The organism is Paenarthrobacter sp. PAE-2 (assembly GCF_026013155.1).
In the GTDB taxonomy this organism is placed as follows: domain Bacteria; phylum Actinomycetota; class Actinomycetes; order Actinomycetales; family Micrococcaceae; genus Arthrobacter; species Arthrobacter ureafaciens.
Genome location: NZ_JAPDNV010000024.1, coordinates 1 through 53,010, shown reverse-complemented (window position 1 = coordinate 53,010; position 53,010 = coordinate 1). Strand labels below are relative to the sequence as shown.

At 63.2% G+C, this 53,010-nt stretch carries 46 protein-coding genes and 2 pseudogenes; 23 read left to right on the top strand and 25 right to left on the bottom strand.

What is annotated here, in order from left to right; genetic code table 11:
- Positions 1–178: 178 nt before the first annotated feature.
- The 3 genes from OCL88_RS14685 to OCL88_RS14675 are packed head-to-tail and all read right to left on the bottom strand — an operon-like array spanning position 179 to position 3,785.
- Positions 179–1,099, bottom strand: a complete 921-nt coding sequence (locus OCL88_RS14685; protein WP_264962984.1) for a MaoC family dehydratase — start codon at positions 1,097–1,099, stop codon at positions 179–181.
- A complete protein-coding gene (locus OCL88_RS14680) occupies positions 1,096–2,436 on the bottom strand; it encodes a 3-oxoacyl-ACP reductase (RefSeq protein WP_264962983.1) in 1,341 nt (446 codons plus the stop codon). The genes OCL88_RS14685 and OCL88_RS14680 overlap by 4 nt, the downstream gene beginning before the upstream one ends.
- Positions 2,437–2,444: 8 nt before the next feature.
- Entirely contained in the window at positions 2,445–3,785 is a 1,341-nt protein-coding gene (locus tag OCL88_RS14675) for an acetyl-CoA C-acetyltransferase (RefSeq protein WP_264962982.1), read from the bottom strand.
- Between the two features lie 63 nt (positions 3,786–3,848).
- On the opposite strand from OCL88_RS14675, the gene OCL88_RS14670 reads away from it, so the two are divergent.
- On the top strand, positions 3,849–4,538 hold the full coding sequence (locus OCL88_RS14670) for a TetR/AcrR family transcriptional regulator (protein ID WP_264962981.1): 690 nt from the start codon (positions 3,849–3,851) through the stop codon (positions 4,536–4,538).
- A gap of 48 nt (positions 4,539–4,586) precedes the next feature.
- Positions 4,587–6,698 (top strand): acyl-CoA dehydrogenase family protein, encoded by a 2,112-nt coding sequence (locus tag OCL88_RS14665; protein WP_264962980.1) that lies wholly within the window; start codon positions 4,587–4,589, stop codon positions 6,696–6,698.
- A 92-nt stretch (positions 6,699–6,790) separates the two neighbouring features.
- On the opposite strand, the gene glgA is transcribed toward OCL88_RS14665, so the two are convergent.
- Positions 6,791–7,987: a glycogen synthase gene (glgA, locus tag OCL88_RS14660; protein ID WP_062096864.1), complete on the bottom strand. Its 1,197-nt coding sequence runs from the start codon at positions 7,985–7,987 to the stop codon at positions 6,791–6,793.
- A 93-nt stretch (positions 7,988–8,080) separates the two neighbouring features.
- Between glgA and glgC the strand changes: the two genes are divergently transcribed.
- Together glgC and OCL88_RS14650 are read left to right on the top strand one after the other, a co-directional pair.
- The gene (glgC, locus tag OCL88_RS14655; protein WP_170828541.1) at positions 8,081–9,493 is read left to right on the top strand and encodes a glucose-1-phosphate adenylyltransferase; all 1,413 of its coding nucleotides are present in this window, start codon (positions 8,081–8,083) and stop codon (positions 9,491–9,493) included.
- Positions 9,494–9,559: 66 nt separating this feature from the next.
- The gene (locus OCL88_RS14650; protein WP_264962979.1) at positions 9,560–11,011 is read left to right on the top strand and encodes an SDR family NAD(P)-dependent oxidoreductase; all 1,452 of its coding nucleotides are present in this window, start codon (positions 9,560–9,562) and stop codon (positions 11,009–11,011) included.
- A 6-nt stretch (positions 11,012–11,017) separates the two neighbouring features.
- Here the strand turns inward: OCL88_RS14650 and OCL88_RS14645 are convergent, their stop codons facing one another.
- The 3 genes from OCL88_RS14645 to OCL88_RS14635 all read right to left on the bottom strand — a co-directional run bounded on the left by OCL88_RS14645 (position 11,018) and on the right by OCL88_RS14635 (position 14,413).
- A complete protein-coding gene (locus OCL88_RS14645; RefSeq protein ID WP_193591355.1) occupies positions 11,018–11,869 on the bottom strand; it encodes a transglutaminase family protein in 852 nt (283 codons plus the stop codon).
- The gene (locus OCL88_RS14640; protein WP_021470451.1) at positions 11,866–12,792 is read right to left on the bottom strand and encodes an alpha-E domain-containing protein; all 927 of its coding nucleotides are present in this window, start codon (positions 12,790–12,792) and stop codon (positions 11,866–11,868) included. Before OCL88_RS14640 ends, OCL88_RS14645 begins: the two co-directional genes overlap by 4 nt.
- A gap of 64 nt (positions 12,793–12,856) precedes the next feature.
- Complete coding sequence (locus OCL88_RS14635; protein WP_264962978.1) at positions 12,857–14,413, bottom strand: circularly permuted type 2 ATP-grasp protein; 1,557 nt, start codon at positions 14,411–14,413, stop codon at positions 12,857–12,859.
- A 113-nt stretch (positions 14,414–14,526) separates the two neighbouring features.
- On the opposite strand from OCL88_RS14635, the gene pepN reads away from it, so the two are divergent.
- Positions 14,527–17,142, top strand: a complete 2,616-nt coding sequence (gene pepN / locus OCL88_RS14630; protein WP_264962977.1) for an aminopeptidase N — start codon at positions 14,527–14,529, stop codon at positions 17,140–17,142.
- Here the strand turns inward: pepN and OCL88_RS14625 are convergent.
- The 5 genes from OCL88_RS14625 to OCL88_RS14605 form a co-directional block, all read right to left on the bottom strand.
- Positions 17,139–18,233 carry a biotin/lipoate A/B protein ligase family protein gene (locus OCL88_RS14625; protein WP_410868183.1) on the bottom strand — a complete coding sequence of 365 codons (1,095 nt, stop codon included), beginning with the start codon at positions 18,231–18,233 and terminating at the stop codon, positions 17,139–17,141. The two genes, pepN and OCL88_RS14625, sit on opposite strands and share 4 nt — an antisense overlap.
- Positions 18,234–18,319: 86 nt before the next feature.
- Positions 18,320–18,577, bottom strand: a complete 258-nt coding sequence (locus OCL88_RS14620; protein ID WP_009358283.1) for a type B 50S ribosomal protein L31 — start codon at positions 18,575–18,577, stop codon at positions 18,320–18,322.
- 135 nt (positions 18,578–18,712) lie between these two features.
- Positions 18,713–19,522, bottom strand: coding sequence for a TrmH family RNA methyltransferase (locus tag OCL88_RS14615; RefSeq protein ID WP_264962975.1), 810 nt, complete (start codon positions 19,520–19,522; stop codon positions 18,713–18,715).
- A 28-nt stretch (positions 19,523–19,550) separates the two neighbouring features.
- Positions 19,551–20,336 (bottom strand): sulfite exporter TauE/SafE family protein, encoded by a 786-nt coding sequence (locus tag OCL88_RS14610; RefSeq protein WP_021470446.1) that lies wholly within the window; start codon positions 20,334–20,336, stop codon positions 19,551–19,553.
- A 20-nt stretch (positions 20,337–20,356) separates the two neighbouring features.
- Complete coding sequence (locus OCL88_RS14605; RefSeq protein WP_166184277.1) at positions 20,357–21,142, bottom strand: ABC transporter ATP-binding protein; 786 nt, start codon at positions 21,140–21,142, stop codon at positions 20,357–20,359.
- Positions 21,143–21,252: 110 nt separating this feature from the next.
- On the opposite strand from OCL88_RS14605, the gene serB reads away from it, so the two are divergent.
- Together serB and OCL88_RS14595 are read left to right on the top strand one after the other, a co-directional pair.
- Positions 21,253–22,164 carry a phosphoserine phosphatase SerB gene (serB, locus tag OCL88_RS14600; protein ID WP_264962974.1) on the top strand — a complete coding sequence of 304 codons (912 nt, stop codon included), beginning with the start codon at positions 21,253–21,255 and terminating at the stop codon, positions 22,162–22,164.
- 604 nt (positions 22,165–22,768) lie between these two features.
- The gene (locus OCL88_RS14595) at positions 22,769–23,137 is read left to right on the top strand and encodes a hypothetical protein (RefSeq protein ID WP_166184273.1); all 369 of its coding nucleotides are present in this window, start codon (positions 22,769–22,771) and stop codon (positions 23,135–23,137) included.
- A gap of 134 nt (positions 23,138–23,271) precedes the next feature.
- Here the strand turns inward: OCL88_RS14595 and OCL88_RS14590 are convergent, their stop codons facing one another.
- The 3 genes from OCL88_RS14590 to OCL88_RS14580 form a co-directional block, all read right to left on the bottom strand.
- On the bottom strand, positions 23,272–24,804 hold the full coding sequence (locus OCL88_RS14590; protein ID WP_264962973.1) for an ATP-binding cassette domain-containing protein: 1,533 nt from the start codon (positions 24,802–24,804) through the stop codon (positions 23,272–23,274).
- A 292-nt stretch (positions 24,805–25,096) separates the two neighbouring features.
- A complete protein-coding gene (locus tag OCL88_RS14585; protein WP_264962972.1) occupies positions 25,097–25,849 on the bottom strand; it encodes an SDR family oxidoreductase in 753 nt (250 codons plus the stop codon).
- Positions 25,850–25,966: 117 nt separating this feature from the next.
- Positions 25,967–26,692 (bottom strand): beta-ketoacyl-ACP reductase, encoded by a 726-nt coding sequence (locus OCL88_RS14580; protein WP_264962971.1) that lies wholly within the window; start codon positions 26,690–26,692, stop codon positions 25,967–25,969.
- A gap of 151 nt (positions 26,693–26,843) precedes the next feature.
- Between OCL88_RS14580 and OCL88_RS14575 the strand changes: the two genes are divergently transcribed.
- The 4 genes and pseudogenes from OCL88_RS14575 (at position 26,844) to OCL88_RS14560 (ending at position 28,942) form a co-directional block, all read left to right on the top strand.
- Positions 26,844–27,338: a DUF3099 domain-containing protein gene (locus OCL88_RS14575; protein ID WP_264962970.1), complete on the top strand. Its 495-nt coding sequence runs from the start codon at positions 26,844–26,846 to the stop codon at positions 27,336–27,338.
- Positions 27,335–27,604, top strand: a complete 270-nt coding sequence (locus OCL88_RS14570; protein ID WP_264962969.1) for a hypothetical protein — start codon at positions 27,335–27,337, stop codon at positions 27,602–27,604. Before OCL88_RS14575 ends, OCL88_RS14570 begins: the two co-directional genes overlap by 4 nt.
- Positions 27,605–28,471: an SURF1 family protein gene (locus OCL88_RS14565; RefSeq protein WP_264962968.1), complete on the top strand. Its 867-nt coding sequence runs from the start codon at positions 27,605–27,607 to the stop codon at positions 28,469–28,471.
- Positions 28,455–28,942, top strand: a pseudogene (locus OCL88_RS14560) (YbaK/EbsC family protein). Before OCL88_RS14565 ends, OCL88_RS14560 begins: the two are co-directional and overlap by 17 nt.
- Before the next feature lie 24 nt (positions 28,943–28,966).
- Here OCL88_RS14560 and OCL88_RS14555 read toward each other — a convergent pair.
- Positions 28,967–30,565 carry an ABC-F family ATP-binding cassette domain-containing protein gene (locus OCL88_RS14555; RefSeq protein WP_264962967.1) on the bottom strand — a complete coding sequence of 533 codons (1,599 nt, stop codon included), beginning with the start codon at positions 30,563–30,565 and terminating at the stop codon, positions 28,967–28,969.
- Positions 30,566–30,840: 275 nt separating this feature from the next.
- On the opposite strand from OCL88_RS14555, the gene OCL88_RS14550 reads away from it, so the two are divergent.
- The 3 genes from OCL88_RS14550 to OCL88_RS14540 are packed head-to-tail and all read left to right on the top strand — an operon-like array spanning position 30,841 to position 32,842.
- Positions 30,841–31,476 carry a biotin transporter BioY gene (locus OCL88_RS14550; RefSeq protein WP_193591364.1) on the top strand — a complete coding sequence of 212 codons (636 nt, stop codon included), beginning with the start codon at positions 30,841–30,843 and terminating at the stop codon, positions 31,474–31,476.
- Positions 31,473–32,195, top strand: a complete 723-nt coding sequence (locus tag OCL88_RS14545) for an energy-coupling factor ABC transporter ATP-binding protein (protein WP_264962966.1) — start codon at positions 31,473–31,475, stop codon at positions 32,193–32,195. Before OCL88_RS14550 ends, OCL88_RS14545 begins: the two co-directional genes overlap by 4 nt.
- Complete coding sequence (locus tag OCL88_RS14540) at positions 32,192–32,842, top strand: energy-coupling factor transporter transmembrane component T family protein (RefSeq protein ID WP_264962965.1); 651 nt, start codon at positions 32,192–32,194, stop codon at positions 32,840–32,842. Before OCL88_RS14545 ends, OCL88_RS14540 begins: the two co-directional genes overlap by 4 nt.
- On the opposite strand, the gene OCL88_RS14535 is transcribed toward OCL88_RS14540, so the two are convergent.
- A complete protein-coding gene (locus tag OCL88_RS14535; RefSeq protein ID WP_264962964.1) occupies positions 32,839–34,077 on the bottom strand; it encodes a thiolase family protein in 1,239 nt (412 codons plus the stop codon). The two genes, OCL88_RS14540 and OCL88_RS14535, sit on opposite strands and share 4 nt — an antisense overlap.
- Positions 34,052–35,443 (bottom strand): class I adenylate-forming enzyme family protein, encoded by a 1,392-nt coding sequence (locus OCL88_RS14530; protein WP_264962963.1) that lies wholly within the window; start codon positions 35,441–35,443, stop codon positions 34,052–34,054. The genes OCL88_RS14535 and OCL88_RS14530 overlap by 26 nt, the downstream gene beginning before the upstream one ends.
- Before the next feature lie 61 nt (positions 35,444–35,504).
- Here OCL88_RS14530 and OCL88_RS14525 point away from each other — a divergent pair, with 61 nt between their 5' ends.
- Positions 35,505–36,404 carry a neutral zinc metallopeptidase gene (locus OCL88_RS14525; RefSeq protein ID WP_264962962.1) on the top strand — a complete coding sequence of 300 codons (900 nt, stop codon included), beginning with the start codon at positions 35,505–35,507 and terminating at the stop codon, positions 36,402–36,404.
- Between the two features lie 79 nt (positions 36,405–36,483).
- Here OCL88_RS14525 and OCL88_RS14520 read toward each other — a convergent pair whose 3' ends face one another.
- The 6 genes from OCL88_RS14520 to OCL88_RS14495 are packed head-to-tail and all read right to left on the bottom strand — an operon-like array spanning position 36,484 to position 41,656.
- Positions 36,484–36,816, bottom strand: a complete 333-nt coding sequence (locus OCL88_RS14520; protein WP_021470428.1) for a metal-sulfur cluster assembly factor — start codon at positions 36,814–36,816, stop codon at positions 36,484–36,486.
- A gap of 13 nt (positions 36,817–36,829) precedes the next feature.
- Positions 36,830–37,615 carry a Fe-S cluster assembly ATPase SufC gene (sufC, locus tag OCL88_RS14515; RefSeq protein WP_264962961.1) on the bottom strand — a complete coding sequence of 262 codons (786 nt, stop codon included), beginning with the start codon at positions 37,613–37,615 and terminating at the stop codon, positions 36,830–36,832.
- A 45-nt stretch (positions 37,616–37,660) separates the two neighbouring features.
- Positions 37,661–38,017, bottom strand: coding sequence for a non-heme iron oxygenase ferredoxin subunit (locus tag OCL88_RS14510; protein WP_021470426.1), 357 nt, complete (start codon positions 38,015–38,017; stop codon positions 37,661–37,663).
- 53 nt (positions 38,018–38,070) lie between these two features.
- Positions 38,071–39,375, bottom strand: coding sequence for a Fe-S cluster assembly protein SufD (gene sufD, locus OCL88_RS14505; protein WP_264962960.1), 1,305 nt, complete (start codon positions 39,373–39,375; stop codon positions 38,071–38,073).
- 2 nt (positions 39,376–39,377) lie between these two features.
- Complete coding sequence (gene sufB, locus OCL88_RS14500; RefSeq protein ID WP_021470424.1) at positions 39,378–40,853, bottom strand: Fe-S cluster assembly protein SufB; 1,476 nt, start codon at positions 40,851–40,853, stop codon at positions 39,378–39,380.
- The gene (locus OCL88_RS14495) at positions 40,853–41,656 is read right to left on the bottom strand and encodes a helix-turn-helix transcriptional regulator (protein ID WP_031215925.1); all 804 of its coding nucleotides are present in this window, start codon (positions 41,654–41,656) and stop codon (positions 40,853–40,855) included. The genes sufB and OCL88_RS14495 overlap by 1 nt, the downstream gene beginning before the upstream one ends.
- 128 nt (positions 41,657–41,784) lie before the next feature.
- Here OCL88_RS14495 and OCL88_RS14490 point away from each other — a divergent pair, with 128 nt between their 5' ends.
- Genes OCL88_RS14490 through OCL88_RS14480 form a run of 3 tightly spaced genes read left to right on the top strand, consistent with a single transcriptional unit; the run spans position 41,785 to position 44,472 of the window.
- Complete coding sequence (locus tag OCL88_RS14490; protein ID WP_166184252.1) at positions 41,785–42,744, top strand: ABC transporter ATP-binding protein; 960 nt, start codon at positions 41,785–41,787, stop codon at positions 42,742–42,744.
- Entirely contained in the window at positions 42,741–43,505 is a 765-nt protein-coding gene (locus OCL88_RS14485; RefSeq protein WP_021470421.1) for an ABC transporter permease, read from the top strand. Before OCL88_RS14490 ends, OCL88_RS14485 begins: the two co-directional genes overlap by 4 nt.
- A 22-nt stretch (positions 43,506–43,527) precedes the next feature.
- Entirely contained in the window at positions 43,528–44,472 is a 945-nt protein-coding gene (locus OCL88_RS14480) for a COX15/CtaA family protein (protein WP_264962959.1), read from the top strand.
- A 508-nt stretch (positions 44,473–44,980) separates the two neighbouring features.
- Here the strand turns inward: OCL88_RS14480 and OCL88_RS14475 are convergent.
- The gene (locus tag OCL88_RS14475; RefSeq protein ID WP_264962958.1) at positions 44,981–45,943 is read right to left on the bottom strand and encodes a heme o synthase; all 963 of its coding nucleotides are present in this window, start codon (positions 45,941–45,943) and stop codon (positions 44,981–44,983) included.
- A 441-nt stretch (positions 45,944–46,384) separates the two neighbouring features.
- Here OCL88_RS14475 and tkt point away from each other — a divergent pair, with 441 nt between their 5' ends.
- From tkt to OCL88_RS14450, 5 genes and pseudogenes are all read left to right on the top strand, one after another.
- On the top strand, positions 46,385–48,502 hold the full coding sequence (gene tkt / locus OCL88_RS14470) for a transketolase (protein WP_021470417.1): 2,118 nt from the start codon (positions 46,385–46,387) through the stop codon (positions 48,500–48,502).
- 31 nt (positions 48,503–48,533) lie between these two features.
- Positions 48,534–49,652, top strand: coding sequence for a transaldolase (tal, locus tag OCL88_RS14465; RefSeq protein WP_264962957.1), 1,119 nt, complete (start codon positions 48,534–48,536; stop codon positions 49,650–49,652).
- Between the two features lie 6 nt (positions 49,653–49,658).
- A complete protein-coding gene (locus OCL88_RS14460) occupies positions 49,659–51,290 on the top strand; it encodes a glucose-6-phosphate isomerase (RefSeq protein ID WP_264962956.1) in 1,632 nt (543 codons plus the stop codon).
- Positions 51,291–51,305: 15 nt separating this feature from the next.
- Positions 51,306–52,862: a glucose-6-phosphate dehydrogenase gene (zwf, locus tag OCL88_RS14455; protein WP_264962955.1), complete on the top strand. Its 1,557-nt coding sequence runs from the start codon at positions 51,306–51,308 to the stop codon at positions 52,860–52,862.
- Positions 52,859–53,010 (top strand): annotated as a pseudogene (locus tag OCL88_RS14450) (OpcA protein); the annotation flags it as partial. The gene zwf and the pseudogene OCL88_RS14450, both read left to right, overlap by 4 nt.

Here is a 53,010-nt window from a genome sequence, read left to right as displayed (position 1 = left end):
GCTTGAGGTGCTAGTCCTCGAAAGGGGGTGGGGGTTCAAGTCCCCCTCCGCGCACCAAGGCAAGGCCCGGAATCCACGGATTCCGGGCCTTCTTTGTTCCTGATCCCTTGCGGCAGCCATGGTGGCCGGTGACGGCGGCAAGCACCCGTGGTGATTGCCGCCGTCGTATGTTCTTGCGTCAGTTGAGGGCAGCCACGGAACCGGTAAAGTGCCGGCGGCCACTGCGCGGATTCCACGCCACATAGTCCGAACGCTGCCACGCCCCTGATTCGGTCTGCACAGTGGAGATGTCCAACGCCACGCGGCCGGGCAGGAAGACGGGTGCCTCGAAGGCCACCTCCCAAACAAACGCCTCTGCTTTCACGGAACCGACGTCTGCCAACGCACGCGATGCCAGGTACATGCCATGGGCAATCGAACCGCGAAGGCCCAGGGCTTTGGCTGACAGTGCGCTGAGATGAATCGGGTTGAAGTCGCCGGAAACGGCTGCGTAATTACGGCCGGTGTCCACGCCGAGCTGCCACAGCGCGGTGGGGAACGGCGGAGAGAAATCCGGCTTGGCGGCGCCGTTGGGACTGCCCGGCTTGTCGATTCCCGGCAGGAAGACTCCCTTGGACAGGTAGGTGGAAACGCCCCGCCACAGCAAGGAGCCCGACCCGCTGGAGCGGACCTCGGCAACGACGTCCACCTGCGTTCCCACCCGGTGACCGGACAGGTTTTCCGTCCAGGCGCGGATGTCCAGTGCGTCCTGGAAGTGGATGGGGCTCAACTGCTCGATCCGGTTCCGCACATGGATCATGCCCAGCAGCGGAAGGGGAAAATCTTCCCGGTTCATCACGCTCATGGCCACCGGGAACGCCAAAGCATGGACAAACCCGGCTGGGAGGACGTCACTGGCCGTCTCCCCTAACAGGTGCTGGTACGCCGTGAGGTTCGCGACGTCGGGCACGACTGCCCGCACTTCGTGGCTGACTTCAGGGAGTTTCCCTTCGGGCATTGATCCCAGGACGCGCCGGCGGGCTGCTGTCGCAGCGGCGTTGACGTACAACTTGGACAGCGAGGGAAGATCGCCAAGGATGATGGGCTGCGTCTGGGTCATGCGCCCACCAGCTGCTGCCCGCAGACGCGGAGTACTTCCCCGGAGATACCGCCGGCTGAATCGCTGGCGAGGAATGCTATGGCTTCGGCAACATCCTGCGGTTTGCCGCCCTGCTTCAGGGAGTTCAGCCGGCGGGCAGCTTCGCGTACTGCCATCGGCATCCGTGCAGTCATCTCGGTTTCGATGAATCCGGGAGCCACGGCATTGATGGTTCCGCCGAAAGGTTCCATCAAGGGCGCTGTGGCCCTGACCATACCGATGACGCCGCCCTTGGAGGCGCCGTAGTTGGTCTGGCCCCTGTTGCCGGCGATGCCGCTGGTCGAAGAAACGGAGATGATGCGGGGTGAGTCCTTGAAGTGGTCGGAGGCCAGCAGTGCCTCGTTGATCTTCAACTGTGCGGCGATGTTGACGTTGATGACCGATTGCCAACGCCCCGGGTCCATGTTCGCCAGCAGCCGGTCGCGGGTGATGCCCGCGTTGTGCACCACGATGTCCAGCTTCCCGTGGCGTTCGACGGCGTGCTCGATCATGCGTTGGCCGGCATCGCTTCGGCTGATGTCCAGCTGCAGGGCCGTGCCGTGGATCCCGTTGGCCACTGCCGCCAAGTGGTCGCCCGCGGCGGGGATGTCCACAGCGACTACCGTGGCGCCGTCACGGTGCAGCGTTGCAGCGATGGCCGCCCCGATCCCCCGTGCCGCGCCTGTAACCACCGCGACCTTGCCCGCCAGCGGCTTATCCATGCTGCTTGGCAGCTTTCCGGTCGGCGAAGAAATCGTGAGGAACTGCCCATCGACGTAGGCGGAACGTCCGGAGAGAAAGAACCGTACGGCGCCCAACGCTGACGGGCTGGTGGTAGCCAGCTCTTCGCCCAGCAGGATGCCGTTGCCCGTGGCGCCGTTCCGTAGTTCCTTTGCCAAGGAACGGAGGAAGCCATCGATTCCCTGACGGGCGGCGGAAGAGGCCGGCGTGGGCGCCGTCCGCGGAGTCCGGGAGACAGTGATGACGCGGCCGTTCGGAGCCAGGTCCCGCAAGGACGTTCCGACGCTCAGCACCGGCTTGCCCAGGTCCTCGGGGTGTTGCACTGCATCAAGGACGACGATGATGGCTCCCAGCTTTTCCTTGGGAAGCGCGTTCCGCCGCACATCCAGCCCCCATCCCAGGAGCGTGGTGGCGAGGTCGTCGGCGCCTACACTGTCGCCGTTGACCAGCACGGGGCCGGTGATGAGCGGATCTCCAGGGTGGTACCGGCGCAGGATGGCCGGCTGGGGCAGGCCGAGCCGCTTGGCAACATCCCGGCCGATGCCGCTGTTGACGAGCTGAGTGTATTTGTCCGTCACGGTTCCCCCTACGCTGCTTCCAAAATGGCGACGACACCCTGGCCGCCGGCCGCGCAGACGGAAATCAGTCCGCGGGCTGGCCTGCCGTCAACCTTGCCGGTCCCGTGCAGCTGCTTGGCCAGGGAGGCCACAATCCGGCCGCCCGTCGCGGCGAACGGGTGACCTGCGGCCAATGATGAACCGTTGACGTTGAGTTTCGCCCGGTCCACCTTGCCAAGCGCGCCCTCGAGGCCGAGGCGCGTCCTGCAGAACTCCTCATCCTCCCAAGCTGCGAGTGTGCTGAGGACCGTGCCGGCGAAGGCCTCGTGAATTTCGAAGAAGTCGATGTCTTCGAAGGTCAGGCCATGGCGGGCCAGGAGCCGCGGGACGGCGAACACCGGGGCCATGAGCAGGCCGTCCTTGCCGTGCACGAAGTCGACGGCGGCAGCCTCGCCGTCAAGCACTGTGGCGAGCTTGGGTAGCCCATGGTTGTCTGCCCATTCTTCGCTGGCCAGCAGCACGGTGGAGGCACCGTCGGTCAGCGGCGTGGAGTTGCCGGCGGTCATGGTGGCTTCGGAGCCGAGGTTCTTCCCAAAGACGGGCTTCAGGGAGGCGAGCTTGTCGAGGCTGGTGTCAGGACGCAGGTTGGAATCGCGGCTGAGTCCCCGGTACGGGGTGATGAGGTCGTCGAAGAAGCCGCGTTCGTAGGCCGCTGCCAGGTTGCGGTGGCTGTTGAAGGCCAGTTCGTCCTGCGCTTCACGGGAGATCTTCCACTGGGCGGTGGTCAGGGCCTGGTGCTCCCCCATGGAAAGGCCCGTCCGCGGCTCCCCCGTGGAAGGAGCGTCGGGCGCGAGGTCCTTGGGGCGGATCTTTCCGAGGAGGCGCAGTCTCTGGATTGGGGTCTTGGCGCGGCTGAGGTCCAGGAGGATTTCCCGGAGTCCTTCGCTGACGGCGATCGGTGCGTCAGACGCGGAATCGACGCCCCCGGCGATCGCCGAGTCCAGCTGTCCCAGCTTGATCTTGTTGGCCAGGCCGAGGACCGTTTCGAGGCCGGTGGCGCAGGCCTGTTGCAGATCATAGGCCGGTGTTTCCGGCGACAGGGCGGAGCCAAGCACCGCCTCGCGGGTGAGGTTGAAGTCCCGCGAGTGCTTGAGTACGGCTCCTGCGGCAACTTCGCCGATCCGCTCCTCCTGAAGGCCGAACCGTGCAATCAGGCCATCCAGTGCGGAGGTGAGCATGTCCTGGTTGGAGGACTTCACGTAGGCCCCGCCGCTGCGGGCGAAGGGTATCCGGTTTCCGCCCACGATCACGGCGGGCCGGACCGTCTGTACATCACGTGCGGCATCGGCAAGGCGGTCGGTTGCAGCCATGGTTGTCTCCTTCGGCAAAGGGGCTAGTTACTGATACCCAGCGTACCTGATACGCTGGGTATCGTGAACATCTCCCCAGCAGATTCCCGTGTCGGCCCGTCGGAAGATCCTGCCGGCGCCATCGACGGCAGGGCTGCCCGCTGGCACACGCACCGAGAAGAGCGTCGGCGGGACCTCATCAAAGCCGCCCGCAAGGCCGTCCATGCCTTGGGCAGCGATGCCTCCATGGAGGACATCGCCGGAGCTGCCGGAACGTCGAAATCCGTGTTCTACCGGTATTTCGGGGACAAAGCGGGGTTGCAGCAGGCCATGGGCGAGGTGGTCCTCGGCCAGATGCAGCGGCGCATGAAGGAAGCTGCCCAGTCTGCCCAGACCCCGCGCGAGGGTCTCTTTGCCATGGTTTCCGCCTACCTGCAGATGGCTGAATCAAGCCCCAACGTCTATGCCTTCATTACCCGGCTGACTCCAGGGGAAGCGTCGGCCCAGGATGCGATCGCAGCGTCCGGGGCTTTGGGCAACTTCTTCGAGCAAGTCACTGAGATGATCGCGACTCCGATGCGCCAGTACTTGGGCGAGGACAAGGGAGCGCTGATCGAGTACTGGCCCACCGCGGCTATTGGCCTGGTCCGGAACGCCGGCGAAATGTGGCTGGGAAGCCCGGCCAGCGACACGAAGCCCAACCAGGCCACCATGGCCGCCAACATCACCGACTGGCTTTGCCTGGGCATCGCTCCGATGCTCGCCACCACCTGACACCAGCAATGACGCATTAGTTGTCCCGGACTCACAGAAGGAAGAACCATGACAGAAGTAGTGGACCGCGCATCATCACCTGCATCGCCCGGTAGTACAACCGCGGCGGCGGATGGCGCCAAGGTCGCCGTCGAACCCCGGGTAGACGTTGCAGCCCTGGGAGAGCAGCTTCTTGGACGATGGGCGGACATCCGCCGGCATGCACGGGACCTGGCCGGCCGTGAAGTGGTGCAGAAGGTCGAGGGACTGACGCATACGGAGCATCGAAGCCGTGTCTTTGGGCAATTGAAGTACCTCGTGGACAACAACGCCGTACATCGTGCGTTCCCTTCCCGCCTGGGTGGGTCGGATGATCACGGGGGCAACATCGCCGGCTTCGAGGAACTCGTCACAGCCGACCCCTCGCTCCAAATCAAGGCGGGCGTGCAGTGGGGCCTGTTCGGTTCCGCCGTGATGCACCTCGGAACCAGGGAGCACCATGACAAGTGGCTCCCCGGAATCATGAGCCTCGAAATTCCCGGATGCTTCGCCATGACCGAAACCGGGCATGGGTCCGACGTCGCCAGCATTGCCACAACGGCCACTTATGACGAAGAGACCCAGGAATTCGTTATCGACACGCCCTTCCGGGCCGCGTGGAAGGACTACATCGGCAACGCCGCCAACGACGGCCTGGCCGCCGTCGTCTTCGCCCAGCTCATCACCCGGAAGGTCAACCACGGCGTGCACGCCTTCTACGTGGACTTGCGCGATCCGGCAACGGGTGACTTCCTTCCGGGCATTGGCGGCGAGGACGACGGCATCAAGGGCGGGTTGAACGGCATCGACAACGGACGCCTCCACTTCACCAACGTCCGGATCCCCCGCACCAACCTGCTGAACCGTTACGGTGATGTCGCCGTCGATGGAACCTACTCCTCCACCATCGAGAGCCCCGGCCGCCGGTTCTTTACGATGCTCGGCACCCTCGTCCAGGGACGCGTATCACTGGACGGTGCTGCCGTTGCGGCCAGCAAGGTGGCCCTGCAATCGGCCATCCACTACGCCGCCGAACGTCGCCAGTTCAACGCGACATCACCCACCGAGGAAGAGGTGCTGCTGGACTATCAGCGTCACCAGCGCCGGTTGTTCACCCGCCTGGCCACCACCTATGCGGCAAGTTTCGCGCACGAACAACTGTTGCAGAAGTTCGACGACGTTTTTTCCGGAGCATACGACACCGACGCCGACCGGCAGGACCTGGAAACCCTGGCCGCGGCCCTGAAGCCGTTGAGCACCTGGCACGCCCTGGACACACTCCAGGAATGCCGTGAGGCCTGTGGCGGAGCCGGCTTCCTGATCGAAAACCGTTTCGCTTCCTTGCGGGCAGACCTGGATGTCTACGTCACCTTTGAGGGCGACAACACCGTCTTGCTGCAACTGGTGGCCAAGCGCCTCCTGGCCGATTACGCCAAGGAGTTCCGTGGCGCCAACTTTGGCGTCCTGGCCCGGTACGTCGTGGACCAAGCTGCGGGCGTGGCCTTGCACCGGACAGGCCTGCGGCAGGTCGCGCAGTTCGTGGCGGATTCGGGTTCGGTCCAGAAGTCGGCCTTGGCACTGCGCGATGAAGAAGGGCAGCGCACCCTGCTGACGGACCGGGTCCAGTCCATGGTGGCCGAAGTCGGCGCTGCCCTCAAGGGCGCCGGCAAGCTCCCGCAGCACCAGGCGGCGGCACTGTTCAACCAGCACCAGAATGAGCTGATTGAAGCCGCCCAGGCCCACGCAGAGCTCCTGCAATGGGAAGCCTTCACGGAGGCATTGGCCAAAGTCGATGATGCGGGAACCAAGGAAGTGCTGACCCGGCTTCGCGACTTGTTCGGGTTGTCCCTGATCGAGAAGCACCTCTCCTGGTACCTCATGAACGGGCGGCTCTCGATGCAGCGGGGGCGCACGGTTGGCACTTACATCAACCGGCTGTTGGTCAAGATCCGGCCGCACGCACTGGACCTCGTGGACGCCTTCGGCTACGGCCCGGAGCACCTTCGGGCAGCCATTGCCACCGGAGCCGAAGCGACTCGCCAGGATGAAGCGCGGACCTACTTCCGCCAGCAGCGCGCCAGCGGCAGTGCCCCGGCGGACGAGAAGACGCTGCTTGCGATCAAGGCAGGCAAGTCCCGCTAGGCGTCCGTTACAAACGCCTTAAGCGCTCGACGGCGCCGTTCCCGATTTTTGGGGGCGGCGCCGTCGTGCGTTTGTTCCGTGGACTCCGGAGCTTAGGAAAGGACCGAGCGGTAGACCTCAAGGGTGGTTTCGGTGATCGATTCCCAGGAGAAGTGCTCCTCCGCCCGGCGCCGTCCGGCAGCGCCCATTTCCCGGGCCCGGGCAGGGTCGGAGACAACCTGGTTGAGCGCGGCGGCGAAGTCCGCTACGAACTTCTCCGGATCGAGCGGCGTTCCCGTGCCGTCGGTGACCTGCTCGAGCTCGACCAGGAGGCCGGTCTCCCCGTGCTGGACAACCTCGGGAATGCCACCGGTGGCACTGGCAACCACTGCCGCCCCGCACGCCATGGCTTCCAGGTTGACGATTCCCAACGGCTCGTAGATGGACGGACAGGCGAAGGCAGTGGCGTGGCTCAGGACCTGGATCAGCTCATGGCGGGGCAGCATTCGCTCGATCAGGATGACGCCGTCGCGCTTGGACTGGAGTTCCTCGATCAGTTGTGCTGTTTCGGCGGCCAGTTCAGGAGTGTCCGCAGCACCCAGGCAGAGGACCAGCTGGACATCCTCGGGCAGGCTGGACGCTGCACGCAGGAGGTAGGGCACGCCCTTCTGGCGCGTGTTGCGGCCCACGAAAACGACGCTTGGCTTGCCGGGATCGATCCCCAACGCCCGGACTGCGTCCTCTTTTTCGTCCCGCTCCCACAGGGAGACGTCGATTCCGTTGTGGACAACCCGCACCTTGCCGGGATCCACGTTGGGGTAGCTGCGCAGGATGTCCTGACGCATGCCTTCGGACACGGCGATGATCGCCGCTGCTGCCTCGTAGGCGGTCTTTTCCACCCAGGAGGACAGGGCGTAGCCGCCACCGAGCTGCTCGGCCTTCCAAGGGCGCAGCGGCTCAAGGCTGTGCGCGCTCAGCACATGCGGGATTCCGTGCAACAGCGAAGCCAGGTGGCCGGCCATGTTGGCGTACCACGTGTGCGAATGGACCAGGTCCGCTCCAGCGATGTCCGGCACTATCCGCAGGTCCACGCCGAGAGTCTGGACAGCGGGGTTCGCATCGCCCAGATCCTCCGGGGTTGAGTAGGAGTCGACGGTAGCCCCGTGGTAATCGGCATCACGCGGCGCACCAAAGGCGCGGACGTGGAGATCAACGTGCTTTGCAAGCACCCGGCTCAGTTCGGCTACGTGGACTCCGGCACCACCATAAATTTCCGGAGGGAATTCTTTAGTCACAATGTCTATACGCACGCTAACCAACGTAGTCGTTCCGGCGTATGTGTTCTAGTGTGAAAGGGTCCGGAAAATCGGACTTTTGGGGGCTACGAAGTCGTACGGGGAGCTGTGACCATGGCGTTGAAGAAAGTATTGGCTATCGTGCTGGCGGGCGGCGAAGGCAACCGCCTGATGCCGTTGACGGCGGATCGGGCCAAGCCAGCCGTGCCGTTTGCCGGGGGGTACCGGCTGATTGACTTTGCATTATCCAATCTGGTCAATTCCGGATATTTGAAAATCGTTGTGTTAACCCAGTACAAATCGCACAGCCTGGACCGCCATATTTCGGAGACCTGGCGCATGTCCACGCAGTTGGGCCGCTACGTCGCCTCGGTGCCGGCTCAGCAACGCGTCGGCAAGAGCTGGTTCCTGGGCAGTGCCAACGCCATTTACCAATCCCTGAACCTCATCCATGACGATGCGCCGGACATCGTGGTGGTGGTCGGCGCCGATCACGTGTACCGCATGGACTTCTCGCAGATGGTGGAACAGCACATCGCGAGCGGTGCGAAGGCCACGGTGGCTGCCGTCCGCCAGCCACTGAACATGGCCAACCAGTTCGGCGTGATCGAAGTCGACCAGGACGATCCCCAAAAGATCGCCGCCTTCGTGGAGAAGCCCGCCAGCACTCCCGGCCTGGCCGCTGATCCAACCCAGTTCCTGGCGTCGATGGGCAACTACGTCTTCGACGCCGATGCACTGGTGGAGGCGCTCCACGTGGATGCGGAGCGCCTGGACACCAAGCACGACATGGGCGGGGACATCATTCCCTACTTCGTGGACAAGGGCCAAGCCGGAGTCTACGACTTCACGCTCAATGACATCCCCGGAGCCACCGACCGTGACCGTACCTATTGGCGCGACGTGGGCACCATCGACTCGTTCTACGACGCCCATATGGACCTCATCTCCCCCGTCCCCATCTTCAATCTGTACAACTCCGAGTGGCCGATCTACACGCGGCAGAGCATTTCCCCGCCGGCCAAGTTTGTTCGCGGCGGAAACAGCACCGTCGGGACCGCCCTCGATTCAATCGTGGCCAGCGGCGTCGTGATCTCCGGCGGCATCGTGGAGGGGTCCGTGTTGTCCAACGACGTCTTCGTCGAGGCCGGCAGCCGCATCCAGGATTCGGTGCTGATGGACAAGGTCCGGGTCGGTGAAGGAGCCGTCATCAAGCGGGCCATCCTGGACAAGAACGTCAAGGTGCCTGCCGGCGCAGCCATCGGCCTCGACCCGGCACTTGACCGGGCCCGCGGCTACAAAGTCACGGAGTCCGGCATTACCGTGCTGGCCAAGGGGCAAATTGTTCCCGAACCTGACGAAGCGGAACTGGCATTGTCCTCCGAGTACCGCCGGAGCCTTCCGGAAGCGCTCAAGGCCGCCACCCAGGACGATCCCGTCATCCGCGATTCGGCGGAGAAGGTCGTGGCAAGCGTTCAAGCCCGCGTGATCGACCCCGCATCACAAGGCGCATCCAGCTAGTCACCCGCACCGGCATGACGGAACCGGAGGCAGGCCCAAGGGTCCCAAGGCTGTAAAATCAGGTCAATGAGCTCCACCGATCTGACGCCTGAGGAGATCCAGGCCTGCCTCAAGGTTTTAAGCACCATCCACGCCTATGACGAGGAACACCCTGATTACGTAGCCGTGCGTCGTGCCACCGGCAAGATGTTCAAGGCAGTCAAGCGCCACCGCCGTGTCACCAAGAGGGACCAGATCGCCGAAGCCGACAAGGCAGTGATTGCCCTGACGGCCACGGCAGCGCCGGACCGGATCGACGACGAGACCCGGGGCAACAAGCTGGCCCCCTCCGCTACGGGCGAGATCGCGGGCCACCTCATCCGTTCGCGTCCCTGCTACATCTGCAAGCAGCACTACACGCAGGTTGACGCCTTCTACCACCAGCTCTGCCCTGATTGCGCTGCCTTCAGCCACAGCAAGCGGGACGCCAGGACCGACCTCACGGGACGCCGCGCACTGCTCACCGGTGGGCGCGCGAAGATCGGCATGTACATCGCCCTGAGGTTGCTCCGCGATGGAGCCCACACCACCATCACCACGCGTTTTCCCAAGGACGCCGCCCGTCGCTTTGCCGCCATGGAAGACAGCGCCGAGTGGCTGCACCGGCTGAAGATCGTGGGCATCGACCTCCGGGACCCGGCCCAGGTCATGGCCCTGACCGACTCGCTGAACGAGGCCGGTCCCCTGGACATCATCATCAACAATGCCGCCCAGACCGTGCGCCGTTCGGGCAATGCCTACAAGCCCCTGGTTGATGCCGAGGATGAGCCGTTGCCTGCCGCACTCGAGGCGGCGAACGGCGGGCCGGAACTCGTCACGTTCGGGCACGCGCATGACAAGCATCCGCTTGCTTTGGCGAGCAGCGTTACTGAGCACCCGGTCCTGGCGGGCGACGCCATTACGTCTTTGGCACTTTCTACCGGCTCGGCTTCCCTGCAGCGGATCGAGTCGGGGACGGCCATCGACGCCGGAGGCCTGGTTCCGGACCTCGCCTCCATCAATAGCTGGACCCAGGTGGTGGACGAGGTAGACCCCCTGGAGATGCTCGAAGTCCAGTTGTGCAACGTCACGGCGCCCTTCCTCCTGGTCAGCCGGCTGCGCGGCGCCATGAAGCGCTCCACCGCCCGCCGGAAGTACATCGTGAACGTTTCAGCCATGGAGGGCCAGTTCTCCCGTGCTTACAAGGGTCCGGGCCATCCGCATACCAATATGGCCAAGGCTGCCTTGAACATGATGACCCGCACCAGCGCCCAGGAAATGCTGGACACCGACGGCATCCTGATGACCGCCGTCGATACCGGCTGGATCACGGACGAACGGCCGCATTACACCAAGGTCAGGCTCATGGAGGAAGGCTTCCACGCTCCCCTGGACCTCGTCGACGGCGCAGCCCGCGTCTACGATCCCATCGTCATGGGCGAGCAGGGAGAGGACCAGTACGGCGTCTTCCTCAAGGACTACAAGCCCTCCCCCTGGTGATACCACTTACGCCAGGCGCGTGATCTCCACCGAGACGGACAATGCGGACCCGCCGCCTCCGGAGAGGATGCCTTTGAGCGGCGGGACGTCCCGGTAGTCGCGGCCCTTGGCGACGGTCACATGGTAGTCGCCCGCCGGCTTGTGGTTGGTGGGGTCCCAGCTGCGCCATTCGCCGTCCCACCATTCCAGCCAGGCGTGGGACTGCCCGGCGACGGTCTCGCCGATGGCTGCCGAGGATCTGGGGTGGATGTAGCCGGAGACGTAGCGGGCGGGTATGCCGCAACTCCGCAACGCACCGATGGCCAGGTGGGCGAGGTCCTGGCACACGCCTTGGCGCTGTTCCCAAGCCTGTTCAGCATTGGTGGTGACTCCGGTGGTGCCCTTCATATAGGTCATCTCACCCGCCATCCACGCGAACACAGCCATGGCTGCCTCGTGCGGATTGAGGCCCTCCACGACGCCGGGAATGATGCCCAGCACTTCCGTGCCCGGTCCTGTCAGCCTGGATTGGGGCAGCCAGTCGCTGAACTCGTCCTGGATCTTTGCCGAACGGATCTCGTCCCAGCCAACAATATGGTCGTCGCTGGGCAGGCGTTCGCTCCGGTGCACTTCCACGGTAGCGGTGGCAAGGACTTCGAGGCTTTCGTGCGGGACCTGCATATCGAAGGCCGTGACACGCGTACCCCAATAATCCCGGTAGGTGCTGACCGAAGCGTGGGCAGGAGAAACCTTCAGGGACGATTCCAGGACCACCTGCTGGCTGTCCGTCAGCGGCGTCATCCGGGCCTCGTTGTAGCTCAGCGTCACGCGGCGGTTGTACTTGTAGGCCGTCTTGTGGACGATGCTCAGCCGGGTCATGAAACTTCTCCCACCCAGGCGTGTTCGTCAGCCTGATTGAAGTACTTACGGGAAATGGCGTCCGAAGCCTGGGTGACTGCCTTTTGCACACGCTCCATGTGCTCCGGAAGTTCGGACATGAGGTCATCGGTGCGGTGGAACTCCAGGAAGGTACGGGCCTGGCCGACGATCCGGCGAGCGTCATTGATGAAGCCCACGCGTTGCGCCGAGGGGTCCAGCTTGGCGAGGCACTCGTCGGCATCGCGGAGCGCATAGACGATGGAGCGCGGGAAGAGGCGGTCCAGCAGCAGGAACTCGGCAGCATGCTGGTCTCCGAAGGCAGCCCGTCGGGTGCGGATGAAGGACTCGTACGCTCCGGCGCACCGCAGCATGTTCACCCAGGACATCCCTGCGGACTGGACATCACGCGTCGACAGCATGCGGGCGGTCATGTCCGCCCGTTCCAAGGACCGCCCGAGGACCATGAAGAGCCAGCTTTCATCGTGGCTCACCGTGGTGTCCGCCAGGCCCCGGACCATGGCAGTACGTTCAAGTACCCAGTTGCAGAAGCGGTAGGTGCCCACCACGTCCTTGCGGTGCTGGTTGAGCCCGTAGTAGGTGGTGTTGAGGCTTTCCCACAGGGACTGGGAGACAGTTTCCCTGGCCCTCCTGGCATTCTCCCTGGCGGCACCGAGCGACCCGGCGATCGAAGAAGCGCTCTGCTTGTCGTAGGCGAGGGCGTGCAGCAGCTCGGGAAGCCCGAAGTCGTCATTTTGCGGCTTGGCACCCATGACGGCCAGGAGGTCCCGCGCAACGCTGCGCTGTTCCTCCAAGGGAAGGTGGTTAAGCCGCTCGAGGTGGACATCCAGGATCCTTGCGGTCCCGTCGGCCCGCTCGACGTAGCGGCCGATCCAGAAAAGTGATTCGGCAATACGGCTCAGCATGGGGCTGTGCCTCCTTCGCATGGTGCATATCGAAGTTCTGGGGAATGGTCGGACATGGCCGGGATCACTGCTGTTGTTCCGTTTGGCGGTCCCGCCAATTGCTTTCAACCGGCCATACGGATACCTGTTCGCGCACAGTCACCGACTGGCGGGGGATGATTTCCGCCGGCAACTGCGGCGAGTCGGCAAGGACCCAGGTGTCCTTGGAGCCTCCGCCCTGGCTGGAATTGACGATCAGCGATCCTTCCTTAAGGGCCACCCGGGTCAGTCCCCCGGGCAGGACCCAGACGTCGTCGCCGTCGTTGACGGCAAACGGACGCAGGTCCACGTGGCGGGGCCCGAACTTGTCCCCGGACAACGTCGGCACCGTGGACAGTTGCAGGACCGGCTGGGCGATCCACCCGCGGGGGTCCTCGATCACACGCTTGCGCAGGGCATCAAGTTCCTCCTTGGACGCATCGGGACCGATCACCAGGCCCTTGCCTCCGGAACCGTCAACGGGTTTGACCACCAGTTCGTCCAAGCGGTCCAGGACGTATTCCCTTGCTTCCTTTTCCTCGAGCCGGAACGTGTCAACGTTGGCAATCACGGGCTCTTCGTGGAGGTAGTAACGGATCAGGTCAGGGACGTAACTGTACACGAGCTTGTCGTCGGCGACGCCGTTGCCGACGGCGTTGGCTATGGTCACTCCCCCTGCCCGCGCTGCGTTCACCAGGCCGGGGCAACCGAGCATCGAATCGGAGCGGAACTGCAGCGGGTCCAGGAAGTCGTCGTCGATGCGCTTGTAGATGACGTCAACGCGCTGCTCACCAGCCGTGGTCCGCATGTAAACGCGGTTTCCACGGCAGATCAGGTCCCGGCCCTCCACGAGTTCGACGCCCATGAGCCCGGCCAGGAGGGTGTGCTCAAAGTAGGCGCTGTTGAAGACGCCGGGGGTCAGTACAACAACGGTCGGGTCATCGACTCCGGCGGGGGCGGTCTTGCGGAGCGCGGACAACAGCCTGCGCGGATACTCCTCCACCGGCCGGATGTGCTGCTGCCCGAACGCTTCGGGCAGGCCCTTGGCCATGGCCTGGCGGTTCTCCAGGACGTAGCTGACGCCCGACGGCACGCGGACATTGTCCTCAAGGACGCGGAAGGTGCCGGCGGCGTCACGGACGACGTCGATGCCCGAGACGTGCACGCGGACCCCGCCTGCGGGCTCGAAACCGTGGACGGCCCGGTGGAAGTGGGCGCTGGTGGTCACGAGTTGGCGCGGAATGACGCCGTCGGCGACCACCGACATGCGGCCGTAGACATCGTTCAGGAAAGCTTCCAGCGCCTTGACCCGCTGGGCGACTCCACGTTCCAGCACGTCCCACTCGTCAGCCGGGATCACGCGGGGAACGATGTCGAGCGGGAATGGCCGTTCCTCCCCCGCGTAGTCGAACGTGACGCCGCGGTCCAGGAAGCTGCGGGCCATCGAGTCGGCCCGGGCGGTGACGTCGGCCAAGGAAAGTTCCCGGAGGGCGCCGGCTACCTGACCGTAGGATTTCCGGGCAACGTGCCCGCTGGTAAACATCTCGTCGTAGGCACCGCTGCGCGCAGCGGCCTCCGAATAATCCTGGAAGAGGTCAGACATGGGAATTAGACAATCACCTTTTTGGGTCGAGCGCATTTCGGGCCCTTCGTGTCGCGGGTTTCCGGGCCTTCCGGCGGGCCGGGCGGCCGCACGGATCATGATTAGATAGCTGTGTGTCGAATCACAACCTCTCACGCGACGAAGCCGCTGCCCGTTCAGCCCTGATTACCACCCACAGCTACGACGTCACCTTGGACGTCCGCGAGGCGGCCGATCCCGCCGTCGAAGGTTATCCAAGCACCAGCACCATCACCTTCACCGCCGCGCCCGGGTCCGCGACTTTCCTGGACTTCATCAGCGGTGGAGTGCAGTCGGTGGTCCTCAACGGCCGCTCCCTGGACGTCAACGCCGTTGTTGACCGGGACAGGATCCTTCTTGAGGACCTGGCCGAGCGGAATGAGGTCACTGTCACCGGGATAGCCCTGTATAGCCGCTCCGGCGAGGGCATGCACCGGTTCTTCGATCCCGCAGACGGCCAGTGCTACCTCTACACCCAATACGAGCCGGCTGACAGCAGGCGCGTCTTCGCTAACTTCGAGCAGCCCGACCTCAAGGCCTCCTTCACCTTCCATGTGATCGCCCCCTCCAGCTGGGAGGTTGCCTCCAACGGCGCCGTATCGGCCGGCACTCCGCTTGAGGACGACGGCGTGACCCTGTGGGACTTTGCCGCCACCAAACCTATGTCCACGTACATCACTACGGTGCTTGCCGGACCGTACTTCAAGGCAACGGACCGCTGGGAAGCAACGCTCGACGACGGCACCCGGCTCGAGGTGCCGCTGGCACTGTATTGCCGCGCGTCCATGCGGGACTCCTTCGACACGGACGAGCTGTTCAAGCTCACCAAGAGCGGCCTGGAGTTCTTCAACCGGCTCTTCGACTACCCCTATCCGTGGGGTAAGTACGACCAAGCCTTCGTTCCCGAATACAACCTTGGTGCCATGGAGAACCCCGGGCTGGTGACATTCACGGAGAAATACGTCTACAGCTCCCGGGCAACCGACGCGCAGTACCAGGCGCGGGCTAACACCCTCATGCACGAGATGGCCCACATGTGGTTTGGCGACCTGGTGACCATGACGTGGTGGGATGATCTCTGGCTGAAGGAATCCTTTGCCGACTTCATGGGCACGCTCGGCGTTGACAGGGCAACCGACTGGGACACCGCGTGGATCAACTTTGCCAGCAAGCGGAAGGCGTGGGCCTACGTCCAGGACCAGCTGCCCACAACGCATCCCATCGTTGCGGACATTCCGGACCTGGAGGCGGCGAAGCAGAACTTTGACGGCATCACCTACGCCAAGGGAGCTTCAGTCCTGAAGCAGCTCGTGGCTTACGTGGGATTCGATGCCTTTGTGGAAGGTTCCCGCTCATACTTCCGCAAGCACGAATACGGGAACACCTCGCTCCAGGATCTGCTGGAAGCGTTGAGTACGGCGTCCGGGCGTGACCTCACGGTGTGGGCCCGCCAGTGGTTGCAGACCTCCGGTATTTCCACCATCACCGCAGAGATCGTGGAAGACGACGGCGTCCTCGGGGCGGTAACGCTGCAGCAGGATGCGGTCGACCCCTTGACCGGCGACCAGGCGTTGCGGCCCCACCGCATGCGCCTGGGTCTCTATGAGGCGGATGAGGCGGGCGCGCTGGTGCGCACCGAAAGCTTCGAGATTGACGTTGCCGGTCCCCGCACGTTGGTTCCCGAACTGGCGGGCAAACGTCGGCCTGCGTTGTTGCTGGTCAACGACGACGATCTCAGCTACGCCAAAGTACGTCTTGACGCGGGATCGGAGCAGACGGTCAGGAGGGCCCTTAACAGGATTCAGGATCCGATGGCGCGCGCACTCTGCTGGACGGCCCTCTGGGATTCTGCCCGTGACGGTGTAACACCTGCTGCTTCCTACATCGCTGCCGTGGAGCAGTTCGCACCGGGGGAAAACGGCATCGGCGTGCTTCTGAACGTCCTCGGCAACGCAGCCCTCGCCGTGGACCGCTACGTGCCTGCCGTGAGCAGGAGCTACATCCGGGAGCAGTTCCTGGGCGTGGCTGCACGTCAGCTGATGGTGGCGGCCCCCGGCTCGGACCAGCAATTGGCCTGGGCCAGGACGTTGGCCGAGGTTTCCCGCGGCGGCGCCAGCCAACTGACGTTGGTGCGGGCCCTCCTTGAGGGCAGCACCGTGGTGGAGGGTTTGTCCGTGGACGCCGAACTCCGATGGAGCCTGTGGCAGGCCCTCGCGGCCAACGGAGAGGCAACGGAACAGCAACTGGACGCCGAGCTCGCCAAGGACAACACTGCCTCCGGACACGCGGGCAGGGCGCTGGCCCTGGCGGCCCGGCCGATTGCCGGCGTCAAAGCATCAGTCTGGGAAGCGGTGGTCCACGGTACCGACTTGTCGAACGAAATCCTCGGGGCAACCATCAGCGGGTTCACCCTCGCCCCGCGCGAGCTTCTTGAGCCTTACATCGAACCGTACTTCGAGAACCTCGAACGAGTGTGGCAAGAGCGCAGCATCGAGATCGCCGGTCGTATTGTCCGCGGCCTCTACCCCGGTGCGCAGGACCTGACTCCAGGCACCAGGCCGGCCGGGCACCCCGTACTCACCAGGACCGACCATTGGCTGCACGAGCACAAGCAGGCGCCCCGTGCCCTCCGTCGCATCATCACTGAGCAAAGGAGCCACCTGCTGCGGGCCCTGACGGCACAGGCAACCGGCCACGTTCACACCGCTTAGGGCACGCGGTTCATCCAGGCACTGGTTCCGAATTTCGCGTCGACACGTTTGCCTGCCTCGTTGAGTTCATGGGCGGACAACTGCGACTCCGTGGCGCCGTAGCGTTCCGTGAACACTTCCTGCATGGCATCGATGATCGCTGCGCGGGCGAGGCCGGTTTGGCGGCGCAAGGGGTCCACGCGCTTCTTGGCGCTGCGGGTCCCCTTGTCCGAGAGCTTTTCCTTGCCGATCCGGAGGACTTCCACCATCTTGTCGGCGTCAATGTCATAGCTCATGGTGACGTGGTGGAGCATGCCCCCGTTGGCGAGCCGCTTTTGCGCTGCCCCGCCAATCTTGCCCTGTTCGGTGGCGATGTCGTTGAGCGGAACGTAGAACGCGGTGATTCCGAGTTTTTCCAGGGCAGCCATGACCCATGAGTCCAGGAAGGCGTAGGAGTCGGCGAAGCTGATGCCATCCACCAGGGTCTGGGGAAGGTAAAGGGAGTAGGTGATGCAGTTGCCCGCTTCCATGAACATCGCTCCCCCGCCGCTGATGCGACGGACCACGGTAATGCCGTGCTTCGCAACGCCTTCCGGGTCCACTTCATTGCGCAGCGACTGGAAACTGCCGATCACCACTGACGGTTCTTCCCAGTCCCAGAAGCGCAGGGTGGGATTGCGGCGTCCGGCAGCGACCTCTTCGGTGAGTACCTCGTCAAGGGCGACGTTGACGTGGGTGGGCAGCACAGTCGGCGGTATGACCTCCCACTCATGGTCGGACCACGCGGTGGCCTTGGACAGTGCCCGGCGGACGGCAACGGCGACGGCGTCGGCGGAAAAACCGAACAGCACCGTTCCGTCAGGAAGGCCGGCGGTGATGGCTGCCGCGATTTCCCCGGCAGGCATCGTTTCAGGCAATCCGGTCAGGGCTGCATTGATGTCCTCAAGGGCCTCATCCGGTTCAAGGAAGAAGTCGCCGCTCAGGGATACATCGGCGAACCTGCCTTCCCTGAGCGCCAGATCCACCACCACCAGCTTCCCGCCGGGAACTTTGTATTCGCCGTGGAGGCGGTTGCCGTCGTCGTGGTTTTCCTGGTCCGGAAGAGAAGTCATGGAGTCCATCTTGCCGGAAAAGGCAAAGGCCCGCATTGCCGTGGAACGGCGATGCGGGCTTTTGAAAAGACTTGGGGTGAAGTGGGTTACTTCTTGCCGCCGAAGCCCTTGAAGCGAGCGTTGAAGCGCTCGACACGGCCAGCGGAGTCCATGATGCGCTGCTTGCCCGTGTAGAACGGGTGGGACTCCGAGGAGATTTCGACGTCGATGACCGGGTAGGTGTTGCCGTCTTCCCACTCGATGGTCTTCGAGGAAGAAACGGTGGACTTGGTCAGGAACTTGACGCCGGAAGCCAGGTCGTTGAAAACAACAGCTTCGTACTTCGGGTGGATATCAGACTTCATAATTGGACCTTTGTTCGCGCAGCTGGATTTTGCCAGTTGCCAGGTATGAATGGAGGCGGTCCGAAGAAGGAACTAATTCAACGTCCGGACCAACAAGCAATCATACCCGAAAGTCGGGACCGCCACGAACGGGCATCAGTCCCGGGGCCGCAGCTCCCAGAAGGCGACCGCCGAGGCGGCAGCCACGTTGAGGGAATCGACTCCCGCCCGCATGGGTATCTTGACGGCAATGTCGACGGCGGCGAGTGTCTCCGGGCTCATGCCGGCACCTTCGGTGCCGAGCACCAAGGCGAGCTTGGGGATGTTGCGGGCCGCCACCTCGTCCAGGTCCAGCGCATCATCGGTCAGTTCCATCGCTGCCACCGTAAAGCCCTGCTCCTTCAGCAGTTCCAGGTCCCCCGGCCAACTTTCCAGGCGGGACCACGGAACCTGGAACACGGTACCCATGCTGACCCGCACGCTCCTGCGGTACAGCGGGTCGCCGCATCGTGGCGAGACAAGGACGGCGTCGACACCAAGGGCCGCTGCCGAACGGAAGATGGCACCTACGTTGGTGTGGTCGACGATATCCTCGAGGACAGCCACCCGCTGTGCGCTTGCGAGCAGTTCCGCCAGCGGCACCGGAGCCGGGCGGTGCATGGCCGCCATCGCTCCGCGGTGCAGATGGAAACCGGTGATCTCCTCCAGGAGGGCTGCCCTGCCGATGAAGACGGGCACGTCGGGATGGGCTTCGAAAACGTCACGCAGGTCCTCAAGCCATTTTTCGGCCAGGAAAAACGATCTCGGCTGGTGTCCTGCGGCCAGCGCGCGGCGCAGTACCCGCGAAGACTCGGCGATGTACATTCCCTCCGCAGGTTCGCGAAGTTTGCGAAGATGGACGTCGGTGAGCGTGGTGTAGTCCGAAACGCGGGGATCGTCGGCTGATTCAAGGTAGTGGAAGGTCACTGGAGAGTCATTTCGAAGGATCCGTGCATCATTTCACGAGGTTGGCGATCATGAAGCCCAAAGCAACGATGCCCAGGGTAAAGATCACGCTGCGCAGGACCTTGGGAGAGAGCTTGCGTCCCACCTTGGAACCGATCAGCCCGCCGATCGTCGAACTGACGGCAATGAGCAGCACAACGAGCCAGTTGATCCGGTCGAAAGCAAAAATCAAGTAGGAGATGGCCGCCACCATGTTGACGGTGAGGGTCAGGATGTTCTTCATCGCGTTGGCGTTCTGCATGGTGCCGGAGAGGAAGACACCGAGGATCCCCACCAAAAGGATTCCCTGTGCTGCAACGAAGTAACCGCCGTACACGCCTGCGAGGTAGACCAGTGCCACCAGGAGGAACCCGTGGCTCTTGTCCTTCAAGGCATGTTCAGGATTCTGTTCCCGGTTCTTGATCCACGCTTGAAGCTTGGGCTGGAACATGACCATCAGCAGCGCCACTACCAGCAAGACCGGTGCGACGTACCCAAACACCTTCTCCGGCAGGTGAAGCAGCAGCCACGCGCCCGTAATGCCACCGAGCAGTGAGGCGGGCATGAGCTTCAACAGCTGCCGCCCCCTGCCGGCCAATTCGCGCCGGTAACCCCAAGCGCCTGCGGCAGTGCCCGCCACAAGCCCCATGGCATTGCTCATCGAAGCCACCACCGGAGCGACGCCCAAGGCGATCAACACCGGGAAGGTCACCAGGGTCCCGGAGCCTACGACTGCGTTGATGGTGCCGGCCCACAGGCCCGCGAAAAAGACCAGAATGCTGCTAAGAAGTTCCACAGTTGGTATACGCGTCCGGTCTAGCGGCGGGCGGTGGCGGTGTAGCGGCCGGACTTCTCCGTCACGTCAAGATCGAGCCCGAAGGTCTTGCTGAGGTACTCGTCCGTGAGGACTTCCTTGATGGGTCCGGCAGCCACGATTCCACCCTCGCGCAGGAGCATGGCGTGGGTAAAGCCCGGGGGCACTTCCTCGAGGTGGTGGGTGACGAGCACCATCGCGGGGGCGGCATCGTCCTGCGCCAGCTCACTGAGTTTGTGGACGAGTTCTTCGCGTCCGCCGAGGTCCAGGCCCGCGGCCGGTTCGTCAAGAAGGAGGAGCTCGGGGTCGGTCATCAAAGCCCGGGCGATCTGGACACGTTTCCGTTCACCTTCCGAGAGCGTGGCGAAGGTCCTGTTCAGGAGCGGCCCCATCCCCCAGTCGTTCAGCAGCGCAAAGGCGCGGCGTTCGTCGTCGCGCTCGTAGCCTTCGCGCCAACGGCCTGTGACGCCGTAGGCCGCAGTCACCACCACGTTCAGGACGTTCTCCTGCTCCGGGATCTGGTTGGCCAGCGCCGCCGACGACAGGCCTATGCGGGGGCGAAGCTCAAAGACGTCGACGCGGCCCAGTACCTCGTCGAGGATGCCGGCCTTCCCGCTGCTCGGATGCAGACGTGCGGCGGCAATCTGAAGAAGCGTCGTCTTCCCGGCGCCGTTGGGGCCCAGGATGACCCAGCGTTCGCCCTCATTGACCTGCCAGTCAACCTTGTCCAGCAGTGCCTTTTTGCCTCGGACAACGCTGACGGAAGCCAAATCCAGAACATCACTCATAGGAGTAGACACTAGGACAAAAATGAAGATGACTGATAACCGGCGCGGATGCCTCTTTGTGAAGCAAAACGAATTCGGGTGGGTGCGGCTCCGTCGATAGGATTGACGGCATGACTTCGAACTTGGCTGCGGTCAGCTATGGCGTGAATGTGAATCCCGAATCCCTGGATGAGGTGCGTAAGGCGCTGGCCGCTTTCGGTGCCACGGTGTGGTCGGAATCCAGTACGTCGTCAACAACACAATCCGGCGATGCCCGCTACGAGGTGCACACCATCAGTTTCTCTGCCGAGGCCGGCACTGCCGAAGCCCTGGGAACGCTTCGCCGCCTGGTGTCCGACGCGACGCCGGCCGGAATCGATGTGGCGGTTGTTCCTGAGGCCCTGCGCGAGGCCGGGAGGAAGCTGCTGATCATGGACGTCGACTCGACTCTTATCCAGCAGGAAGTCATCGAGTTGCTGGCCGCCCACGCCGGAAAGCGCGACGAAGTGGCCGCGGTCACCGAGGCGGCCATGCGTGGCGAGTTGGATTTCGCCCAGAGCCTCCACGCCCGCGTAGCCGTGCTGGCCGGTTTGCCCGCCGCCGTCGTCGATTCGGTGCGTGACGAGGTCCGCCTCAGTTTGGGTGCGGCGGAACTGGTGGACGCGTTCAGGGCCGCCGGCCACGTTGTGGCCGTTGTTTCCGGAGGTTTCAACCAGATCCTCGGACCTATCGCCGGGGACCTCGCCCTGGATCATTGGATTGCCAACGAACTGGAGATCGTCGACGGCGCTTTGACAGGTAAGGTTCTTGGCGCAGTGATCGACAGGGCAGCGAAGGAAAAATACCTGCGCGAGTGGTCTGCAGCTGCGGGCATCCCCCTTGAACACACCATTGCCGTGGGCGATGGCGCCAATGACCTTGACATGCTGGGTGCCGCGGGTATCGGCGTTGCCTTCAACGCAAAGCCGGCTGTTCGGGCAGTGGCCGATGCTGCCGTCAACATGCCTTACCTCGACGCAGTACGGCACATCGCCAACGTCTAGCTCTGCTTTGGGGCCCGTCGACGTCACGAAAACCGTGTAGGACATACCTATAGGGCGTGACCATCGCAAGGGCGTGGCAGCTTCACTGCCTCCCATGTCTGCGGCGGTTGCGCCACAGCGCGTGGCATGGCACCTGATCCAGCCTGGTGCCGTCCCCGTGTTGTACCGTCTGCCGGCGTGTTCCAGTTCGTGTGGCAGGCAAAAAAGTGACCGGTCAGCTCGGCGGCTGACCGGTCACTTTTTTGCGCCATAGGGGCGCGCGGAATTGAAAATCGCAGTGTCACTATTCGTGACGCGAAATTATCAAGTTTTATCCAAGTCTTTATGGAAATTCCGTTCAATGCGAACGTTTTCCCTCATTGCAATTAGCGCATGGTATGTTCCTATTTCCAACAGGAAATCCGCTGTCCTTTCCGGCTGCGGAAGATCAGTGCTAGGGCATGGTGTGAGCGGTTCGCGTAACGCATGGAAGTGGTGGAAACGCCGCGGGGAAGTAAAGCCGCCGGAAGATCATCACAATGTTCCCGACGACGGTTTAGTGCCCTTGCATGAAATCTTTCCTGAGGAGACCATCGGTTACCAACCAGAACAGGAAAATGTAGATATGAGCTCGCTCGATGACGCCGTAAAGCAGTTGTTGTCCATTGAAGGTGCGACTGCCGCGGCCGTGGTGGACCACACCAGCGGAATGGCTTTGGCGCAGGGCGGAAGCCCCGGTTTTGACCTGGGGGTTGCCGCCGCAGGTAACTCCAACGTCGTCAGTGCGAAGATCCGCACGATGGCGGACCTTGGCCTTGACGGCGACATCGAGGACGTTCTCATTACGCTGGAATCGCAGTACCACCTGATCAACGTTTTGAACTCCAACGCCGCGAAAGGGCTCTTCGTATACCTGGTGCTTGACCGGACGTACGCAAACTTGGCGCTGGCGCGGCACAAGCTCAAGAACATCGCGAAGGTGATTTCAATCTGATTCCACCACAACACGTCTGATTCGACAGCAACAAGAAGGGGTGGACCGGCCGGAAGGCGGGTCCACCCCTCTTTGTGGAAGATTGAATGCTGCTGCCGGGCAGCGGAAGAACCTCGCTACCCGGCAGCCTTCTGTCATCCCGGCAGGAGCGTGTCTGTCACGCCTTTTGAACGGCGGGCCTGGCTGTTCCCTGACTCGAACTTGTCACCCAGCATGTGGTGCACCAGGACATCCTCATTGGTGTTCGCATTGGCTTCGATGGATACAAGCTCACCGTCGCGCATCACACCAATCCGGTGGCACCATCCGACGAGCTCGGACAAGTCGGAGGAATGGAGGATAACGGCCACTCCCGTTTCACAGAGCTCACGGAGCATCCTGTAGACAATCTCTTTGGCGCCAATGTCTATGCCCCGGCTGGGGTGGCTAAGGATCAGGATGTCGCAATCTGCGGCCATCCACCGGGCCAGGCGTACTTTCTGGTGGTCCCCGCCTGAAAGCGTGCTCAGTGTCCCCTGGATGTTGCCGGTTTTGATGCGCATCTGCTGAACGACGTCGATCACGCCGCGCAGCTGACTGACCTCATCCTCCACCGAGGATGCTCCTGCCTGCCGGTTCCGGCCCTGCTGGAGTTCCTCGGCAATGCTGGGGTCCTCGTGGAAGTTTTGGTCCGAATCCGGGAGGAATCCGATCTTCTTGCCCCGGGCGTCAGATTCGGTCCGAGGATCCACCTGCTCGCCATTGACATGGATTTCCCCGCACGTCATGGCGCGGACGCCTGCCAGGGCTTCAACGAGGGCGTAAGTTCCAGAGCGATGGGTACCCACCAGGCCAAAGATCTCCCCCTTTGCCACGGTGAAGGTCACGTCCCGAATGTCTTCCGCCACGCTGAGGTTGACCACCCGCAGAACCTCCTGATTTTCAAGGAGGCGGTTGGGGCGGTCGGAGCCCTCGGGTTCTTTCTGCAGCAGGAGGAGGGCGAGCTCTTCCACGGTGCACTGGGACGCATCAAGGATCCGGTGCACGACGCCTTCGCGGAGAACGGCAATGCGGTGGGTAATCGAGCGCACTTCATCCAACCGGTGGGTGATGTAGATGATGGCGCGTCCTTGGCCTGTCAGCATCCGCAGCACCTTGTGCAGCACTGCTACGTCGTGGTCCGGCAAGGAGGCCGCCACCTCGTCCATGATGACCAGCTGTGCCTCTTCCGCCACCATACGGAGGACTTCCACCAAGGCCTGCTCGGCACGGACCAAGACTCCGACTTTCGCGTCAGGGTCCAGGTCGACCCCCACCTCCGCGATGAGCTTTGCTGCTTGGGCACGGAGCTCGGGATGGGGCTTATCGGCCTGGAACGTCCTGCGGAAGATGGCCTTGGAGACGGTCAGTTCAGGGTCAAGTCGAAAATTTTGGGGAATGAGGCCCACGCCGCAGGCTTGGGCTGCTTCCAAGGAGTCGGGGTTGAAGTTTTCGCCGGCGAGGCTCATGCGCCCGCCGTTGGGTAGATGGGAACCGGTCAGGATGTCCATCAAGGTGGTTTTACCCGCCCCATTGGTGCCTATCAATCCCAGAATCTCTCCACGGTGCAGCGAAAAGCCTACACCGCGAAGGATGCGCCGCTGGTCGTGTGACGCACGGATATCGTCCACGTGCAAGAGAAGGTCCACAAAAGCTCCTGGTTTCGCGAAATCGGCGCTGGCGGCCGGAGAAATTCTTTTGGTGCGCATCGGTCCGGGCGGTGGGGCGCATTCACGAACGGAGCACATTGCCGAGTCAATCAGAAGAGACTTTGTAATGCAAAAAATGGTTCGTGAAACAGAAATTCGCAAAACGTGATGGGAAAACATGGAACTTTTATTGAATTGGTAAGTGACTCCAATCCCACGCAGCGGAAAGAGTGGTCAACAACAAAGAGGGGGCCCGGGACATTTTGTCCCGGGCCCCCTCTTGAAAAAGGCTTTACTGCTCTGACTTCCCGAAGTAGTCAGCGCCGCCTACGTATTCGGTGTGTCCCGTTTCGACGTCCGCGGTGACCATCTTGGCTACTTCGGCGGCAAACTCTTCCACCGAGTACAGCTTCCCGGCCTCGGCGCGCCTGGCCTCGATGGCGCCGGGATTTGAACGGTCCAGGAGCGTCGCGGTCACCGTGCCCTCGATCATGTCCCCGGACACCACCACCAGCTTGATGCCTTTGTTGGCGAGGTCAGGCAGCAGGGCTCGCAGGGCGTCTTCCCCGGCCCGCTTGCTCTTGGCAACGGGCTCGTACTCGGGCATGGTGGGTACGGTCTCAACAAAATGCGCCTGGTGACTGGTGACGAAAACCACCCGGGAGCCCTCCGGCATGAGCGGAACTGCAGCATTGAGCATGTTGATCTGTGCATCACGGTTCAGCTTCAGGGCGTACCCCTCCTCCATCCCGGATTCCATGCCGCCGGAGGCGTTCAACACCAGGATGTCGAGAGAGCCGAATTCCTCCATGGCCGTACTGGCGAGGGCGTGAACGCCTTCTTCCGTGGTGAGGTCTGCGCCCACTGCCGCAGCGCGACCGCCCGCGGCCTGGATATCAGCCACCACCTTATTGGCGCGGGGCGCCTTCTGGCGGTAGTTGACGACGACGGCGGCACCTTCGGCCGCGAGGATCTTGGCAACCTCTGCGCCAATGCCGCGGGAGGATCCCGTCACAATGGCTGTCTTGTTATCAAGCGTTCCCATGCGTGCTCCTTCTGTTCACTTCTTCCACATCGTTGGGCCCTGCTTCCACCCTGCCGGCGGCAAAGTGGAATGCGTGTTGTGGAGCCCCCACAAATTGTTTGTCCCGGTGCGTCGGCGCTAGTGGCCCATGCCAAGGCCGCCGTCAACGGGGATAACGGCGCCGGAGATGTAAGCCGCCTCATCGCTCGCAACCCAGCGCACAACGTTGGCAACCTCCGAAGCCTCCGCGAAACGTCCCGCAGGAACGTTGGCAAGGTAGGACTTCTGTGTCTCTTCCGGAAGCTCAGCCGTCATATCCGTGTTGATGAACCCCGGTGCTACGACGTTTGCCGTAATGCCTCGGCTGCCCAGCTCCCGCGTCAGCGAACGCGCCATGCCCACCATTCCGGCCTTGGAGGCGGAGTAGTTGATCTGGCCCGGAGCGCCGTAGAGGCCGGAGACCGAGGAGATCAGGATCACCCGGCCCTTGCGCAAACGGATCATTCCCTTGGAAGCCCGCTTGATGACCCTGAAGGCGCCTGTCAGGTTGGTGTCCAGAACGGACGTGAAGTCGTCCTCGCTCATGCGCAGCAGAAGAGTGTCCTTGGTGATTCCGGCGTTGGCCACCAGAACCTCCACCGGGCCGTGGGCCTCCTCCACGATCTTGAAGGCTGCATCAATGGAAGCCTCATCCGTCACATCGGCTTTGACCCCCAGGACGCCTTCAGGCAAGTCGGTTTCGCTCCTGTAGGTAACGGCTACCTTGTCTCCATTTGCGAGGAAAGACTCGGCAATGGCCAGTCCGATTCCGCGGTTACCGCCGGTAATAAGGACGCTGCGGCCGCTGGGTACTGCTTCAGGCATGAATGGGCTCCGAATTCTGCGGACTCTACCGCGATGACGAGGGATTTCCTGCCTCGATCTTAGCCGCCGCCTCCCGCAACGCGCTGGTAACCGCTTCTGCCAGCGCGGTTTGGGTGACTCATCGGATCGGTGAGAGAATTAACGGGAGCCTTTGGAGCGTGATTATTCAGCTGTGACACGAGAGAACAGTCCCCTGCAGCAGGTGCCCGGGGATCCGGACGCCTACTCGAGCGACCCCGAGGTCCATAGCATCACTGATGCAGCAGCTGCACACTCCGAGGACATGCGCGAACGCATGATCAAGTATTCAATAGCCATGGGCATTCGCATGGTCTGCATCGTCCTCATTTTCGTAGTGGATGGCTGGTTCAAGATCCTCGCCGTGGCTGGAGCTGTTTTCCTGCCCTGGATCGCGGTAGTCATCGCCAACGGCAGCGACAAAGCCGAAGTCCACAGTGATTCATTGCTGGACTACGTCGCCGTGCCGGAGATTGAAGGCACCAACGTAGCCGGCAGCGATGAAGAACCCGAAGCGGATGACTCCGTCACCCTCCTCCAAGGCGAACTGGTGGATGACGAAACTCCCACGGGCGACGATGCATCAAAGGAAGCCGGGAACGCCGGCGACGAACGGGCGGCTTCATGAACATTCTTAACCTCGGCGGCTTGGGCGGCGAGGAATCCCCGCGTGCCTCGGCGCCTGAACAATGCTCGCGCAAGGGATGCCGGGCAGCGGCCGGTTGGCAGCTCCTGTGGAACAACCCCAGAATCCATACACCTGAGCGCCGCAAGGTATGGCTGGCATGCAACGAGCACCGGGCCTGGCTTGAGGATTACCTGCAAACGCGGGGTCTGTGGAAGGAAACCGTGCCTTTCGGATCCGCGGAAGCGATAGTGGGCGGGACAGACTGAATGTACCGTTTCCTGTTCTCCAGCAAGTGGCTGGGCTACTTTGTCCTGGCCGTCATCTTCGCGACGGCTTGCGTCTTCCTGGGCCGCTGGCAGATGGATCGGCGCGCCGAGACGCTGGCTGAAATTGACCGCGTAGTCAGCAACTACTCAGCCACCCCGGTGCCATTCGCCGACGTGAAGGACCAGTTCCGCCACTTGGATCCGGACCGTGAATGGACCCAGGTGGAGTTGCGCGGCAGCTATGACATCGACGGGCAGCGGGTAGTCCGCAACAGGCCGCTCAATGGCCAACCCGGCTACGACGTCGTTGTTCCATTCCGCCTGACCACCGGTGAAACAGTGATCATCGATCGCGGCTGGCTACCGATTGGCAACAACACTCCGGGAAGGCCCGACGTCGTTCCCTCACCTCCTGCAGGTGAGGTCACGGTCGTCGCCCGCCTCAAGCCGTCCGAGCCGAAACTGGACCGCGGCGCGGTGGAAGGCCAGCTCGCTTCCATCGACCTTCCGGGATTTGCCGAGGAACTGCCGTACACCATCGAAACGGGTGCCTACGGGCAGCTGGCCAGTGAGACTCCCCCTGTGCAGCCGATGCCCACGCCGTTTCCCAAGCCGGCAACTGAAGAGGGAACCCACCTTTCCTACTCACTCCAATGGTTCGCTTTCGGAGTGCTGATGTTCATTGGCTTCGGCTACGCTGCCCGCCAACAGGCACGTAACGCGGCAATCGATGCTGAAGACGATGAAGACGACGACGTCATCGCCGCTGCAGGTCCCCGGAAGCGGCCGGCACCGGCCGCGCGGCGAAACAAGAAACCCACGTCGGAAGAAGAGGAAGACGCGATTCTTGATGCCCAAGGTTACTGAAAAGATTCCGGAGCCGGTCCTGTCGGTCAAGGCGGCGCTCACGGCGCTTGGCGTTGCGGATACCGTCCGGATCTTCGACGAGGAAGTTCCGACGGCGGCAGCCGCAGCTTCCGTTCTGGGCTGTGAGGTCGCTGCCATCACCAACAGCCTCATATTCGAGGTGGACGGCGAACCTCTTCTGATCCTGGCGAGCGGCGCAGCGAGAGTCGACACGGCACACGTCGCCCGCCGGCTGGAAACGGGAAAGATCCGCCGCGCCAAACACCCGAATTCGTCCTGGCGCACACCGGCCAGGAAGTGGGCGGCGTGGCACCAGTGGGCCACCCCGGAAAGATCCGCACCATCCTGGACAACTCATTGAGGGATCACCACGAACTGTGGGCAGGCGCAGGAGACCATCACTCGATGTTCTCCATTACCTACGAGGACCTGCGGCGAATCACCGACGCCGAAGAACTCGACGTCCGCTAGCCCGGCTGCGCCCGCGGTGCGGGCTTACGCCAGCGTGATCAGATCGAGGTAGTCCTCGTTCCAAAGGTCCTCTACCCCGTCGGGAAGCAGCACAACGCGTTCCGGATTGAGCGCTGCAACGGCTCCTTCGTCGTGGCTGACCATGACGACGGCTCCGGTGTAGTTCTTCAGCGCGCCCAGGATTTCCGCGCGGCTGGCGGGGTCGAGGTTGTTGGTGGGCTCATCCAGCAGCAGCACGTTTGCGCTGGACGCGACGATTGTAGCCAAGGCCAAGCGGGTCTTCTCACCGCCGGACAGCACTCCGGCAGGCTTGTCGACGTCGTCACCGGAGAAGAGGAAGGAACCCAGGATCCCCCGGACCTCCGCATCCTTCATATCGGGTGCGGAGGAACGCATATTCTCGAGCACCGTGCGGTCGTGGTCCAGGGTTTCGTGTTCCTGCGCGTAGTAGCCGACCTTGAGCCCGTGGCCCGGGATGATCTCTCCCGTATCCGGTTTGTCCACTCCCGCGAGCATGCGCAGCAGCGTCGTTTTGCCTGCACCGTTGAGGCCCAGGATGACCACCTTGGAGCCCCGGTCGATGGCCAGGTCAACGTCCGTGAAGATTTCCAAAGACCCGTAGGACTTGCTCAGCCCCTCGGCGGTGAGCGGAGTCTTGCCGCAGGGCGAGGGCTCAGGGAAGCGCAGGGCTGCTACGCGGTCCTGCTCGCGCACCGCCTCGAGTCCACTCAACAGACGCTCGGCACGCTTGGCCATGTTCTGGGCCGCCACGGCTTTGGTGGCCTTCGCCCGCATTTTGTTGGCTTGGTCCAAAAGGACCTGGGCCTTCTTTTCGGCGTTGGCACGCTCACGGCGGCGGGCACGCTCGTCAGTTTCGCGCTGCTGGAGATACCGCTTCCAGCCCATGTTGTAGTAGTCGATCTGGGCACGGTTGGCGTCGAGGTGGTAGACCTTGTTCACGGTCGCTTCGAGCAATTCCACGTCGTGGCTGATGACGATCAAGCCGCCTTGGTGATTCTTAAGGAAGTCACGCAACCAGCTGATCGAGTCGGCGTCGAGGTGGTTGGTTGGTTCGTCCAGCAGCAGTGTCTCGGCGGACGAGTAGAGGATGCGGGCGAGTTCCACACGTCGCCGCTGGCCACCGGAGAGGGTCTTCAGCGGCTGGTTCAGGATGCGTTCCGGCAGTGCAAGGTTTGAGGAGATGGCTGCAGCTTCAGCCTCGGCTGCGTATCCGCCTCCCGCCAGGAACTCCGCTTCAAGGCGGTCGTAGCGGTTCATGGCCTTGCGCTGGATTGCGGCGTCCTCGCTGGACATCTCGGCCTGGGCCTTCTTGAGCTTGCCTACGACGGCATCTAGGCCACGGGCCGACAGGATGCGGTCCCGCGCCAGCTGTTCCATGTCCGGGGTGCGCGGGTCCTGTGGCAGGTAGCCGATTTGCCCGCTCCGGGTGACTTTGCCGCCGGCAGGCAGACCTTCCCCGGCGAGGACACGGGTGAGAGTAGTCTTGCCGGCACCGTTGCGGCCGACGAGTCCGATTTTGTCCCCTTTGTCCACCCTGAAGTTGACCTGGTCCATCAGCAGGCGTGCGCCGGCACGAAGTTCTAGGTCCTGGACGTTAATCAATTCGGGTGATGCCTTTCAACGGGGAACGCCTGCGGCACCGGGCAATCCGGTGGAAGCGGCGGGAACTGCTGTGAGAACAGCCTTATCAAGTCTACCGGCAGGCTGGAGGGCCACAAACACGACGGATATTTCCCGGAACACTGCCCCACTCTCCAAAGAACCGCGGCTGGTCTTTGTGGAGAGGCTCCAAAATGGCCTACCGCCGCTCTCCGTACCCTCGAAAGAGTGGGCAGTGCCCGCTTAGAACGCACCAACTTTTCCGCAGAGGATCCCCAATGACCCAGACCCATTCCACCAAGGGCCCCGGCGCAGCGGCCCGTCGCCGTTGGAACGCCACCGACCTCGGACTCGTGGCCGTTTTCGCGGCCCTCGTGGCCACCTCCGCCATCGTTCCCGGCATCCCGGTCGGCGCCCTCGGGGTGCCGATCACGCTTGTCACGTTGACGGTGATGCTCAGCGGTCTGGTGCTGGGCGCAGGGAGGGGCTTCGCCGCCGTCGGGCTTTATGTCCTGCTGGGTCTGGCAGGTCTGCCCATCTTCAGCGGCGGACGCAGCGGACTTGGCATCCTCGCAACACCGTCTGCCGGCTATATCATCGCTTTTCCCTTGGCCGCGGCAGCCACCGGGTACTTGACGTCGTTGATCATCCGCAAGACGGTACGGTTCCGCGCGGCGCTTCTCTTTGCAGCCACCATGGCCAGCAGCGTCCTGATCATCCACGCATTGGGGATCGTGGGCATGATGGTTAACGGCAAACTTGACCTTCCCAAGGCCTTCCTCGCGGACCTCCCGTTCTACCCGGGAGATATCCTGAAGAATGTCCTCGCGGTGGTTATCGCCGTGGCACTCCATAAGGCATTTCCTGACGTCCTGGTGCGCCGGGTTAGAAGGGCAGGCTCCACTTCTTCATGAACTCCATCAACTTCAGCAACGTCTCAGTCGCCGTCGCAGTAGATGGCAGCGACGTGCCCAAGACGCTGCTGCAGGATGTAACCCTCGATCTGCGCGAAAGACGGATCGGCGTCATCGGGGCCAACGGCTCCGGGAAGTCCACACTGCTGCGCCTGGTCAATGGGCTCGTGGAGCCGAGCCAAGGATCAGTTGTGGTCCACGGCCACAACACCGTCCACGACGTCCGCAAGGTCAGGGCAAACGTCGGTTTCGTCTTCACCGATCCCCTCTCCCAACTGGTGATGCCAACAGGCCGCGAGGACGTCGAGTTGTCGCTGAGGCGGAGCATCAAGAACAGGAAGGAGCGGGCTTCCCGCGCAGAGTCCGTTCTGGAACGGTTTGGAATCCTGCACCTGGCGGACCAGAGTATCTACGAACTTTCGGGCGGGGAACGGCAACTGCTCGCGCTGGCAGCCGTGCTGGCGGTCGACCCCGCGGTTCTGGTCCTCGATGAGCCTTCCACGCTGCTGGACCTCAGGAACCGCGAATTGCTGCGCCGCACCATATCCGGCCTGGAGCAACAAGTCATCATGTCCACGCACGATTTGGACCTCGCCGCCGACATGGACCGGGTATTGGTGGTCGAAGCCGGGAGGATTGTGTTCGACGGCGGTCCGTCCGCTGCGGTGGCACATTACCGTGCGCTGTGCGCGGCCAGCCTGGACGGTCCGGGCCGATGAGGGGGCACGGCTTCCTGCTGGCGAACTATGTCCGCGGAGACTCGCTCATCCACCGCACTCCCCTCTGGGCCAAGTTCCTTGTGGTGGCCGCATGCGGGACTGCTTCGTTCCTGATCGTCGACTGGCTGGTATCCCTGCTGGTCCTGGCACTTTTGTGCGGGATCTTCCTGCTCACGGGGGCCGGCTTCCGGAGGCTCCTGCGGGCTGTATGGCTTGTAGCGCCGATCCTTTTTGTCATCGGGGCATTCCAGTGGTGGCAATTGGGCGGCCCTACGGCTGCACGCATCGTGCTGAACGTGCTGGTATGCGTGGTGGCGGCGTCCATCCTGACGGCCACTACCCCGGTCCAGGACCTGTTGGACGGAGTGGTCCGGTTGGCCCGGCCCTTCCAGCGCTGGGGCGCGGATCCGGAGCGTTTCGCCCTCACCATCGCCATCATGCTCCGGAGTATCCCGTTCATAGCCGGTGCCTTCAGCGATGTGCGGGATGCGGCGCGTGCGCGGGGATTGGAACGAAACCCGAAGGCCCTCATCCTGCCGGTTTTCATTAGCACTGTTGCCTATGCGCGGCAGACCGGCGACGCCTTGGCCGCACGTGGTCTCGGCGAAGCCGACGATTACCCGGACCCGCCTCCGGGCCGGAGCTAGAACCGAAGGTACTTCACCAAAGCCGCGGTACCCATGCCCCCGGCGATGCTGATCATCGCAATACCCGTGACCTCCCGCTGCCGAAGTTCGTAGTCCCGCCGCGCCTGCGCCAGCAGCCGGGTGACCAGGACCGCGCCCGAGGCGCCGTAGGCATGCCCCAGGGCCAGTGCTCCCCCATCGAGGTTGGCGCGTTCAGCCTCAATGCCCAGATGGTCGAGGCAAGCCAGCGTCTGCGAGGCGAAAGCCTCATTGAATTCGACCAGATCCAGCTGCTCCGGATCCACGCCCTGGCGCGCCAACAACTGCTCCGCCGCGAAAGCTGCCCCGATGCCCAGCAACTGTGGGTCGACCCCTGAAGTGCCGCTGTCCAGGACAAGCAGCCCGTCCTTCACGCCCATGAGGCGGGCCCGCCGCAGGGAGGTGACGACGACGGCGGCCGCTGCGTCAGCGTCGAAGCAGGAGTTCGCGGCCGTGACGGACCCTTCGGGTACAAAAGCTGCCGGGAAGCGCGCCATCAGCGCAGGACGCAGGTTGGGCTTGGGGCCGTCGTCCGCGGTTACCGGCCGGCCGTCGACGTCCAAGGGCACTGTTTCGGCAAGGAAGGTGCCTGCAACTGTTGAAGCGACTGCCCGCTGGTGGCTCCGGAGGGCGAAGTCATCCTGCCGGTCGCGGCTGATCGCGAAGTGCCGGGCGACGTTCTCGGCCGCCACGCCCATGTCCGGGTCGCCGAAGGTACGCGGCACGAAGGCGGCCCGCGAGTAGAAGTCCAGTCCGCCGTCGTCATTCCTCTGGGCTCGCGCCGGAGCGGTACTGACGCTCTCCACGCCGCCCGCCAAGTACAGTGGATCGCCGCCGGCGGCCACAAGCCGCGAAGCCAACGCAATGGCGTCCAAACCGGAACCACACTGCCGGTCCACCGTGATGCCGGGGACGGAGACAGGCAGGCCTGCCTGGAGGGCGGCAAAGCGGGCCACGTTGCCGCCACCGCCCACCGCGTTGCCCATCATGACGTCGTCCACGTCCGCAGGATCAGCACCCGTTTGTTCCATCAAGGCTGACAAGACGGGCGCCAGCAGGTCGGCGGCGCGGAGTCTCTTCAAAGCGCCGTTCGCCCTGCATACCGGTGTACGGAGCGCGGCGATGATCACTGGCTGGCGGGAGGGGTCGATGTCCCCTAAGCGGTCGTTCTGCCCCGACGGCCCGGACGGGTCAGTGAAGGGGCTGGATGCGGGCATCATGGTTATTTATCCAGTCCAACAGGAGCGAACGGCTGATCTTTCCCCGATCCGTGATGGGCAGTTCGGAAAGGACGTAGTACTGCAGCGGCCATTTGTCCCTGGCCAGCAGACCGTCAAGGCCGGTACGCAGTTGCGTCGCCGTGACGGCTCCATAGGCGGGTACGACGGCGGCAATCACCTTTTGGCCGCGGACGTCATCCGGTGCTCCTGCCGCAACGGCCACCTCAATCCCCGGAACTGACGCCAAGGCAAGTTCGACCTCGTGCGGATAAACGTTCTTCCCGGCCGTGATGATCATGTCCGAACGCCGCCCAAGGATGTGCAGCACGCCGCCTTCAAGGTAGCCCTGGTCCCCAACGGTGTACCACCCGTCCAAGCACCGGAGGGCCTGGCCGTCGTCACCCCAGAGGTACCCGTTGCTGACCATTCCGCTGCGCACGCTGATGTTGCCGTGTGAGCCGTCCGGCACGGGCACTCCATCATCATCCAGGATGCTCAATTCCACCCCGGGGAACGGGCGCCCGATGCCCGTTCCTCCTACGTCCAGAGGTTGACCTGCCGCCAAGCGGGTTCCGGAAACAAAGCTGAGCTCGGACGCGCCGTAGTACTCGTAGAGCGCTGCGTTTGGTGCCCACCTGCGGGCCGCTTCAAGGGTGCGTGCATCCAGCTTGGAACCTGCGCAGACGATGCTGCGGACGCCGGAGGCATCCACGTCGCCGGCCAAGCCGCGTTCGCTCAGCAAACGCAGCATGGTCGGCGTCACGATCAACCGCGTGATGCCGTCGTGGCTGATCGCGGCGTGGGCATCGCCGACGTCGAAGGATTCAAGGGTGTAAAAGGCCGAGCCGGCGTACAGACACTCTGACAAGGCATAAAGGTTGAGGCTGGAAGAAAGTGGACCTGCGGCGAGGGTGCGGTCGTCTTGCGTGAGACCGAAGAATTCGATGGAGGCGTCGAAGGAAACGCGCCACGAATGCCTCGAACGGGTGAACGCCTTTGGCACCGAGGTGGTTCCGGACGTGAGTCCGACAAGGAACGTCGATGAAGGATCGCCGTCACACAGCACTCCGCCGGAATCCCGGCCCGATCCCGTGATGCGCGAGGCGACTTCGTCGATCATCGCCGGCGGCCACGACGGATCCAGGACCGCGCACCGGCGCTCCCCCGCCAAAGCCGCAGCGTAACGGGCCACGAACTCCGTGGAATTTCGCTCGGCGAGGACCGTGGTGTCGGTCGTGGTGGCGAGCAACCCGGTTGCTGCGTCGCGCAACTCCGACCAGGAGAGCCTGCTGCGCCCGACCACCACGGCAGTGTGGTGGGGGCGGTCATCGGCCCACAGTTGAAGGTTGTTCAGGAAAGGCATCCCCGCAATTTTACGGCAGTGTGCGCCATCGGACACCAATAGTGACGTCTATTCTGACTGTATGAGTTTCAATGACGGCGCACAGCTTGATCCATCGCAGGTAGAAGACAGACGCGGCAGCGGGCTGGGCCGTGGGACCAAGATCGGAGGCGGAATCGGTGGCGGGATCGTAGTACTGCTGCTGGCGCTCCTTGGCTTCAATCCCAACATCCTTGGGGACCTGGGTGGCGGCAGCCAACCGCCGGCCATAGAAAGCGGCAGCGGCGGCAGTGTTAACGAATGCCGGACAGGCGCCGACGCCGACAAGCGCCTGGATTGCCGCATCACGGGAACCGTGAACAGCCTCAACGCTTTCTGGCCTGAGTACCTCGCCGACTACAACGTCCGGTACTCGCAGCCGGGAACCGTCATTTTCGACCAGGCCACCAATACCGGCTGTGGAGCGGCCACGACTGCCGTTGGCCCTTTCTACTGCCCGGCGGATGTCAAGGCCTACTTCGATCCGGGCTTCTTTGACGAACTGGTCACCCGATTCGGTTCCTCCGGCGGGCCACTGGCCCAGGAGTATGTGGTGGCGCATGAGTTCGGACACCACGTGCAGAACATCCTCGGCAACCTGGACCGCGCCCAGCAGGACCCGCAGGGACCGCAGTCCGGAGCCGTTCGCGTGGAGCTCCAAGCAGACTGCTACGCAGGGCTCTGGGTCCGGCACGCCTCCTCGCAGGCGGACCCAACCACAGGCCAGCCCTTCCTGGATCCCATCACCCAGCAAGACCTGCAGGATGCCCTGTCGGCTGCCTCCGCCGTCGGCGATGACCGCATCCAGCAAGCGGCCACGGGCAGGGTCTCACCCGAGTCCTGGACCCATGGTTCCAGCGAACAGCGGCAGAAGTGGTTCTACCAGGGCTACTCCACCGGCGACATTAATAAGTGCGACACATTCGGCGTTGCAGTGCCATAGCGGTCGCCACCACGCAAGAATGGCTCCGGGCACAATGCCCGGAGCCATTCTCTGTGTCCGCATTCAGCGGGAAGTTTGATCAGATGTTGAAGCCGAGGGCCCGCATCTGGTCTTTGCCGTCGTCGGTGATCCGCTCAGGACCCCATGGCGGCATCCACACCCAGTTCAGGCGCCAGTCATCGACGATGCCGTCCAAGGACTTGCCCACCTGCTCTTCCAGCACGTCGGTCAGCGGGCAGGCCGCCGTCGTCAGTGTCATGTCGATCAGGAGCGCGCCGTCTTCATCGGAGTACTTGAGCCCGTAGAGCAGGCCCAGGTCAACGACGTTGACACCGAGTTCGGGGTCGATGACGTCCTTGAGCGCTTCCTCGACGTCCTCGAGGCTGGTGCGCGCAGCGTTGATTTCGGTCATAAGGTGATCCTAACTAGGCCTGAGCGGCAGGAGCAACAGCGACGCCCGAACCTGCGGCGTAGCGATCGTAACCCTCTTCTTCGAGACGGTCGGCGAGCTCCGGGCCGCCTTCTTCGACAACCCGGCCGTCAACGAATACGTGGACGAAGTCCGGCTTGATGTAGCGCAGGATGCGGGTGTAGTGCGTGATGAGCAGGGTGCCCATGTTGCCCTGTGCATGGGCGCGGTTAACACCTTCGGAGACAACCTTGAGTGCGTCGACGTCCAGGCCGGAGTCGGTCTCATCCAGGACAGCTAACTTCGGCTTGAAGAGCTCGAGCTGAAGGATCTCGACGCGCTTCTTCTCGCCACCGGAGAAGCCTTCGTTGACGTTGCGCTGGGCGAAGTCGGCGTCGATGCGGAGTTCCTGCATGGCAGCCTTGACATCCTTGGTCCAGGTGCGGAGGGCAGGGGCCTCGCCATCGATGGCGGTCTTGGCGGTGCGCAGGAAGTTCGTCATAGTGACACCCGGAACCTCAACCGGGTACTGCATCGCCAGGAAGACGCCTGCCCGGGCGCGCTCGTCGACGCTCATTTCCAGGACGTCTTCGCCGTCGAGGGTGATGCTTCCGCTGGTGACCGTGTAACGCGGGTGGCCTGCGATGGTGGAGGCAAGGGTGGACTTGCCTGAGCCGTTCGGACCCATGATGGCGTGGGTTTCGCCGGTCCTGATGGTCAGGCTGACGCCCTTCAGGATCTCCTTGGTGCCCTGCTCCGTCTCGATGCTGACGTGCAGGTCCTTGATCTCAAGAGTAGACATGCTCTTCTTTCTTTCCGTTCGTAAGTCTGGAGGTACTCGGCGCGCTCAGTAGTTGTTGACCGGGGCGCCGTTCACAACGTTGGTCACGTCCACATAGACGTCGTCGCCATCGATGGTGACGGCGAAAACGGGGACGGGGTCGTAGGCAGGCAACTGAAGGGGCTGGCCGCTGCGCAGGTCGAACTGGGAACCGTGGCCCCAGCATTCGATGGCGCAGCCCTCGACCTCGCCCTCGGACAATGAGATGTCAGCGTGCGAGCAGGTGTCGCCGACGGCGTGGATTTCGCCCATCGAGTCCTTGACGATGGCTACCGGGTAGTCGTCGATCAGGACACGCAACGCCTGCTTGACCTTGATGTCGTTGGCGTTGCAAACCAGTTCGCCCTTGATGTGATCACTCATGTTTGTTCTGTTGCCTGTCGTGTCGGGAGACGCTAGTTGTCTGTCGCAGAGAATTAGTTGTCTGTCGCAGCGAGTTCGCGCTCAACCGCAGCGGTCAGGCGTTCCTCGATGGCAGGGACCTTGATCTTCTGGATGATTTCGTTGAGGAAGCCGCGGACCACGAGCCTGCGGGCAACATCTTCCGGAATACCGCGGGCCATGAGGTAGAACAGGTGCTCATCATCAAAACGGCCTGTGGCGCTGGCATGGCCCGCCCCCTCGATGAGGCCGGTTTCGATCTCAAGGTTCGGCACGGAGTCAGCGCGGCAGCCATCGGTCAGCACCAGGTTCTGGTTCTTCTCGTAGCTGTCTGTACCCTCGGCGTTCTTCTGGATCAGAACGTCGCCAACCCACACAGTGTGTGCACCCTTGCCCTGGAGAGCGCCCTTGTACAGGACGTTCGACACGCAGTTGGGCTGTGCGTGGTCAACGAAGGTGCGGTGCTCCAGGTGCTGTCCTGCATCGGCAAAGTAAAGGCCGAAGAGTTCAGCCTCGCCACCGGGGGCGGCAAAGCGTGCCGTCGGCGTCACCCGGACGAGGTCACCGCCAAGGCTGACCACGATGTGCTTGAACTTGGCATCGCGGCCGATTTTTGCCTGCTGCGAGGACGCGTGAACGGAGTCGTCGTTCCATTCCTGCAGGGAAACGACCGTGAGGTCGGCGCCGTCTTCGACGATGATCTCCACGTTCTCGGACACGACGGCGGAGCCTTCGTGGCCCAGGACAAGCACGGCCTTGGAGAACTTCTGCGCAACGACAACCACGTGCTGGGCGGCTGCCTCGGTGCCGGCGCCCGCGAGGGTCACCGTGATCTCCGACTCAAGAGACGTCTCCGAAGGAACCGTGATGACCGTTGCTTCCTTGAAGTTTGCCCAGGCGTTGGCGGAAACCCGGTCTTCCGGAATGCCGGCCAGGCCGATGCGCTGGTCATCGCGGCCCACGGTCTCCACCGTGACACCGGCGGGGGCGGACACAGTGGTGGTGGGAGCTGCGCCGGTCAAGGCTTCGGTGTGGAGGCCGCGCAGGCGGCGAAGCGGCGTGAAGCGCCAGTCTTCTTCCAAGCCGGTCAATGCCTTGAAATCGTTCAGTTCATAAGAGGTCAAGCGACCGGCCCGGGAGCTGTCCGGAACGCCGACGCCGCCGCCATGCGAATGGCTCTTGGCCGAAGCGCCCGCGAGCGGACCTGCGGAAGGCTGTTCCGACGTCGAACCTGACGCGTTGATGGGCGAAAGATTCTCGCCCTCCTCCGTGAAGCCATCGATAAAGGGCTGGGCTGAAGGCGCGCCGATACGGGCCTTTTCGGTAGTGATATCAGTCATTGTTAACCGACGGATCCTTCCATCTGAAGTTCAATCAAGCGGTTCAGCTCAAGGGCGTATTCCATGGGCAGCTCGCGGGCGATCGGCTCAATGAAGCCGCGCACGATCATGGCCATGGCCTCGTCCTCCGGCATGCCGCGGGACATCAGATAGAACAGCTGCTCTTCGCTGACGCGTGAAACGGTGGCCTCGTGGCCCAGTACGACGTCGTCCTCGCGGATGTCGATGTACGGGTAGGTGTCCGAACGGGAGATCGTGTCCACCAGGAGGGCATCACAACGGACCGTGTTGGCTGAGTGCTTTGCGCCCTCGCGGACCTGGACCAGGCCGCGGTACGCAGCACGGCCGCCACCGCGGGCCACCGACTTGGAGATGATGGAGCTCTTGGTGTTCGGCGCGATGTGGACCATCTTGGAGCCGGTGTCCTGGTGCTGGCCCTCACCGGCGAAGGCGATGGACAGGGTTTCGCCCTTGGCGTGCTCGCCAACCAGGTAAACGGCCGGGTACTTCATGGTCACCTTGGAACCGATGTTGCCATCGACCCACTCCATGGTGGCGCCTTCTTCGCAGATGGCACGCTTGGTGACGAGGTTGTACACGTTGTTGGACCAGTTCTGGATGGTCGTGTAGCGGACGCGGGCGCCCTTCTTCACGATGATCTCCACCACGGCCGAGTGCAGTGAATCCGAGGTGTAGATCGGAGCCGTGCAACCCTCGATGTAGTGCACGTAAGAGTCTTCGTCCGCGATGATCAGCGTACGTTCGAACTGGCCCATGTTCTCCGTGTTGATGCGGAAGTAGGCCTGCAGCGGGATCTCCACGTGGACACCCTTGGGCACGTAAACGAAGGAACCGCCGGACCAGACCGCGGTGTTCAACGAAGCGAACTTGTTGTCGCCCACCGGAATGACCGTGCCGAAGTACTCCTGGAAAATTTCCGGGTGCTCCTTCAGTGCGGTATCCGTGTCCAGGAAGATGACGCCCTGGGCTTCCAGGTCCTCGCGGATCTGGTGGTAGACAACCTCGGACTCATACTGTGCGGCAACACCGGAAACGAGGCGGCTGCGCTCAGCTTCGGGGATGCCGAGCTTCTCGTAGGTGTTCCGGATATCCTCCGGAAGGTCTTCCCACGTTGCAGCCTGCTTCTCTGTAGACCGGACGAAGTACTTGATGTTGTCGAAGTCGATGCCGGAGAGGTCTGCACCCCAGGTAGGCATGGGCTTGCGATCGAAGTACTTCAGGCCCTTCAGGCGCAGGTCGAGCATCCATTCGGGCTCGCTCTTCTTCTCGGAGATGTCACGGACAACCTCCTCGCTCAGGCCACGGCGGGCGTTGGCGCCGACGTCGTTCTTGTCGGCCCAGCCGTACTCGTAGTTGCCGATACCGTGCAACTCGGGATTCTTTTCCAGAATCTCCGAGATCACAGTGCCGTCAGCTACTGCCTTCTCTGCTGTTCCTTCAGCTAATTGACCCGTCATCACGGCCTTTCTTGCTGGTTGTTTGATTCCTGGGACGGGCTTCCCGCCGGCACTGCAGTGCCTGGGAGCACTGTGGCCGAGGGGCGCCCGGTAGGTATATGGGTGGTGCAGACGTGACCGCCTTGCGCCAAAGTGGACAGCCTGCGCACGTCGACGCCCACCAAACGGGAAAACACTTTGGTCTCCGTATCGCAGAACACCGGGAATTCGGCAGCCAGTTGCTGGATTGGGCAATGGCCCTGGCACAACTGGACGCTGGAGAATTCGGCCGGCAACGGAGCTTTGGCTTCAATCGAGTGTGCCGACGCTACGTAGCCGTCGCGGCTGAGTGCCTGGGACAGTGCCATGGCGCGCGAGGTGATGTCGTCCCCGGCAGCTTCCACCTCGGGTGCGTAGCGGCTCTCCAGCTCTGCGAAACGTTCTTCCGCATACTCACGGACGGCGTCTGCTCCGGCGATGGCCTCGAGCTTGCGCAGGGCCGAGCTTGCGATGTTCAGGTAATCGTCCCCGAGCTTTGACTGGCCCTGGGAACTCAGGACATAGCGGCGTGCCGGGCGACCGGCGCCGGAGCCTGCCTTCGCCACCCGCTTCACCTCGATGACGCCGTTGCGCTCAAGGTGGTCGAGATGCCTCCTGACAGCCGCCGGCGTGAAGCCGAGCAGATCGCCCAGTTCGGCGGCACTGACCGGACCGTTTTCGAGCACGGCGCTGAGCACGCGGTCGCGCGTGCGATCTTCAGCGTCCGGCAGCGCGGGAGCCGCCATGGGGGCTCCGGCTGGTGCCGCATGCCGCTTTGATGGCATGGAAACGGGGGTGCTCACGGAATACACAACATAATCATGTCGTAATTTGTTTCCGGTCTCTAGTAAGGCGAGACTGACCTCACCTTCCCAACCGCATGTGACCGTACTACTTCGCGTAGAATACTTTGGTGCGATCCACCGACTCCCCTGTCCTCAGCATAGACGGACTCGTCAAGGATGTGGGCCCCCTGGCCTCCCTCGACGGCAAGATGCTCCGTGTAGTGAGTGACCTTTCCCTCGTGGCCGGTCGCGGCGAAATCACCGCGCTCCTGGGTGCCAACGGGGCCGGTAAGACCACCACCCTGGAATGCGCACAAGGCCTGCAAAAACGCACCGGGGGCACCATCTCCCTCCTTGGCCAGGATCCTGATACCGCCGGTGCGGAACTGAGGTCCCGCGTTGGCGTGATGCTCCAAGACGGCGGCCTCCCGCCGTCGGCCCGCCCCCTGCCGCTGCTGCGGCATATTGCCGGCATGTACCAAAAGCCCATGGACCTTGGCCTCCTGGTTGACCGTTTGGGCATCGACCAGTTCAGCCGGACGTCCGTGCGCCGCCTCTCCGGTGGGCAGAAGCAGCGGCTGGCCCTGGCGGCAGCCCTGGTGGGCAACCCCGAAATCCTCTTCCTCGATGAGCCGAGCGCCGGACTGGATCCGCAGTCGCGCCAGATCGTCTTTGAGCTCATTGCCGAGCTCCGCGACGCCGGCATGGGAATTGTCCTGACGACCCATTTGATGGATGACGCGGAACGGTTGGCCGATTACGTCTACATCATCGACGGCGGCCACAACGTCGCCGAAGGCACTGTCGCAGAGTTGCTGGCCCAGGAACATTCAGCGGATATCGCCGACAGGACCCTGTACTTCGACATTCCGCCAGGGCTCGAACTGGGGGCTGCCCTCAGTGCCGGACTGCAGGTGACGCAAACCCGTGCGGGAAGTTTTACTGTCAGCGGGGCACTAACACCGGCGGACCTTGCTTCGCTGGCAGCCTGGTGGGCGGAAAAGGACATCCTGCCTGCATCGCTTCGCCTTGAGGCACGGAGCCTCGAGGACGTATTCCTGGATATCTCCGGAAGGGATCTTCGATGAGCCCGCTCCTCGGCACCAATGCCGGTCCCGCATCCCTGACGCGACGCATCCTGCAGCAGGGACGCTACGAGACCATCACCATGCTCCGCAACGGCGAGCAACTTATCCTGGCCATCATCCTGCCGCTCCTTGCATTGCTTGGATTGGTTGTCACGCCGCTGCTGGACGGTTTGGGCGGTGCGCGTGTGGACATCGCCACCCCCGGCATCCTTGCCCTCTGCGCCATGTCCACGGCGTTCACCGGACAAGGGATCGCCACCGGCTTCGACCGGCGCTACGGGGTACTTCGGTTCCTTTCCACCACTCCCCTGGGCCGCGGCGGGCTCATCGCCGGCAAGATCCTCGCGGTGTTGGTGGTGTTGTTCCTGCAGGTTGTGGTGGTCGGCGTCATCGCAGCGTTCCTGGGGTGGCAACCCCACCCATCAGGTTGGCTTCCCGGGCTCGCGATCCTGGTTTTGGGCGCCGCGGCTTTCACGGCCCTGGGCCTCCTGGTGGCCGGCACCGTCCGTCCCGAGGCGACGCTGGCCATCACCAACTTGTTGTGGATCCTGCTGGGCGCACTGGGCGGCATTGTGGTTCCCGCCGAACGCTTGCCTGGTCTCGCCCAGGCCATCGTGCATTTCCTGCCCTCCGGGGCGTTGGGAGAAGCACTCCGGGACGCTTTCCAGTATGGATTGGTTCCCGTCCCCGCCGTCGTAGTCCTCTTGCTGTGGACGGTTCTTGCCGGAGCCGCAGCCATCCGCTGGTTCAAGTGGAACTGACCCCAGAAGAATCGAGAATCCTGTGAGCACGGCATCGCGCCTTCCAAAGACCGTACAGCGGCTTACGTCCAAGCTGCCCACGGAGGTGAACCGCGCCGTACGCCGCCTGGCGGTCCTCTCCTTGATCGGCCAGACAGTCCTTGTTGTTACCGGTGGTGCCGTGCGCCTGACCGCATCCGGGCTGGGCTGCCCGACCTGGCCGCGTTGCACCGATGACTCCCTGGTCAACACCCCTGAGATGGGCATTCATGGCTTCATTGAGTTCGGCAACAGGCTCCTGACGTTCGCCCTTGCCGCGGTAGCCGCGTTGATGCTCGTCTACTTGTGGAACCTCCGCAAAGAACGCCGGGACCTCTTCCTGCTTGCCTTGGGCCTGCTCGCAAGCATCCCTGCGCAAGCAATCATCGGTGGCATCACGGTCCTTTCCGGCCTCAACCCGTGGGTGGTCGGGCTGCATTTCCTCGTCTCCATGGCGCTGGTTGTCGTTGCCACGCTCCTGGTCAACAGGGCATTTGGCCGGACCGGGCAGTTCATGAACAGGACCCTGGCACCGCTCCCGTCCATCCTCCGTCCCGCGATGATGGCCGTCCTGGTCTTCTCCACTATCGCGGTCATGCTCGGCGTGGTGGTGACGGGTGCCGGCCCCCACGCCGGCGACGCCGACGCTCCCCGGAACGACCTCGACTGGGACCTGTTCTCCCACATTCATGCCATCCCGGCCTACATCATCACGGCTGGTTCGCTGTTCGCCGTATACCTCGTGTTGCGGCACAAAATCAGCGGCCCCTTCCGTACGGCTGCCTTCCTCATGCTCGCGGTCACAGCTCTCCAGGCCGTGATTGGCTTCACGCAGTACTACAACGGCATCCCCGCGCTGCTGGTGGGTGCCCACATGCTGGGTGCGGCACTGCTCATGAGTGCCTCGACCAACGCTGCAGACCTCGCCAAGGCCAGCCCGGCTAAATAGCCGGAGGCGGCCTGTAACTCGGGGGTTCCTCTGTCACGTCCCATCGGGGTTTCGGGGGTTCCTCTGTCACGTCCCGTCGGGGTTTCCGAGGATGCTCTCCCATGACGCAGACGGGACTTGAGCGGCTGCATCCGGGGCAGGCTGCCGCCAGGTCTTCAAATTCGAGATGGAATTCTTCGCACTCATGCTCAGCGCGTGCGGGACGGCTTGGGTCTGATTTCGACGGGTATTACGAAAGCCCGACGCCGAAGTGCCGGCGTCGGGCTTTTTACGTTTGCTGGCGTCTGGACGACATGACCCGGACGGCCTCAGCTGCAGAGGATGTGGCTAAGTGCCTTGGGATGTGGGAGAGGAAACGGCCAACCGGGTTGGGATGTGGGAGAGGAAACGGCCAACCGGGTTGGGATGTGGGAGAGGAACGTTGGGCGGGTAACAACAAAGCCCGACGGCGACGCTCGGGAGGCGAGCGTCGCCGTCGGGCTGTGGCGGGTTGGGCCGCTTTAGGCGACTAGCCGCCGATGAGGGGTGAGCCGACGAACGGGTCGACGGCCAAGGCGATGAAGAGCAGCGTTAGGTAGCTGATGGAGCCGTGGAAAACCTTCATGGCGCCCTTGTTGGAGACGTCCCCGCCCTGTGCCCGCTTGTAGAGGGCGTGGCTTTCGTAGAGGAACCAGGCGCCGGTGGCAACGGCTGCAATGGTGTAAACCCACCCTGCTTCACCCACCGGAATCATCAGCAGCGAGCAGGCCACCATGGCCCAGGCGTAAAGGACAACCTGCACCGAGACGACCTTGGCGCCCGCAATGGCCCCGAGCATGGGGACCTTGGCGTTCCGGTAGTCCTCGCCGTAGCGCATGGACAGCGGCCAATAGTGCGGCGGAGTCCACAGGAAAATCACCATGAACAGTACGATGGCCGGCCATTCAACGGTGTTGGTGACTGCGGACCATGCGATGAGGACGGGGAAACAACCTGCCGCGCCTCCCCAGACGATGTTCTGGGCGGTGCGGCGCTTGAGGATCATCGTGTAGATGACCACGTAGAAAACGATCGCGCCGAGGCCCAGCCAAGCGGAGAGCGGGTTGGCGCCGAACCAGAGAATAGCGATGGAGGCCGCGCCGAGGAGCCACGCGAAGACAATCGCTTCACGCGGGCTGACCTCACCGGTGACCAGCGGACGCTTCTCCGTACGGTGCATGAGTTTGTCGATGTCGCGGTCGATGTAGCAGTTGAACACGCCTGCGCTGCCGGCAGCGAAGGCACCTCCCACGAGGGTTGCGAGCATGAGCCCGATGGACGGGAATCCCCGCTGGGCAAAGATCATGGTGGGCAACGTGCTCACCAGAAGGAGTTCTATGACGCGCGGTTTGGTGAGAGCCAGATACGCCTTGAGCTTGCGGGAAAATCCAATGCTTCCCCGGGCCGGGGTCGCGTTGACGGGCGTATCAGTTGTGCTCACGACGGCAGTCACTCTGTTCTATGCTCTCGGGGTTTGCGCAGCGGCAGCGTCCTGATTCGCGGAATGAACCGCGGGCGCGCGAGCCGCTGGAGGCCTCCAAATATCATACCGTGGCCGGAAGCGGGCCCATGTCCGCAAAATACGCCAATGTTTCTGACTCTTCACTACCGGCTGACGCCATGGTGATTCATAAAAGCTGTTTTTCTGTCCAGTTAGTGGGATTTCCTGAGCTTTGGACCACATTTAGGGCTAAGCTGTGAAGCAGATCAGCGCGCGTCGATCTTCCGGGAAACCGTATTCTCGGACTGTCCGTGTGTCTGGAAGAAAGATCAACGTTTCAATGGTGAACGGCTGGTAGACACATTGCAGCGGGCGCCATCTGAGCTTCCTGCGCGGTCGTGTATCCGCTATCCCGCCGTCAGCACAGAGAGGGGCTCGGTTTTCGTGCCACATTTGGAAGAGCAAGAACTGTCCTGGACCGATCTGGACCAGAAGGCTGTTGACACCGTTCGCGTGTTGGCTGCCGACGCTGTGGAGAAGGTCGGGAACGGCCACCCGGGTACGGCCATGAGCCTGGCGCCCGCGGCTTACCTGCTTTTCCAGAAGCTGATGCGCCACGACCCCAAGAACCCTGAGTGGATTGGCCGTGACCGCTTCATCCTCTCCCCCGGCCACACCTCCCTGACGCTCTACATCCAGTTGTTCCTCTCGGGTTACGGCCTGGAACTGAAGGACCTTGAGGCGTTGCGTACCTGGGGCTCCCTGACCCCGGGCCACCCCGAGTACAAGCACACCGCAGGCGTGGAAATCACCACCGGCCCGCTGGGCCAGGGCCTCGCGTCCTCGGTCGGGTTCGCTTACTCCCAGCGCCGCCAGCGCGGTCTGTTCGACGCCGATGCTCCCGCCGGCGAGTCGCCGTTCGACCACACCATCTGGGTCATCGCTTCCGACGGCGACCTGCAGGAAGGCGTGACCTCCGAGGCTTCCTCGCTGGCCGGCCACCAGGAACTGGGCAACCTCGTAGTGATCTATGACGAGAACCACATCTCGATCGAAGACGACACCGACGTTGCGTTCACCGAGGACGTCCTGAAGCGTTACGAAGCTTACGGCTGGCACACCCAGCGCGTGGACTGGACCAAGACCGGCGAGTACGTCGAAGATGTCCAGGAACTCTACTCGGCCCTGCTGAAGGCCAAGGCAGAGACCACCAAGCCGTCCATCATCTCGCTGCGCACCATCATCGGTTACCCGGCCCCGAAGAAGCAGAACACCGGCAAGATCCACGGTTCGGCCCTCGGTGCGGAAGAAGTGGCCGCGCTGAAGTCGGTCCTCGGTTTCGATCCTGCGAAGTCCTTCGAGGTCGATGAAGAGGTTCTCGCCCACGCCCGCAAGGTTGTTGAGCGCGGTTCCGAAGAGCGCGCTGCCTGGCAGAGCAAGTTCGAGGCATGGCAGGCGTCCAACCCGGATGGTGCCGCACTCCTGGAGCGCATCGAGGCCAAGAAGCTGCCCGTGGGCATCGACGCAGCCCTGCCGGTGTTCGAGGCGGGCAAGGACGTTTCCACCCGTGCAGCTTCGGGCAAGGTCCTGAACGCGATCGGCCCGGTCCTTCCCGAACTCTGGGGCGGTTCTGCCGACCTCGCCGAGTCCAACAACACCACGATCGAGGGCTCGCCGTCGTTCATCCCCACCTCGCGTTCCACCGACGCTTGGAAAGGCAACCCCTACGGCCGTGTGCTGCACTTCGGTATCCGCGAGCACGCTGCTGCCTCGATTGTGAACGGCATCGCCCTGCATGGCCGCACCCGTGCGTTCTCCGGCACGTTCCTGATCTTCTCCGACTACCAGCGCCCGGCCATCCGCCTCGGCGCGCTGATGGGTGTTCCCTCGCTGTACGTCTGGACGCACGACTCCATCGGCCTGGGCGAAGACGGCCCCACCCACCAGCCTGTGGAGCAGCTCGCTTCGCTGCGCGCCATCCCGGGCCTGGATGTTGTCCGCCCGGGCGACGCCAACGAGGTTGCCGCAGCCTGGAAGGTCATGCTCGAGAACCACGAGAACCCGGCAGGCATCGTCCTGACCCGCCAAAACATCCCCACGTATGCACGCGGTGAAGGTGAAGCCAGCGGTGACACGTTCGCGTCCACCGCCGGCGTGGCAAAGGGCGGCTACGTCCTGGCCGAAGCTTCCAAGGGCGGCGAAACGGTTGACGCCCAGGTGATCCTGATCGGCACCGGTTCCGAGGTCCAGCTGGCCGTCGCAGCCCGCGAAGCCCTCCAGGCCGAAGGCATCGCCACACGCGTTGTCTCCATGCCGTGCGTTGAGTGGTTCAACAAGCAGGACGAGGCATACCGCGAGTCCGTCCTTCCGTCCGATGTGAAGGCACGCGTTTCCGTCGAAGCCGGCCTTGCCCAGGGATGGCGCGAATTCGTTGGGGACGCCGGCCGTTCCATCAGCCTTGAGCACTTCGGCGCCTCCGCCGACTACAAGCGGCTCTTCACGGAGTTCGGCATCACCGCCGAAGCCGTTGCAGCCGCTGCCAAAGACTCGCTCGCAGCCGTCAACGCATAACTGACTGCGAACTTCGAAGGAGATAAAAGACATGACCAGCACTCCCACGCAGCAACTCTCCGACGCCGGCGTTTCCATCTGGCTCGATGACCTCTCCCGCACCCGCCTGGACACTGGCACGCTGCAGAAGCTCATCGACGAGAAGAACGTCGTTGGCGTAACCACCAACCCGTCCATCTTCCATGCGGCGATCACCGCCGGCACGGACTACGATGCGACCATCGCAGCGAAGGCTGCAGAAGGTGCCAGCGTTGAAGAAACAATCTTCGCCATCACCACCACCGACGTCGCCGATGCCTGCGACCTCTTCGCACCTGTCGCCGCCGCCACCAACGGTGTCGACGGCCGCGTTTCCATCGAGGTGGACCCCCGCCTCGCCTGGGACACGGAAGGCACGATCGCCGAAGCGAAGCAGCTGTACGCCACGGTGAACAAGGACAACGTCCACATCAAAATCCCCGCCACGCTCGAGGGCCTCGAGGCCATCACGGCCGTCCTGGCCGAGGGCATCAGCGTCAACGTGACCCTGATCTTCTCCTTGGAGCGTTACCGGGCAGTCATCAACGCTTTCCAGTCCGGCTTGGAGCAGGCGAAAGAAAACGGACACGACCTCTCCAAGATCCACTCGGTGGCATCCTTCTTCGTCTCCCGCGTGGACACTGAGATCGACAAGCGCCTGGACGCCATCGGCACGGACGAGGCCAAGGCACTCAAGGGCAAGGCCGGTGTGGCCAACGCCCGCCTTGCCTACCAGGTCTACGAAGAGCTGTTCTCCACCGAACGCTGGGCAGTCCTGGCAGAGGCCGGAGCCCTTCCCCAGCGTCCGCTGTGGGCCTCCACCGGCGTCAAGGATCCGGCCTACCCGGATACCCTCTACGTCACCGAGCTTGTTGCCCCCGGAGTCGTCAACACCATGCCCGAGAAGACCCTCGACGCAACCTTCGACCACGGCGTGGTTACCGGGGACACCGTGACCGGTACCTACGAAGAGGCCAACAGCACCCTTGATGCCCTCGAGAAGCTCGGCGTTTCCTACAACGACGTCGTGGCCCTCCTTGAGTCCGAAGGTCTGGATAAGTTCGTGGCCAGCTGGAAGGAACTGCTGGCCGACGTCGAAGGCGCACTTGCAACTGCACGGAAGGCTTCCTAACCAACAATGAGCACAATCAGCTTTGACGCCAGCGGTGCCGCGCAGCAGGCCATCGCCAAGCACATTGACAGCCTGGTCGAAGACCGGATTGCCACGCGGATTTTCGCCAAGGACCACACGTTGTGGGGCCCGGACGCGGAGTCGGAGTCGGCCATCCGCCTGGGATGGGTAGAGGCTCCGGCCGTATCCCAGCCCCTGGTAGGCCAGATCCTGGAACTGCGTGATGCCCTCCGCGCCGAAGGCGTCTCCCATATTGTCTTGTGCGGCATGGGCGGTTCCTCTCTGGCGCCGGAGGTCATTGCCGGCACCGCTGGCGTTGAGCTGACTGTTCTCGACAGCACCGATCCCGAGCAGGTTGGTGCTGCCCTTGCAGACAGGTTGGCGGAAACGGCCATCGTCGTTTCTTCCAAGTCCGGTTCCACTGTTGAGACCGATTCCCAGCGCCGGGTCTTCGAAAAGGCGTTCAACGATGCCGGCCTGGACGCCAAGAGCCGGATCATCATTGTGACGGACCCCGGTTCACCCTTGGACAAAGCCTCGCGGGAGGCCGGTTACCGCGCGGTGTTCAACGCGGACCCGAACGTTGGCGGACGTTTCTCGGCGCTGACGGCCTTCGGCCTCGTGCCCTGCGGCCTCGCCGGCGTGGACATCCAGGCCTTCCTCGACGAAGCTGAAGAAGCCGCTGAAGTGCTCAACGAGGACTCCGCGGACAACATTGGCCTGTCCCTGGGCGTCGCTCTGGGTGGAACCACTCCCCTGCGCAACAAGATTGTCATTGCTGAGGACGGCTCCGGCATTGTCGGTTTCGCTGACTGGGCAGAACAACTTATCGCCGAATCAACCGGCAAGCTCGGCACCGGCGTACTCCCCGTAGTGGCAGGTCCCGACTCCCCGGAAGCCCGGGGTGGCGCTGAGGACGTCCTGGTCGTCAGGCTTGTGGACGCCGACGCCGATGTTGAACTGCGCGGGAATGAGGTCGCCATTGCCGGCGGTCTGGCAACCCAGATGTTTGTTTGGGAATTTGCCACCGCCGTCGCGGGCCGCCTGCTGGGCATCAACCCGTTTGACCAGCCCGACGTCGAAGCAGCCAAGGTGGCTGCCCGCGGCTTGCTGGACGCCCGCCCGGAGCCGACGCCGGCTGCTTTCACCGATGGTGCCGTTGAGGTCCGCGGCGGTGAGTGGTTGGGCCAGGCGGCTACCGTCACCGAGGCCGTGCAGGCGCTGCTTGATCAGCTGGGACCTGATGGGTACCTGAGCGTTCAGGCCTACCTTGACCGCATCAGCCACGCGCCCCTCGAAGGCATCCGTGAGGAGCTTGCCGCTGTGAGCGGACGTCCGGTGACCTTTGGGTGGGGACCCAGGTTCCTGCACTCCACCGGCCAGTTCCACAAGGGCGGCCCCGCGATCGGCGTGTTCCTGCAGGTCACTGCGGCATCCTCCACTGATCTTGAAATTCCTGAGCGCCCGTTTACCTTCGGGGAACTTATCTCCGCCCAGGCATCGGGCGATGCCCAGGTCCTCGAAGGACACGGCCGGCCCGTCCTCCGCTTGCACCTCACAGAGCGTGCAGCAGGCGTGGCACAACTCCAGCAAGTCGTCGCTGCTTTGGCCGGCCAGGCCAGCGCACTCGAAAGCTAAGGCACAAAAGCAAACATGCCAGAAACTGAAAACGGCAGGAAGAACGCCGGCCTGCGCAATCCGTTGCGTGATCCGCGGGACCGCCGCCTGAACCGCATTGCCGGGCCGTCGTCGTTGGTGTTCTTCGGGGTTACCGGTGACTTGGCCCGGAAGAAATTGATGCCGGCCGTCTATGACTTGGCCAACCGTGGGTTGTTGCCTCCGAGTTTTGCGTTGGTGGGTTTCGGTCGTCGGGATTGGGATGATGCTGACTTCGCGGCCGAGGTGAAGGAAAACGTCAGGGCCCACGCGCGGACGAAGTTTGACGAGGCGGTGTGGGAACAGCTTGCTTCCGGTATCCGTTTCGTCAAGGGTGAGTTCGACGACGACGACGCGTTCGAGCGCCTCGGGGATGTCCTCGACGAGCTTGACCAGACCCGTGGTACCCGTGGAAACCATGGCTTCTACCTCTCGATCCCGCCGAAGGCCTTCGAGCAGGTCTGCCGGCAGCTGTCCAAGCATGGGTTGGCGCAGGCCAGGCCCGGGCAGTGGCGGCGTGTGGTCATCGAGAAGCCGTTCGGTCATGACCTCGAATCGGCGCGGGCGCTCAATGACATTGTGGAGTCGGTGTTCCCGCCGGATGCGGTGTTCCGGATCGATCACTACCTGGGCAAGGAAACAGTCCAGAACATCCTGGCGTTGCGTTTTGCGAACCAGTTGTTCGAGCCGTTGTGGAACGCGAACTACGTTGACCACGTGCAGATCACCATGGCCGAGGACATCGGCACCGGCGGTCGTGCAGGCTATTACGACGGTGTGGGCGCGGCCCGTGACGTGATCCAGAACCACCTCCTGCAGCTCCTGGCCTTGACGGCTATGGAAGAACCTATTTCGTTCAATGCCGATGATTTGCGTGCGGAGAAGGAAAAGGTCCTCGCTGCGGTGAAGTTGCCCGAGGACCTGTCCACGCATTCGGCGCGGGGACAGTTCACCGGTGGTTGGCAGGGCGGTGAGGAAGTCCTGGGCTATCTGGATGAGGACGGCATCCCCGCCGATTCCAAGACCGAAACGTATGCCGCGATCCGGGTGGACATCAATACGCGGCGGTGGGCCGGTGTGCCTTTCTACCTGCGTGCAGGCAAGCGCCTGGGCCGACGCGTGACAGAGATCGCCGTGGTCTTCAAACGCGCCCCGAACCTGCTCTTCCGCGATCACGCCGAGGACGACTTCGGGCAGAACGCTGTGGTGATCCGGGTCCAGCCTGATGAGGGCGCCACGATCCGCTTCGGGTCCAAGGTCCCGGGCACGCAGATGGAAGTGCGTGACGTGACCATGGACTTCGGCTACGGGCATTCCTTCACCGAGTCGTCCCCCGAGGCGTATGAGCGGCTGATCCTGGACGTCCTGCTGGGTGAGCCGCCGTTGTTCCCCCGGCACCAGGAAGTGGAGTTGTCCTGGAAGATCCTTGACCCGTTCGAGGAGTACTGGGCCGGGTTGAATGAACAACCACAACCTTACGCACCGGGCAGTTGGGGGCCGGCTTCGGCCGATGAGCTCCTGGCCCGTGACGGACGAACCTGGAGAAGGCCATGATTGTAGATCTTCCCGATACAACCACTTCGAAGATTTCCAAGAAGATCACCTCGTTGCGTGAGCAGGGTGGGGTGATCGCGCTGGGCCGGGTGCTGACGCTGGTGGTGGTGACCAAGTCCGGGCAGGAAGAAGAAGCGATCGAGGCCGC

Bases quoted from the DNA above. Each gene is read 5' to 3' on its own strand.
- OCL88_RS14685 (WP_264962984.1), bottom strand. From the start codon at position 1,099: ATGACCCAGACGCAGCCCATCATCCTTGGCGATCTTCCCTCGCTGTCC.
- OCL88_RS14675 (WP_264962982.1), bottom strand. From the start codon at position 3,785: ATGGCTGCAACCGACCGCCTTGCCGATGCCGCACGTGATGTACAGACG.
- OCL88_RS14665 (WP_264962980.1), top strand. From the start codon at position 4,587: ATGACAGAAGTAGTGGACCGCGCATCATCACCTGCATCGCCCGGTAGT.
- OCL88_RS14650 (WP_264962979.1), top strand. From the start codon at position 9,560: ATGAGCTCCACCGATCTGACGCCTGAGGAGATCCAGGCCTGCCTCAAG.
- OCL88_RS14645 (WP_193591355.1), bottom strand. From the start codon at position 11,869: ATGACCCGGCTGAGCATCGTCCACAAGACGGCCTACAAGTACAACCGC.
- OCL88_RS14640 (WP_021470451.1), bottom strand. From the start codon at position 12,792: ATGCTGAGCCGTATTGCCGAATCACTTTTCTGGATCGGCCGCTACGTC.
- OCL88_RS14635 (WP_264962978.1), bottom strand. From the start codon at position 14,413: ATGTCTGACCTCTTCCAGGATTATTCGGAGGCCGCTGCGCGCAGCGGT.
- OCL88_RS14625 (WP_410868183.1), bottom strand. From the start codon at position 18,233: ATGACTTCTCTTCCGGACCAGGAAAACCACGACGACGGCAACCGCCTC.
- OCL88_RS14620 (WP_009358283.1), bottom strand. From the start codon at position 18,577: ATGAAGTCTGATATCCACCCGAAGTACGAAGCTGTTGTTTTCAACGAC.
- OCL88_RS14605 (WP_166184277.1), bottom strand. From the start codon at position 21,142: ATGAGTGATGTTCTGGATTTGGCTTCCGTCAGCGTTGTCCGAGGCAAA.
- serB (WP_264962974.1), top strand. From the start codon at position 21,253: ATGACTTCGAACTTGGCTGCGGTCAGCTATGGCGTGAATGTGAATCCC.
- OCL88_RS14595 (WP_166184273.1), top strand. From the start codon at position 22,769: ATGAGCTCGCTCGATGACGCCGTAAAGCAGTTGTTGTCCATTGAAGGT.
- OCL88_RS14585 (WP_264962972.1), bottom strand. From the start codon at position 25,849: ATGGGAACGCTTGATAACAAGACAGCCATTGTGACGGGATCCTCCCGC.
- OCL88_RS14580 (WP_264962971.1), bottom strand. From the start codon at position 26,692: ATGCCTGAAGCAGTACCCAGCGGCCGCAGCGTCCTTATTACCGGCGGT.
- OCL88_RS14570 (WP_264962969.1), top strand. From the start codon at position 27,335: ATGAACATTCTTAACCTCGGCGGCTTGGGCGGCGAGGAATCCCCGCGT.
- OCL88_RS14565 (WP_264962968.1), top strand. From the start codon at position 27,605: ATGTACCGTTTCCTGTTCTCCAGCAAGTGGCTGGGCTACTTTGTCCTG.
- OCL88_RS14550 (WP_193591364.1), top strand. From the start codon at position 30,841: ATGACCCAGACCCATTCCACCAAGGGCCCCGGCGCAGCGGCCCGTCGC.
- OCL88_RS14545 (WP_264962966.1), top strand. From the start codon at position 31,473: ATGAACTCCATCAACTTCAGCAACGTCTCAGTCGCCGTCGCAGTAGAT.
- OCL88_RS14540 (WP_264962965.1), top strand. From the start codon at position 32,192: ATGAGGGGGCACGGCTTCCTGCTGGCGAACTATGTCCGCGGAGACTCG.
- OCL88_RS14535 (WP_264962964.1), bottom strand. From the start codon at position 34,077: ATGCCCGCATCCAGCCCCTTCACTGACCCGTCCGGGCCGTCGGGGCAG.
- OCL88_RS14530 (WP_264962963.1), bottom strand. From the start codon at position 35,443: ATGCCTTTCCTGAACAACCTTCAACTGTGGGCCGATGACCGCCCCCAC.
- OCL88_RS14525 (WP_264962962.1), top strand. From the start codon at position 35,505: ATGAGTTTCAATGACGGCGCACAGCTTGATCCATCGCAGGTAGAAGAC.
- OCL88_RS14520 (WP_021470428.1), bottom strand. From the start codon at position 36,816: ATGACCGAAATCAACGCTGCGCGCACCAGCCTCGAGGACGTCGAGGAA.
- sufC (WP_264962961.1), bottom strand. From the start codon at position 37,615: ATGTCTACTCTTGAGATCAAGGACCTGCACGTCAGCATCGAGACGGAG.
- OCL88_RS14510 (WP_021470426.1), bottom strand. From the start codon at position 38,017: ATGAGTGATCACATCAAGGGCGAACTGGTTTGCAACGCCAACGACATC.
- sufD (WP_264962960.1), bottom strand. From the start codon at position 39,375: ATGACTGATATCACTACCGAAAAGGCCCGTATCGGCGCGCCTTCAGCC.
- sufB (WP_021470424.1), bottom strand. From the start codon at position 40,853: ATGACGGGTCAATTAGCTGAAGGAACAGCAGAGAAGGCAGTAGCTGAC.
- OCL88_RS14495 (WP_031215925.1), bottom strand. From the start codon at position 41,656: ATGCCATCAAAGCGGCATGCGGCACCAGCCGGAGCCCCCATGGCGGCT.
- OCL88_RS14485 (WP_021470421.1), top strand. From the start codon at position 42,741: ATGAGCCCGCTCCTCGGCACCAATGCCGGTCCCGCATCCCTGACGCGA.
- tal (WP_264962957.1), top strand. From the start codon at position 48,534: ATGACCAGCACTCCCACGCAGCAACTCTCCGACGCCGGCGTTTCCATC.
- OCL88_RS14460 (WP_264962956.1), top strand. From the start codon at position 49,659: ATGAGCACAATCAGCTTTGACGCCAGCGGTGCCGCGCAGCAGGCCATC.
- zwf (WP_264962955.1), top strand. From the start codon at position 51,306: ATGCCAGAAACTGAAAACGGCAGGAAGAACGCCGGCCTGCGCAATCCG.